At 43.4% G+C, this 57,419-nt stretch carries 52 protein-coding genes, 1 other RNA gene, 2 pseudogenes and 1 riboswitch (2 of these 56 running past the window's edge); of the genes and pseudogenes, 33 read left to right on the top strand and 22 right to left on the bottom strand.

The window, feature by feature from the left end:
* Nucleotides 1–1,144 carry the 3' portion of a phosphoribosylamine--glycine ligase gene (purD, locus tag AB1I50_RS01065; protein WP_407724370.1) on the top strand. The gene continues 122 nt to the left of window position 1, outside the view, so 1,144 of the gene's 1,266 nt are visible here — the last part of the coding sequence; its start codon lies beyond the left edge, outside the window; the stop codon is at nucleotides 1,142–1,144.
* Between the two features lie 70 nt (nucleotides 1,145–1,214).
* Here purD and spo0A read toward each other — a convergent pair whose 3' ends face one another.
* The 4 genes and pseudogenes from spo0A to AB1I50_RS01045 all read right to left on the bottom strand — a co-directional run bounded on the left by spo0A (nucleotide 1,215) and on the right by AB1I50_RS01045 (nucleotide 4,786).
* Nucleotides 1,215–1,982 (bottom strand): sporulation transcription factor Spo0A, encoded by a 768-nt coding sequence (gene spo0A, locus AB1I50_RS01060; protein ID WP_407724369.1) that lies wholly within the window; start codon nucleotides 1,980–1,982, stop codon nucleotides 1,215–1,217.
* A 153-nt stretch (nucleotides 1,983–2,135) separates the two neighbouring features.
* A pseudogene (locus AB1I50_RS01055) lies at nucleotides 2,136–2,312 on the bottom strand (SpoIVB peptidase S55 domain-containing protein); the annotation flags it as partial.
* A gap of 13 nt (nucleotides 2,313–2,325) precedes the next feature.
* Nucleotides 2,326–3,813, bottom strand: coding sequence for an IS5 family transposase (locus AB1I50_RS01050; protein ID WP_407723075.1), 1,488 nt, complete (start codon nucleotides 3,811–3,813; stop codon nucleotides 2,326–2,328).
* Nucleotides 3,814–3,826: 13 nt separating this feature from the next.
* On the bottom strand, nucleotides 3,827–4,786 hold the full coding sequence (locus AB1I50_RS01045; protein WP_407724368.1) for a SpoIVB peptidase S55 domain-containing protein: 960 nt from the start codon (nucleotides 4,784–4,786) through the stop codon (nucleotides 3,827–3,829).
* Between the two features lie 162 nt (nucleotides 4,787–4,948).
* On the opposite strand from AB1I50_RS01045, the gene AB1I50_RS01040 reads away from it, so the two are divergent.
* Nucleotides 4,949–7,288, top strand: a complete 2,340-nt coding sequence (locus tag AB1I50_RS01040; protein ID WP_407724367.1) for an HAD-IC family P-type ATPase — start codon at nucleotides 4,949–4,951, stop codon at nucleotides 7,286–7,288.
* Entirely contained in the window at nucleotides 7,288–8,634 is a 1,347-nt protein-coding gene (locus AB1I50_RS01035) for a CCA tRNA nucleotidyltransferase (RefSeq protein WP_407724366.1), read from the top strand. The genes AB1I50_RS01040 and AB1I50_RS01035 overlap by 1 nt, the downstream gene beginning before the upstream one ends.
* Before the next feature lie 33 nt (nucleotides 8,635–8,667).
* Here AB1I50_RS01035 and AB1I50_RS01030 read toward each other — a convergent pair whose 3' ends face one another.
* On the bottom strand, nucleotides 8,668–9,840 hold the full coding sequence (locus AB1I50_RS01030; RefSeq protein ID WP_407724365.1) for an NAD(P)-dependent malic enzyme: 1,173 nt from the start codon (nucleotides 9,838–9,840) through the stop codon (nucleotides 8,668–8,670).
* 98 nt (nucleotides 9,841–9,938) lie between these two features.
* Between AB1I50_RS01030 and rnpB the strand changes: the two genes are divergently transcribed.
* The 3 genes from rnpB to guaA all read left to right on the top strand — a co-directional run bounded on the left by rnpB (nucleotide 9,939) and on the right by guaA (nucleotide 12,784).
* An RNA gene (gene rnpB, locus AB1I50_RS01025) (RNase P RNA component class A) lies at nucleotides 9,939–10,288 on the top strand.
* Between the two features lie 211 nt (nucleotides 10,289–10,499).
* A complete protein-coding gene (locus tag AB1I50_RS01020) occupies nucleotides 10,500–11,669 on the top strand; it encodes an alpha/beta hydrolase fold domain-containing protein (protein ID WP_407724364.1) in 1,170 nt (389 codons plus the stop codon).
* A 161-nt stretch (nucleotides 11,670–11,830) separates the two neighbouring features.
* Entirely contained in the window at nucleotides 11,831–12,784 is a 954-nt protein-coding gene (gene guaA, locus AB1I50_RS01015) for a glutamine-hydrolyzing GMP synthase (protein WP_407725303.1), read from the top strand.
* A 156-nt stretch (nucleotides 12,785–12,940) separates the two neighbouring features.
* Here guaA and AB1I50_RS01010 read toward each other — a convergent pair whose 3' ends face one another.
* Together AB1I50_RS01010 and AB1I50_RS01005 are read right to left on the bottom strand one after the other, a co-directional pair.
* Complete coding sequence (locus AB1I50_RS01010) at nucleotides 12,941–13,948, bottom strand: DUF4062 domain-containing protein (protein ID WP_407724363.1); 1,008 nt, start codon at nucleotides 13,946–13,948, stop codon at nucleotides 12,941–12,943.
* Nucleotides 13,949–13,951: 3 nt separating this feature from the next.
* Nucleotides 13,952–14,404 carry a helix-turn-helix domain-containing protein gene (locus AB1I50_RS01005; RefSeq protein WP_407724362.1) on the bottom strand — a complete coding sequence of 151 codons (453 nt, stop codon included), beginning with the start codon at nucleotides 14,402–14,404 and terminating at the stop codon, nucleotides 13,952–13,954.
* Nucleotides 14,405–14,768: 364 nt separating this feature from the next.
* On the opposite strand from AB1I50_RS01005, the gene AB1I50_RS01000 reads away from it, so the two are divergent.
* The 8 genes and pseudogenes from AB1I50_RS01000 to AB1I50_RS00965 all read left to right on the top strand — a co-directional run.
* Nucleotides 14,769–14,969: an HTH domain-containing protein gene (locus AB1I50_RS01000; protein ID WP_330054349.1), complete on the top strand. Its 201-nt coding sequence runs from the start codon at nucleotides 14,769–14,771 to the stop codon at nucleotides 14,967–14,969.
* A gap of 5 nt (nucleotides 14,970–14,974) precedes the next feature.
* A complete protein-coding gene (locus tag AB1I50_RS00995) occupies nucleotides 14,975–16,060 on the top strand; it encodes a site-specific integrase (protein WP_407724361.1) in 1,086 nt (361 codons plus the stop codon).
* Entirely contained in the window at nucleotides 16,050–16,385 is a 336-nt protein-coding gene (locus tag AB1I50_RS00990; protein WP_407724360.1) for a plasmid mobilization protein, read from the top strand. Before AB1I50_RS00995 ends, AB1I50_RS00990 begins: the two co-directional genes overlap by 11 nt.
* Nucleotides 16,373–17,578, top strand: a complete 1,206-nt coding sequence (locus AB1I50_RS00985; protein WP_407724359.1) for a helicase RepA family protein — start codon at nucleotides 16,373–16,375, stop codon at nucleotides 17,576–17,578. Before AB1I50_RS00990 ends, AB1I50_RS00985 begins: the two co-directional genes overlap by 13 nt.
* Before the next feature lie 221 nt (nucleotides 17,579–17,799).
* Nucleotides 17,800–18,933 (top strand): plasmid recombination protein, encoded by a 1,134-nt coding sequence (locus AB1I50_RS00980; protein WP_407725302.1) that lies wholly within the window; start codon nucleotides 17,800–17,802, stop codon nucleotides 18,931–18,933.
* Between the two features lie 24 nt (nucleotides 18,934–18,957).
* Nucleotides 18,958–19,335, top strand: a complete 378-nt coding sequence (locus tag AB1I50_RS00975; RefSeq protein WP_407724358.1) for a TnpV protein — start codon at nucleotides 18,958–18,960, stop codon at nucleotides 19,333–19,335.
* Between the two features lie 238 nt (nucleotides 19,336–19,573).
* The gene (locus AB1I50_RS00970) at nucleotides 19,574–20,152 is read left to right on the top strand and encodes a helix-turn-helix domain-containing protein (RefSeq protein ID WP_407724357.1); all 579 of its coding nucleotides are present in this window, start codon (nucleotides 19,574–19,576) and stop codon (nucleotides 20,150–20,152) included.
* 326 nt (nucleotides 20,153–20,478) lie between these two features.
* Nucleotides 20,479–20,583: pseudogene (locus AB1I50_RS00965) on the top strand (TnpV protein); the annotation flags it as partial.
* A gap of 46 nt (nucleotides 20,584–20,629) precedes the next feature.
* Here the strand turns inward: AB1I50_RS00965 and AB1I50_RS00960 are convergent.
* From AB1I50_RS00960 to AB1I50_RS00950, 3 genes are read right to left on the bottom strand one after another with little or no spacing between them, the layout of a single operon-like run.
* A complete protein-coding gene (locus AB1I50_RS00960; protein WP_407724356.1) occupies nucleotides 20,630–21,766 on the bottom strand; it encodes an FtsX-like permease family protein in 1,137 nt (378 codons plus the stop codon).
* A 4-nt stretch (nucleotides 21,767–21,770) separates the two neighbouring features.
* Entirely contained in the window at nucleotides 21,771–22,463 is a 693-nt protein-coding gene (locus AB1I50_RS00955; RefSeq protein WP_407724355.1) for an ABC transporter ATP-binding protein, read from the bottom strand.
* Entirely contained in the window at nucleotides 22,463–23,038 is a 576-nt protein-coding gene (locus tag AB1I50_RS00950; RefSeq protein ID WP_407724354.1) for a TetR/AcrR family transcriptional regulator, read from the bottom strand. Before AB1I50_RS00950 ends, AB1I50_RS00955 begins: the two co-directional genes overlap by 1 nt.
* Before the next feature lie 655 nt (nucleotides 23,039–23,693).
* On the opposite strand from AB1I50_RS00950, the gene AB1I50_RS00945 reads away from it, so the two are divergent.
* The 7 genes from AB1I50_RS00945 (at nucleotide 23,694) to AB1I50_RS00915 (ending at nucleotide 27,726) form a co-directional block, all read left to right on the top strand.
* Nucleotides 23,694–24,284, top strand: a complete 591-nt coding sequence (locus tag AB1I50_RS00945) for a PadR family transcriptional regulator (protein WP_407724353.1) — start codon at nucleotides 23,694–23,696, stop codon at nucleotides 24,282–24,284.
* Nucleotides 24,235–25,059: a 4Fe-4S binding protein gene (locus tag AB1I50_RS00940; protein WP_407724352.1), complete on the top strand. Its 825-nt coding sequence runs from the start codon at nucleotides 24,235–24,237 to the stop codon at nucleotides 25,057–25,059. The genes AB1I50_RS00945 and AB1I50_RS00940 overlap by 50 nt, the downstream gene beginning before the upstream one ends.
* A gap of 592 nt (nucleotides 25,060–25,651) precedes the next feature.
* On the top strand, nucleotides 25,652–25,933 hold the full coding sequence (locus AB1I50_RS00935) for a CD3324 family protein (RefSeq protein WP_092979154.1): 282 nt from the start codon (nucleotides 25,652–25,654) through the stop codon (nucleotides 25,931–25,933).
* Between the two features lie 93 nt (nucleotides 25,934–26,026).
* A complete protein-coding gene (locus AB1I50_RS00930; protein ID WP_407724351.1) occupies nucleotides 26,027–26,476 on the top strand; it encodes a GNAT family N-acetyltransferase in 450 nt (149 codons plus the stop codon).
* A gap of 332 nt (nucleotides 26,477–26,808) precedes the next feature.
* Nucleotides 26,809–27,324 (top strand): hypothetical protein, encoded by a 516-nt coding sequence (locus tag AB1I50_RS00925; protein WP_407724350.1) that lies wholly within the window; start codon nucleotides 26,809–26,811, stop codon nucleotides 27,322–27,324.
* The gene (locus tag AB1I50_RS00920) at nucleotides 27,325–27,522 is read left to right on the top strand and encodes a helix-turn-helix transcriptional regulator (RefSeq protein ID WP_407724349.1); all 198 of its coding nucleotides are present in this window, start codon (nucleotides 27,325–27,327) and stop codon (nucleotides 27,520–27,522) included. It begins immediately after the preceding gene.
* 30 nt (nucleotides 27,523–27,552) lie between these two features.
* Entirely contained in the window at nucleotides 27,553–27,726 is a 174-nt protein-coding gene (locus AB1I50_RS00915) for a DUF4250 domain-containing protein (RefSeq protein WP_407724348.1), read from the top strand.
* On the opposite strand, the gene AB1I50_RS00910 is transcribed toward AB1I50_RS00915, so the two are convergent.
* From AB1I50_RS00910 to hemW, 5 genes are all read right to left on the bottom strand, one after another.
* Nucleotides 27,723–28,424, bottom strand: a complete 702-nt coding sequence (locus AB1I50_RS00910) for a hypothetical protein (RefSeq protein ID WP_407724347.1) — start codon at nucleotides 28,422–28,424, stop codon at nucleotides 27,723–27,725. The genes AB1I50_RS00915 and AB1I50_RS00910 overlap by 4 nt on opposite strands.
* Nucleotides 28,425–28,545: 121 nt before the next feature.
* The gene (gene thrH / locus AB1I50_RS00905; protein ID WP_407724346.1) at nucleotides 28,546–29,145 is read right to left on the bottom strand and encodes a bifunctional phosphoserine phosphatase/homoserine phosphotransferase ThrH; all 600 of its coding nucleotides are present in this window, start codon (nucleotides 29,143–29,145) and stop codon (nucleotides 28,546–28,548) included.
* Between the two features lie 33 nt (nucleotides 29,146–29,178).
* Entirely contained in the window at nucleotides 29,179–30,474 is a 1,296-nt protein-coding gene (locus AB1I50_RS00900) for a GTP-binding protein (RefSeq protein WP_407724345.1), read from the bottom strand.
* 2 nt (nucleotides 30,475–30,476) lie between these two features.
* Nucleotides 30,477–31,175, bottom strand: a complete 699-nt coding sequence (locus AB1I50_RS00895; RefSeq protein WP_407724344.1) for a glycosyltransferase family 2 protein — start codon at nucleotides 31,173–31,175, stop codon at nucleotides 30,477–30,479.
* Between the two features lie 134 nt (nucleotides 31,176–31,309).
* Nucleotides 31,310–32,410 (bottom strand): radical SAM family heme chaperone HemW, encoded by a 1,101-nt coding sequence (gene hemW / locus AB1I50_RS00890; RefSeq protein ID WP_407724343.1) that lies wholly within the window; start codon nucleotides 32,408–32,410, stop codon nucleotides 31,310–31,312.
* A 266-nt stretch (nucleotides 32,411–32,676) separates the two neighbouring features.
* On the opposite strand from hemW, the gene AB1I50_RS00885 reads away from it, so the two are divergent.
* The 4 genes from AB1I50_RS00885 to scfB all read left to right on the top strand — a co-directional run bounded on the left by AB1I50_RS00885 (nucleotide 32,677) and on the right by scfB (nucleotide 37,345).
* A complete protein-coding gene (locus AB1I50_RS00885) occupies nucleotides 32,677–34,263 on the top strand; it encodes a peptide chain release factor 3 (RefSeq protein WP_407724342.1) in 1,587 nt (528 codons plus the stop codon).
* Complete coding sequence (locus AB1I50_RS00880; protein ID WP_407724341.1) at nucleotides 34,263–35,666, top strand: aminotransferase class I/II-fold pyridoxal phosphate-dependent enzyme; 1,404 nt, start codon at nucleotides 34,263–34,265, stop codon at nucleotides 35,664–35,666. Before AB1I50_RS00885 ends, AB1I50_RS00880 begins: the two co-directional genes overlap by 1 nt.
* A 70-nt stretch (nucleotides 35,667–35,736) precedes the next feature.
* On the top strand, nucleotides 35,737–35,886 hold the full coding sequence (scfA, locus tag AB1I50_RS00875) for a six-cysteine ranthipeptide SCIFF (RefSeq protein WP_407724340.1): 150 nt from the start codon (nucleotides 35,737–35,739) through the stop codon (nucleotides 35,884–35,886).
* Nucleotides 35,887–35,968: 82 nt separating this feature from the next.
* The gene (scfB, locus tag AB1I50_RS00870; protein WP_407724339.1) at nucleotides 35,969–37,345 is read left to right on the top strand and encodes a thioether cross-link-forming SCIFF peptide maturase; all 1,377 of its coding nucleotides are present in this window, start codon (nucleotides 35,969–35,971) and stop codon (nucleotides 37,343–37,345) included.
* A gap of 51 nt (nucleotides 37,346–37,396) precedes the next feature.
* On the opposite strand, the gene AB1I50_RS00865 is transcribed toward scfB, so the two are convergent.
* The gene (locus AB1I50_RS00865) at nucleotides 37,397–39,253 is read right to left on the bottom strand and encodes a ferrous iron transporter B (RefSeq protein WP_407724338.1); all 1,857 of its coding nucleotides are present in this window, start codon (nucleotides 39,251–39,253) and stop codon (nucleotides 37,397–37,399) included.
* Nucleotides 39,254–39,256: 3 nt separating this feature from the next.
* A complete protein-coding gene (locus AB1I50_RS00860) occupies nucleotides 39,257–39,493 on the bottom strand; it encodes a FeoA family protein (RefSeq protein ID WP_407724337.1) in 237 nt (78 codons plus the stop codon).
* A 90-nt stretch (nucleotides 39,494–39,583) separates the two neighbouring features.
* Nucleotides 39,584–39,720, top strand: a riboswitch (cobalamin riboswitch).
* A 121-nt stretch (nucleotides 39,721–39,841) separates the two neighbouring features.
* Here AB1I50_RS00860 and AB1I50_RS00855 point away from each other — a divergent pair.
* Genes AB1I50_RS00855 through AB1I50_RS00840 form a run of 4 tightly spaced genes read left to right on the top strand, consistent with a single transcriptional unit; the run spans nucleotide 39,842 to nucleotide 45,954 of the window.
* Complete coding sequence (locus tag AB1I50_RS00855; protein WP_407724336.1) at nucleotides 39,842–41,677, top strand: dockerin type I domain-containing protein; 1,836 nt, start codon at nucleotides 39,842–39,844, stop codon at nucleotides 41,675–41,677.
* A complete protein-coding gene (locus tag AB1I50_RS00850; RefSeq protein ID WP_407724335.1) occupies nucleotides 41,674–42,492 on the top strand; it encodes a DUF4430 domain-containing protein in 819 nt (272 codons plus the stop codon). Before AB1I50_RS00855 ends, AB1I50_RS00850 begins: the two co-directional genes overlap by 4 nt.
* Before the next feature lies 1 nt (nucleotide 42,493).
* A complete protein-coding gene (locus AB1I50_RS00845) occupies nucleotides 42,494–43,372 on the top strand; it encodes an energy-coupling factor transporter transmembrane component T (protein ID WP_407724334.1) in 879 nt (292 codons plus the stop codon).
* Entirely contained in the window at nucleotides 43,345–45,954 is a 2,610-nt protein-coding gene (locus AB1I50_RS00840) for an ATP-binding cassette domain-containing protein (RefSeq protein ID WP_407724333.1), read from the top strand. Before AB1I50_RS00845 ends, AB1I50_RS00840 begins: the two co-directional genes overlap by 28 nt.
* A gap of 39 nt (nucleotides 45,955–45,993) precedes the next feature.
* Here AB1I50_RS00840 and AB1I50_RS00835 read toward each other — a convergent pair whose 3' ends face one another.
* Entirely contained in the window at nucleotides 45,994–46,866 is an 873-nt protein-coding gene (locus AB1I50_RS00835) for a methionyl aminopeptidase (protein ID WP_407724332.1), read from the bottom strand.
* Nucleotides 46,867–47,020: 154 nt separating this feature from the next.
* Between AB1I50_RS00835 and AB1I50_RS00830 the strand changes: the two genes are divergently transcribed.
* Genes AB1I50_RS00830 through AB1I50_RS00820 form a run of 3 tightly spaced genes read left to right on the top strand, consistent with a single transcriptional unit; the run spans nucleotide 47,021 to nucleotide 49,755 of the window.
* Complete coding sequence (locus AB1I50_RS00830) at nucleotides 47,021–47,725, top strand: N-acetylmuramoyl-L-alanine amidase (RefSeq protein ID WP_407724331.1); 705 nt, start codon at nucleotides 47,021–47,023, stop codon at nucleotides 47,723–47,725.
* A 12-nt stretch (nucleotides 47,726–47,737) separates the two neighbouring features.
* A complete protein-coding gene (radA, locus tag AB1I50_RS00825; RefSeq protein ID WP_407724330.1) occupies nucleotides 47,738–49,102 on the top strand; it encodes a DNA repair protein RadA in 1,365 nt (454 codons plus the stop codon).
* Nucleotides 49,099–49,755, top strand: coding sequence for a DUF6873 family GME fold protein (locus AB1I50_RS00820; protein ID WP_407724329.1), 657 nt, complete (start codon nucleotides 49,099–49,101; stop codon nucleotides 49,753–49,755). Before radA ends, AB1I50_RS00820 begins: the two co-directional genes overlap by 4 nt.
* Before the next feature lie 234 nt (nucleotides 49,756–49,989).
* Here AB1I50_RS00820 and AB1I50_RS00815 read toward each other — a convergent pair whose 3' ends face one another.
* From AB1I50_RS00815 to gdhA, 3 genes are all read right to left on the bottom strand, one after another.
* Nucleotides 49,990–50,970: a tyrosine-type recombinase/integrase gene (locus tag AB1I50_RS00815; RefSeq protein ID WP_407724328.1), complete on the bottom strand. Its 981-nt coding sequence runs from the start codon at nucleotides 50,968–50,970 to the stop codon at nucleotides 49,990–49,992.
* Nucleotides 50,971–51,696: 726 nt separating this feature from the next.
* Entirely contained in the window at nucleotides 51,697–52,884 is a 1,188-nt protein-coding gene (locus AB1I50_RS00810; protein WP_407724327.1) for a hypothetical protein, read from the bottom strand.
* Nucleotides 52,885–53,026: 142 nt separating this feature from the next.
* Nucleotides 53,027–54,358, bottom strand: a complete 1,332-nt coding sequence (gene gdhA, locus AB1I50_RS00805) for an NADP-specific glutamate dehydrogenase (RefSeq protein ID WP_407724326.1) — start codon at nucleotides 54,356–54,358, stop codon at nucleotides 53,027–53,029.
* A 395-nt stretch (nucleotides 54,359–54,753) separates the two neighbouring features.
* Between gdhA and AB1I50_RS00800 the strand changes: the two genes are divergently transcribed.
* Nucleotides 54,754–54,969 carry a helix-turn-helix domain-containing protein gene (locus tag AB1I50_RS00800; protein ID WP_407724324.1) on the top strand — a complete coding sequence of 72 codons (216 nt, stop codon included), beginning with the start codon at nucleotides 54,754–54,756 and terminating at the stop codon, nucleotides 54,967–54,969.
* Nucleotides 54,970–55,694: 725 nt separating this feature from the next.
* Here AB1I50_RS00800 and AB1I50_RS00795 read toward each other — a convergent pair.
* Nucleotides 55,695–57,419 carry the 3' portion of an AAA family ATPase gene (locus tag AB1I50_RS00795; RefSeq protein WP_407724323.1) on the bottom strand. Its footprint extends 186 nt past the window's final position, so only the last 1,725 of its 1,911 coding nucleotides appear in the window; its start codon lies off the right edge, out of view; its stop codon occupies nucleotides 55,695–55,697.

Here is a 57,419-nt window from a genome sequence, read left to right as displayed (position 1 = left end):
CGAGCTTGTAAACATCGGTGTAATAGATAAAGAAAATATGGTTAAGTTTGCCAAGGACAACGCAATTGACCTTGTGTTTGTCGCTCCCGACGATCCGCTTGCGGACGGTATGGTTGACGCTTTTGAAGCCGCAGGCATCAGAGCCTTCGGCCCGAACGCAAACGCCGCTATTATAGAAGCTTCAAAGGTATTTTCAAAGAACCTGATGAAGAAATACGGTATTCCCACAGCCAAGTACGAGGTTTTCGACAATCCTGAAAAGGCGATTGAATATGTTAAGGCAGAAAACACCGTGCCTGTTGTTGTAAAGGCAGACGGCCTCGCGCTCGGAAAGGGCGTAATTATCGCTCAGACAATCGACGACGCTGTTAAGGCTATTAAGTCGATTATGGAGGACAAGCAGTTCGGCGACTCAGGTAATAACATTGTAATCGAGGAATTCCTGACAGGCCTTGAGGTTTCTGTTCTTGCGTTCACCGACGGCAAATGCGTTAAGCCGATGGTAAGCTCCAAGGATCACAAGCGCGCTTATGATAACGACGAAGGTCTTAACACCGGCGGTATGGGTACGGTCAGCCCGAACCCTTACTACACTGACGAGATTGCCGACGAATGTATGCGCACAATTTTCAAGCCGACAATCGAGGCTATGAACAAAGAGGGAAGACCTTTCAAGGGTTGTCTGTACTTTGGACTTATGATTACCCCGAACGGTCCGAAGGTTATCGAATACAACGCCCGTTTCGGAGATCCCGAAGCTCAGGTTGTACTTCCCAGACTTAAAACTGATTTGGTTGATATCTGCGAAGCCGTAATTGACGAAAAGCTTTCCGACCTCGATATTGAATGGTATGACGGCGCGGCTGCCTGCGTAGTAATGGCAAGCGGCGGTTACCCTGTATCATACAAAAAGGGAATAGAGATGTTCGGTATGGACGATAACGGTCAGGTTGACGGAGCTATCGTTTACCACGCCGGTACAAAGTATGAAAACGGTAAGTTCTACACCAACGGCGGACGCGTACTCGGCGTAACCGCTACTGCCGATACTCTTGACGAAGCTCTTGACAAGGCGTACAGCGCTGTATCAAAAATCAGCTTTGAGGGTATGCACTTCCGCAAGGACATCGGAAAAACCAAATAAATGTAACGCTTTCTATAAGCATAAAGATACGCCGTGCTCAGTTTTTGAGTACGGCGTTCTTTAATTATTTTTAACCTGCATTTTTTATTTGCAGTCTTAATCTGTCTGAAATCATAGCGATGAATTCGCTGTTTGTCGGCTTACCTCTGTCGTTGTGAATTGTATAGCCGAAGTATGAGTTAAGCACGTCAACGTCGCCTCTGTCCCAGGCAACCTCAATCGCGTGGCGGATAGCACGCTCAACGCGCGAGGACGTAGTCTGATACTTCTTAGCTACAGACGGATAAAGCTGTTTAGTCACGGCGTTTATAATTTCGGGCTTTTCAACTGACATCATAATGGAATCTCTCAGGTAGTGATATCCCTTTATATGAGCAGGCACGCCGATTTCGTGGAGTATCTGAGTAACTCTCAGTTCAATTCCGAATGCGTCTATTCTCAGCGGTGCAACGGAATTATCGTCTTTATTCTTCATTAAAACCGAGATGTTCTCGCAAAGCTGTTCAACATCATACGGCTTTAACATAAAGTAATCCGCACCGCTGTTCATAATCTCACGTTCGAGCACAGCGCTGTGGAATGACGAGAATACAATAAATAAAGGCTGTTTGAGCTTTTCTTTTTTAATGCTCCTCATAACTCCGATTGCGTCAAGCCTTGTCATAAACGCATCCATAAAAACAACGTCGGGTTCTTCGCTCCTGATACGTGAGCAGAGTTCCTCTCCGTCCTTTACACAAAATGCGGTGCAAATATTAAAATCTTGAAATATTTGCAGGCTTTCCTGTGAAAATTCAACGGCTTCCTCGGTAATAATAAGCTTAAAACTATTGTTCATCTTGGCAAACTCCTATCAAAATTTTTGTTACGAGTTGATTTTACCACAAAATGGTAACAATGGCAATAGTTTCCAATTAATTTTTTTGAAAAAAGTTGAAATTTTTTAACATTTCAATTTTCGACATACAACAAATCACAATATATTGTATCATCACTCATAATTCGACGCCATAAATTGTGCAGCTATTCCGTAGCCCTCAGCGGTGTTGTTGATAAAAACGTGGGTAATTGCTCCTACTAACTTGCCGTTTTGAACAATCGGACTGCCGCTCATACCCTGAACAATACCTCCGCAGTTATCCAAAAGCGATTTATCTGTAATCTTAATTAGTCTCTGCTCATTAACCGCACGAAACGGATATGAGGTTATTTTTCAGCTTCAGCAGCATTGATATTACGTCGTACAGGAATCCCAAAAATCGGCGCAAAGAACCTCTTGCTAATTTTTCGAGGTTCAATACCAGTAGGGAAAGCGCAATGGAACAACGGGTCGTTGTATCGAGCTTCGTTCTGATGAGTCCCAAGCCGCAGCATCTCTTTGCGAGGCTGAAGCCTCGCTCGACTTCGATACGATCCGTGTTATCACTGTATGCAGTTTTGCGTTCCTCCGGCGTCGGTTCTTTTTTTGGACGCCCCAAAGCCGGACCGGATATACGGATACCCTTGCTCTTGCAGAAAGCTCTGTTGTTCCGATTGCGGTATATCTGATCGACCAGCACCCTTTCGGGATAGCGTCCGGTTCGCTTGCGGTATCTCTCTATTGCCGAGATGAGCACATCCGCTTCATTGTAAGCGTCAAAGGATAATCTCTCTAACCGTGCGAATCCGTTTTCATCAATGCTCATATCCAGCTTTGCACCGAATTCTACCGGAGCTTTTGCTTTGCCGCGCACGATGGGTCGGATATACGGCTGAGAAATACTGACGATGCGGTCTTTGACGCTGTGAACATTGTTGTCATACATGTACTTTTGCTGTTCATACAGCTCTTTGATGACCGTTAACCGCTTGGCTTGCTTTTCGGTAAGAACTACTCCGTTGGCTAATACAAACATATCGATATAGCCGAGGTCTCGACGAATATACTGAAGCTGCTGCTTGATCGCCTTGCGGATCTTTTTCTTGGTACGCTTTTTGCATTTCGCCAAATTCAGATAATCTTTTCTCGCGTTTTTGCGATACATCCTTGGCTTGTAAAAATTGTAGGTATAGCAGATATCGTCTATGATGGATTCAAGATTTTCTCTTGCCTCGTTCAGCAGATTGATGTCCTGCGGGTAAGAGATGTTCTGAGGAGCACAGGTAGCGTCAAGAATCAATGTGCCTTTGTTGTCTGCTTCGGATTTCTCATTCTCTTTGCTTTCAGCATCCTCGCCGCCATCGGAGTGACTGTTGTTATCCGAATCATCGTCTTCATTGTTTTCAGGCAGATTGAATTGGATCATCATTTCGTTGATGTCTTCAAGGATGTCATCTGTCAGACGTTTGCGAAACTCTACCAAAAGTGACGGCGCAAAAGGCGCTTCATAAGAATATCCCGGAAGTCCGATAAAGTATTGGTAGTAGGCATTCTCCTTGATTTGCTCGACAAGCTCACGGTCGGAATAATCATATTTCTTCTGGATCATCAGCGACCCGAGAGCTGTTTGTAAAGGTTTTGCCGGCATACCGGTCTCGCTCGGAAACAGCGCGGCATATTTTATCTCGATGTCGTACCACGGTATACTCGCAGCCTTCTTTACCCAGCGGTTCTCAGGATCCATCTGCATCCCTGCGGGCTGATTGAAATCTGTAAAACTCATTTGTTGATTTCTATGGAACTTATACATACTGTCCTCTAACTTAAGTGCAAGCTTTTTTATTGCTCTTGATTATTTTCTTGCACTTATTATAGCACATTTCGATGAAAAATGCACTGTTTATCGAGAATTTTACTGATTGCTTGTTTTGAAGGCAGTGACTAATTACAAAGTTTTCATTACTGCTTTCGTCAGCGTTGCACAGTTTTGTAATTTCAGCGGTATAGCAGGCGGCATTTTCACCGTCGATAGTGGTGTATATCTCGGCTTCACCTTTTTCTATTTCGGAATAGTCGGCAATCTCAATTTCTTTTGAGCTATCAAGCATACCGCTGTTAGGTTCTCCGTAAATGCCGAGCGGAGTGTTCTCTGTAAGAGTACCGATAGTTTCATCTCCGAAATATCCGTTAAGGCTTCCTGCCTTTCCGTCAACGCTCTTAGTAACCGAGCTTATATTCGCTTTGACAATCTCCGCCGAGCCGAGGGGGAGAAGTGCGCTTGTGTCGTTATCGCATATTCCATGCCCTAAGGCGGCAAAGTAGTTTTTATCCTTATCATAAAAGCTGATTGTGCCTATTCCTGCACAGCTGTCCCTTATCCAAGCGCCTAAAAGATAAACGCCCATATTGTTTTTCTGCGGAGTAATGACAATTTCTTTTCTGTCGCCGTCCCTTTCTATTATAAAGGAAATCGGCTTTCCTTCGCAATTTACCGCGGCGTTTTGCAAATCCTCATTCGTCCTGACAGGAATACGATTTACCTCTTTTATAATATCGTTAACCTTAAGCCCTGCTTTTTTGGCAGGACATACGTTTTGCGTTCCGTCAAAGAATTCTTCAAGTTCAACGACAATCAGTCCGTCGTTATAAAACCTAACGCCGAACGGCTGACCGCCTAAATATACGCTCTTACCCTCGGCAGATACCTTTCCTGCAGAGACAGACGCGGTAATCAAAAATAATGCACATACGGCAACTGTAATTATATTAACAAATTTTTTCAAAAAATCACCTTCTTTCCGTTGCCTTTATTAGTTTTTGCATTTATAATATAGATAAAGGGTTAATAAAAATATTAAAAATCTTTTTGGTATGAATATCGCTGTTTTTGTAATAAATCAAAAGATTTTTCAAAAATTTTTCTTTTTGAATAACGGGAGAGTATTATGGAAGAATTTTCAAAAACCAACGGCTTGACCTCTGCGCAGGTATCCGAAAGGATAGCGCAGGGAAAAGTCAACCAAACATCCACCCTGAAAACAAAATCATACAAGCGTATTTTTTACGATAACATCTGTACGCTTTTCAATTTGATTAACGTGATTTTGTTTGTACTTCTATTGCTTGTAGGTTCATATAAGAACCTGTTGTTTATCGGCGTAGTGTTCTTTAACACTATCATCGGTATAATTCAGGAAATTCGCTCAAAAATCAGCGTAGACAAGCTCACAATCCTCACCGAGAGCAAAGTCACCGTTGTCCGCGACGGCAAAGAAATAGAAATCAGCAAGGACGAAATCGTCCTCGATGATATTATTATATTATCGCGCGGTTGCCAAATTCCTGCCGACTGTGTTGTGGTTGACGGCGACTGTAAAGTAAATGAGAGCCTTCTGACAGGTGAATCCGATTTAATCCCCAAGAATACCGGCGACGAGCTATTATCGGGAAGCTTTATATCCGCAGGCAAGTGCTATGCTCAGGTTACTCATGTAGGCGCTGACTGCTACGCCGCTAAGATTAACAACGAAGCAAAGTATGTTAAGAAAAACGAATCACAAATTCTCAGTTCGTTTAAGTTTATAATTAAGCTCTGTACAATTATAATCGTTCCCTTAGGAATACTGCTGTTTGTCAGCAAGTTCTTTATCCACGGCGGTACAATCCAGAGCTCGGTTCTCAGCACCGTAGCCGCACTTGTAGGTATGATCCCTTCGGGTATGATTTTGCTCACCAGTACTGTTTTGGCGGTGTCTGTAGTCAAGCTCTCACGTCAAAAGGTGCTTGTTAACGAGATGTACTGTATTGAAACTCTCGCTCGTGTTGACGTAATCTGCCTTGATAAAACAGGTACATTAACCGCTGAGAGTATGAATGTAACCGATGTACTTACATTTGATAATTCCTTAGAAGAAATAAAATTAGCTTTATCCTCAATATACAGCGCGAGTGAGGACAAAAACGCCACTATCCAGGCGATTGGCGATTACATAGAGGGAACCAAGCCTGTAAGCAGTGAATTTTTCCACGGCTTTTCGTCAGAAACAAAATGGTCGGGCGGAAAGTTTTCAAACGGCAAAACATATGTTATCGGCGCTTCCGAGTTTGTATTTAAGGATAAAGAAAAGTATAAAGAAGTATTTGATAAGATTAACGAAATTAATGATACCGTGCGTATCTTAGCTCTTGCTGTTTCGAATAATGAAATCCAAAACGGCAAATTACCCGACGACTTAAAGCCGATGGCGCTTGTTCTTATCAAGGACAAGCTCAGAGATAACGTTCAGGACACCGTAAACTATTTTAAGGAGCAGGGAGTAACGCTTAAGGTTATCTCCGGCGACAGCATTAAGACCGTTAAGAACATCGCTAAGGACTGCGGAATCGAAGGCGCTGAACGCGCTGTTAATATGACCGAGGTCAAGACCAATGAAGAGCTTGAAAAGGTAGCGAAAACCTGCAACGTATTCGGCAGAGTTACGCCTGTTCAGAAAAAAAAGCTCGTCTTGGCTCTTAAAGCAAAAGGCCATAAGGTAGCTATGACAGGCGACGGCGTAAATGACGTACTCGCCCTTAAAGAGGCTGACTGTTCCGTTGCCATGGCTTCGGGAAGCGAGGCGGCACGCAACGTTTCTCAGCTTGTACTTACCGACAACGACTTTGCCGCAATGCCGAGAGTTGTCGCAGAGGGAAGACGTTCCATCAATAACTTAGAACGAAGCTCGTCGCTCTACCTCGTAAAGACAGTCTATTCAATCCTGCTCTCGATATTCTTCATTTTCGCGACAATGCAGTATCCTTTTGAGCCTATTCAGCTTACCCTTATCGGCGGTCTTACTATCGGTTTACCGTCATTTGTACTCGCGCTTCAGCCGAACAAAAACATCGTTAAGGGCAACTTTACATTTAATATTATTGCACGCGCACTGCCTGCGGCATTATGCGTTGCGCTTAATATTATTATTGCCGAAATATTCTGCAAAAACCTCGGAATTGAATTTGCCCAATTCTCGACAATTTCGGTTTATGTAACGGCGTTAACCTGCCTGTTGCTCGTTATCAGGCTTTCACTTCCGCTTAACGCATTAAGAGGCGCAATGCTGTTTGTAAGTATCGCAGGCATCACAATTGCGTTTACCTTCTTCGGCTGGCTCTTCTCATTGACAATGCTGAGCACAAACGCTATTATTCTGCTTGCGGTATTGGCGGCAGGAACAATTATTGTATTTAATATTCTGTATAATATTGCTTCAAAATTAATAGAAGAAAACAAAAACAAATCCTAATGATTATTAACACTCCAAAAGAAGTCAACACAATAATACAAAAACTAAATAACAGCGGTTTTGAAGCGTTTATCGTAGGCGGATGTGTACGCGACTGCATTATGGGCAACACTCCGCACGACTGGGATATCTGCACAAGCGCAAAGCCTGACCAAACTCAAGCTTGCTTTTGCGACTATAAGACTATTGATGTAGGCAAAAAGCACGGCACAATCGGCGTTGTTATGCACGGCGGAATTTACGAGATTACGACTTACCGCGTTGACGGCGAGTATGAGGACAACCGCCATCCGCAGAGCGTTGAGTTTACTTCAAATATCAACGACGATTTATCGCGCCGTGATTTTACGGTAAACGCTATGGCTTATAACGAAAAGGACGGTTTTGTCGATCCGTTTGGCGGCAGGGAAGATATCGCAAATAAGCTGATAAAATGCGTAGGAAATCCAACTGACCGTTTTAACGAGGATTCTCTGCGTATTTTACGCGGACTGCGCTTTGCTTCACGCTTTGATTTTGAGATTGAAGCAAACACCGCAAAGGCAATTCACGACTGTAAAAGCCTGCTTCACAACGTCGCCAATGAGCGTATTAGGGAAGAATTAATCGGCATACTCTGCGGTAAATCAGCCGAAAAAATCCTAAACGATTACCGCGATGTTATTGCCGGGATTATTCCCGAGATAACACCATGCTTTGACTTTGAGCAGCATACTCCGCACCACTGCTATGATGTATACAAGCATATCATTCACTCGGTTGGCGTAATCGAGCCCGAACCGCTTTTGAGGATGTCTATGCTGTTGCACGATATCGGCAAGCCGCAGGCTTGTACGACTGATATTAACGGCAGATGTCATTTTAAGGGACACCCGAAGATAAGCGCAGAGATGGCTGACGTGATATTAAAAAGGTTAAGGTTTTCAAACGCTTTTATCTCCGACTGCCTTAAGCTGATAATATATCACGATGTGCGTTTCAGCGGAAACAAAAAGACCGTAAAGCGTGTTCTCGGTAAGCTCGGCAAAGAGAATATAGAAAGGCTTTTCAAAATCCAGTACGCCGATACGATGTCACAGTCCGATTATAACAGAGAGCAAAAGCTTACTGACCTTAATACAGCCAAAGCTCATCTTGAAGAAATAATCAGGGATAATGAGTGTTTCAGCCTTAAGCAGCTTTCCGTTAACGGTAAGGATTTAATCGAGAACGGCATTACAGACGGCAGAGAAATCGGCGGAATATTAAATTATTTATTCGAAAAAGTGCTTAATAATGAGCTTGAAAACGACAAGCAGACCCTCATTAAAGCTGTAAATAATTACAAAAATAGAGCTGACGAATGAACGTCAGCTCTTAATGTATTTATATGAAAAGGTTTAAATTCTCGCAACGCCGCTTTCAACAGCAGCTTTCTTAACAGCCTCGGCGACAGCCTTGCCTACTCTCGGGTCAAAGGCGTGGGGGAGAATGTAGTCTGCGCTGAGCTTGTCGTCGTCAACGATAGACGCGAGCGCGTATGAAGCGGCAATCTTCATCTCTTCGTTAATATCGCTTGCTCTGCAGTCAAGCGCACCTCTGAAAATTCCGGGGAAAGCGAGCACGTTGTTAATCTGGTTCGGAAAATCACTTCTTCCTGTGCCCACAACAGCCGCACCGGCTTCCTTTGCAAGGTCGGGCATAATCTCGGGAGTGGGGTTAGCCATAGCGAAGATAATCGGATCTTTAGCCATAGTCTTGACCATATCCTGAGTAACACAGCCTGCGGCGGAAATACCGAGGAATACGTCGGCGCCTACCATAGCGTCGGCAAGCGAGCCTGTCTTGCGGCTGAGGTTAGTGATTTCTGCCATCTCCTGCTTAACAGGGTTAAGTCTTTCGTCGCCCTTGCAGATAATACCCTTGCTGTCGCACATTGTAACGTCCTTAACGCCCATATTCATAAGGTGCTTCGCAATCGCGATACCTGCCGCGCCTGCGCCGTTCATAACTACCTTTATATCCTCAATCTTCTTGCCGACAATCTTAAGCGCGTTAAGCAGTCCTGCGGCAACAATAACAGCAGTGCCGTGCTGGTCGTCGTGGAAAATCGGAATATCGCATATTTCCTTAAGTCTCTTTTCAATCTCAAAGCACCTCGGAGCGGAAATGTCCTCGAGGTTAATTCCGCCGAACGAGCCGCTAATCATATAAACTGTGTTTACAATCTCGTCAACGCTCTTGCTTCTTACGCAAATAGGGAAGGCGTCAACGTCACCGAACGCCTTAAACAGCGCGCATTTACCTTCCATAACAGGCATACCTGCCTCAGGACCGATATCTCCTAAGCCCAAAACAGCCGTACCGTCGGTGATAACCGCAACAAGGTTGTTTCTGCGTGTAAGCTCGTAGGATTTGTTATAGTCCTTCTGAATTTCAAGGCAAGGCTCTGCAACGCCGGGGGTGTAGGCAAGAGCCAAATCCTCGGATGAATTAATCGGAACGGTAGATACAACCTCAATCTTTCCGTTCCACTCGTAGTGCTTTTTAAGCGATTCCTGTCTTATATCCATAAAATTACTCCTTTCGTAAAATCTTATATATTATACCTCAAAAATGTTTTTTAATCAAGTATTTGACAACTTACGTAAAATGATTTATTATAATAACGCGAGTGCGCTGAACAGCCGCGGGCAGTGTTTGAAAAAACCTGTGCGAGGAAAGTCCGGGCTTCACAGAGCAAAAATAACGGCTAACGGCCGCCGGGGGCGACCCCAGGGATAGTGCAACAGAAAATTACCGCCGAATGTAATTCGGTAAGGATGGAAAGGTGAGGTAAGAGCTCACCGGAGGCTTGGAGACAAGCCTGCCGTGTAAACCCTATTTGAAGCAACACCGTGGTAGAACATTATTCGCTTGCTCGGCGAGTTCTTAGGAGGTGGCATCGAGCAGCAGGGGCAACCCTCTGCCAAGATAGATGGCTGTTCACGACAGAACCCGGCTTACAGGCGCAGTCGCAACTAATTAACCTGCTTTCCGGCAGGTTTTTTTACTTTATTCAACTTATTTAGTCATTTGTTAACAAATGATTAAAAAAGATTTAAAAATAGGTGACAAGCGGTTATTTATATGTTATAATAAGGACTAACGGATTTGTTTGTTTTAGGAGGATATTATGAATATCTATTCAATTACAAAAGCTGTTTCAAAGATAGGAGGAGGAGTATTTAAAATGAAAACAGGACATAAAATTTTTCTCGGCCTTGCTACCGCGGTAACTGCCGCAGCTGTAGGCTCGGCAATCGCAAAGTCAAATCAGGCAAAAAATCAGGAGAGAAGCGTTAAGAGCCTTGTGTTTGAGGACGCAGCAAAGGTTCTGCCTCTCACAGTAAAAAAGCCCGTTAATTTTGAAAAGGGACTTGAAGAAAGCTCAAAGCCGTTTATTTTTCCCGAGCAGGTAAAAAAGAATATGGGCTTTACCGAAATTGACTGGTTCACAGACGATACATTTGTATTAGAGCCTAAGAATAAGACATCCGACTGTATTCTTTTCTACATTCACGGCACAGACTTCTGGTCAAATCCCACCAGATTCCATTATTCGTTCTTTAAGAAGCTTACAAACAAGCTCGGCGCAAAGCTCGTTTTGCCTGTATATCCCAAGGCTCCCGCGCACACTGCTGTTGAAATTCAAAAAATGCTCCTCGACCGTTATATGTATTTAATTGAGGAAAATCAAATCCCTGCTGATAAAATCGTATTTATCGGTGACGGCGCAGGTGGCGGACTTGTACTTTCACTTTTGCAGAAGATTAAGTACCAGACACTGCCCATGCCCAAGCAGGCTTTCCTTATCTCACCGTGGCTTGACGTTACTAACAGCGATCCCAAAATTGCGGAAATTCAGCCGCAGGATAAGCTCCTCAACGCTGAGGTTCTCAAGGAAAAGGGCGAGCTCTACGCCGGCAACCTTGACCTTATGCACCCTGCTGTAAGCCCGATTTACGGCGACCTTACAGGTCTTTGCAAAATCACTGTATTTGCCGGTACAAGAGAAATTTTCTGCGCCGACGCTTATACTCTTCAGGAAATTGCTGACGAGTACGAGCTTGATATCGACGTAAATATCTACAAGAACCAGATGCACTTCTTTGTAGGCCTGCCGATTCCCGAGGCGGAGGAGGCGCTTGCGATTATGGCTTCCGAGCTCTACGGAGTTGAGGAATGTAAAAGCGACTGCGAAGAAGAAGCAGTTGCTGAAGATGAAGAAGCAATTCCCGACGAAGCAGAACCCGAGCAGACAGAAGAAGTAACTGCCGAGCCCGAAGCTATCGAGGAAGCTCCTGCTGAAGAAGTAAAAGAAGAAGTAACCGAAGTTACCGAAGAAAAAACTGAAGAATAAAAATTTACCGGAATTCGTTAGCGCGAGTTCCGGTTATTTTATTTGATGGGAGTTTACAACAAATTGTAAAAACTCTTGATTTAATATAAAGATTAGTTTATAATTATTTCATCAAAAATGTAAAGGAGTAAGTTATGCAAGGAAATGTACGTCCCGAAACAATGGAAAGGATTACAACTCCCGAGCTTGCCAACGTGTTTATCGACGAGCAGGTAAAGGAATTAAGAGAGCAAATCGGTGATAAAAAGGTGCTTTTGGCGCTTTCAGGCGGAGTAGACAGCTCGGTAGTAGCCGCTCTGCTAATTAAGGCTGTAGGACAGCAGCTTGTCTGCGTTCACGTAAACCACGGACTTCTCCGCAAGGGCGAGCCCGAGCAGGTAGTAGAGGTGTTCAAAAACCAGATGAACGCCAACCTTGTTTATGTTGACGCGGTTGACCGTTTTCTCGATAAGCTCGCAGGCGTTGAAGAGCCCGAGAAAAAGAGAAAGATTATCGGCGCTGAGTTCATCAGAGTATTCGAGGAAGAAGCTAGAAAGCTCGACGGCATTGAGTTTCTCGCTCAGGGCACAATCTATCCCGACATTCTCGAAAGCGACGGCGTAAAGGCTCATCACAATGTAGGCGGACTTCCCGAGGATTTGCAGTTTGAGCTTGTAGAGCCCGTTAAGCTTTTGTTTAAGGACGAGGTAAGAGTAGTCGGCAAGGCGCTCGGACTTCCCGATAATATGGTATTCCGCCAGCCATTCCCCGGCCCGGGACTCGGCGTTCGCTGCCTCGGCGCAATCACCCGCGATAGACTCGAAGCAGTAAGAGAGTCCGACGCAATTCTCCGCGAGGAATTCGCAAAGAACGGTCTTGAAGGCAAGGTATGGCAGTACTTTACCGCAGTGCCCAACTTTAAGTCGGTAGGAGTTAAGGACGGCAAGCGCACCTTCGCTTACCCTGTAATCATCCGCGCCGTAAATACCACCGACGCAATGACCGCAACCGTTGAGGATGTTCCCTTTGAGCTTTTACAGCACATCACAAAACGAATCACTACAGAGGTAGAAAACGTAAACCGCGTGCTCTATGACCTCACACCTAAGCCTTGCGCCACAATAGAATGGGAATAGTAATAAAAGTCAAAGAAATGGCTTAAACACTGACTTTTTGACACTTCAAAAGTCTGGTTGATACCGTTTTGATACTGTTTACTATTCTTTACAATAAAACAAGCAAGAGGAAACCCCTCTCGTTTGAACGCTTAGTTCATTCGAGAGGGGTTAGTTTTATTTGGATTTTATTAGTATCATTTCATTGCGGACTTTTTGACCTTTAGTTGTTAATCCCCAATACAATGCTTTTCTTTCATCACTCCAGGTTGATTTTACTAGATGAAGTTCTTTCAATTGATTTAATATCTTTTTAGGAATTTGTTCATCATCAAGATATATTGTTTGAGTTGAATCTACTAAATGACAAATGATAGTTGTTATTCTATTTTCTGTAATACTAACACCCATCATTTCTGTAGCAATTTTTTCAAAAATCTTTGTGAGTGCAAGCGTTTTGTTAGAACGTTTCTTTTCGTGCCTTGGAACTCCCGATAAAGAGGTTCCTATACGAATATAGTAGGTATATCCAATTGTATAGTTACAATCTTCAAAAGCTAAATCGTTATAAGATGTTAATTCTAAAATTTTTTCTTCAGCAGCATTTAAGCTATTCTCTAATTCTTGATTTTTCTCAGTTAATTCCATAATTTGCTTTCTAAGTGATGCCTCATCATAATCAACTGCTCTTTGCCAACCAGGGCGTTTAATCTCTCGTTTTGCTTGCATAATTGCAATAGCAACTTTTCCAGCTAAATCACCGCTGTCTGTCCATATACTCGCTAATCTATTATTTAATGCTTTCTCACGAAATTGAGTTAATTTTTCTATCCTGTTAGTTTCTGTTTCAATTTTATTGCTTGGTAATGTTATCGTGGTATCAATTGCAAACACAAGTACAGGAATACCTTTTCTTTTTGCATATTCATATTCCATTTCTGTATAGCTCTGATTTGTTGAAGGATTAATTGAACCGTATCTTCTTCCGATTATTAAAATATAGTAATCACATAAATCAATTACTTTCTTGATAACATTGAATTGTTCATCATCTGTTGCTACAAATGCTTCCATACCAGCAGGAATACAGTCCGCCATTAATAAAACATCCATAACTTTCCTTCGTTCTTCTATCAAATCAATATAGGTTGAGCTAATAAAAACTTGATACTTCTTAGATTCCATCTATTATCTTGCTCCCTTTGTATTCGGATAGTTGTATTTCCAATCGTCATACTCATCTTCGGAGATTTCATCATTCTTTAGCTTCTCAGCCTGATTACGCCAATCGTTGAGCATTTCAAACATAGTTATATAGTTTTTATTGTGCTTATCAAGCGTCAGGCAAAGCTCGCCGTCAATGGAATTGATTTTAATACCATAGGTATCTTCCAAAGCAAAAAGCGTATGAATCAATCCGAGATAAGTATCGGTTTCGGGTACATTCAAAGCATACGTTTTCACATTAAGCGCTTTTGCAATCGCTTCTACATAATTCGCCTTTGGGGTGCGAGTGCCGCTTTCATATTGAGCGATACGAATATCAGCCGTTCTGTCGTCAAAGCCGATAGCTTTTCCGAGTTCTTTCTGTGTCATACCACGCAGATTACGGATATAACGGATTCTTTCACCAATCGACATATTTAGACCTCTTTTCCTAAGAATGTAATAAGTATAACATATATGTTTAGTAAATGTCAATAGTTTCAAAGCAGAAAAGTTTAGTATTTTCTATGTTTTATCCACTTGCACTAATCTAATATGTTTAGTATAATAGAAATACACTAAACTAACAAGTTTAGTCAGGCGAGTGAACGCACTCCTGCCAAATGCGCCAAGACTTCAAACGGAACGAGCGCAGAAGTAGGAGGGATACTCCCCACCAGTCACAGTCCGAGCGTTAGAAGCGTCGCAGGCAATGAGGTGAGAGGCTCGGTAAGTTAATCCGGGGCTTTGTAAGTCAATTCTATAACTATAAATCAAAATAAGAAAGGGGGTTAAACCTATGACAGCAAACAAGAACGTGATTACCGCTGATGAAATCGCCGAGTGTCTCGGCGTATCAAAATCAAGTGCATATAAGATTATGCATACGCTCAACAAGGAATTGAAAGCCAAAGGCTTTTATACCGTAGCAGGCAAATTGAGCCGTCGGTATTTTGAGGAAAAATTCTATGGTGTTCAATCAGCCAAAGAAGGAGAGTGATATAAATGGCTGTTTATAAGAATAAATCAAACAACACTTGGTATGTGTCCGTCTATTACAAGAACTGGCAGGGCAGTACCGACCGAAAAGTTAAGCGAGGTTTCAAGACCAAACGTGAAGCGAGCGAGTGGGAACGAACATTTCTACTTCAAAGAAGCGATGACGTCGATATGACCTTCGGAGCGTTTTGGGAGCTTTACAAGGCGGATCTCAAAGAAAAAATCAGGGAGAACACTTGGAACACAAAGATATCCGTCATTGAGAAGAAGGTATTGCCTTATTTTCAAAACAAAAAACTCTGCGAAATCAAGCCGACAGATATTATGTCTTGGCAAAATGAAATGATGGGTTATCGTGATTCTGCAGGAAAACCGTACTCTAAAACCTATCTAAAGACGATTCATAATCAAATCAGCGCTATTTTTAACCACGCCGTTAAGTTCTACGACTTAAAGAGTAACCCTGCGGCTAAGGTTGGCAATATGGGTAAAGAGCAAACAAAGGAAATGCAGTTTTGGACTAAACCTGAATATCTGAAATTTGCAGAAGCGATAATGGACAAGCCGATTTCTTATTATGCTTTTGAAATCTTATATTGGTGTGGTTTGCGGTTAGGAGAGTTGTTAGCCTTAACATCTGCCGATCTGGATTTTGAAAAGCAGACGATAAGGATAAATAAATCATATCAGCGCATTAAGCAAAGGGATGTAATCACCGATCCGAAAACGCCAAAAAGTATCCGTACCGTCAGTATGCCTGACTTTCTCTCAGATGAGCTCCAAGACTATATCCGTTCCTTGTATAAGATTGGGAAGGACGACAGATTGTTTCCTATCACCAAAAGCTACCTTCATCGTGAAATGAAGCGTGGTTGTGAGGAATCGGGTGTAAAACGGATTCGTATACACGATTTACGTCATAGCCACGTTTCGCTTTTAATTGAAATGGGCTTTTCCGTTGTGGCAATCGCTGACAGAGTAGGTCACGAGAGTATCGACATTACTTATCGTTACGCTCATATGCTGCCGTCAGCGCAAAGTGATATGGCTAACAAATTGAATATTGAAAGGGGACTGCAAAATGTCAGCTAAAAATGTAGATCGACACAACCGTTTTAGAAATATCACCGTGGGATTTCGGGTATCACCCGAAGAACACAAGCAAATAAATATTGCAGTTGCGCTTTCAGGCTTACCAAAGCAGGAATATTGCTACCGCAAATGTCTTAATCGGGATATTGTTGTACAGGGTAATCCGAAAGTGTACAAGGCGCTGAAAACACAGCTCGCCTTAGTTCTGGATGAACTGAAGCGCATAGAAGCAGGAGCAGGCGTTGATGACGAGCTGCTCAACAATATCAGATTAATCACCGTTACTCTTAACGGAATGAAGGAGGAATGCGAATGGACGCCTTAAAAGAAATGACTGCCCTTAATACTTCTGTTGGCGCAGAAGCAGGACAGCCATTCACAAAATCTAACACCACTATTATAAACGATAACGATTCAGATTTCAATAGTTTTGATGAAATTAACGACCTTTGCGATATAGACGAATCGTATTTACACACGGTCTCGATGACCGAACTGTTTGACAGCGCCTATCAGAGCAAGCCGCCGATCATCGACGGCTTGCTCTACCGGGGAACATATCTTTTTGCCGGCTCGCCGAAGATTGGCAAGAGCTTTCTGATGGCACAGCTTGCCTACCACGTCAGCACAGGCACAAAGCTGTGGGGATTTGATGTACGGCAGGGTAAGGTGCTATACCTTGCTCTGGAGGACAACTATCCGAGATTACAGAAGCGGCTATATCGTATGTTCGGAACATCCGAAAATGAAAATCTGTTCTTTTCGGTATCAGCTCATCAGCTCGGCAATGGTTTGGACGAGCAGCTGGACGGCTTCTTACAGAAACACCCTGACACTTCGCTGGTGATTATCGACACCTTGCAAAAGGTCAGGGAGGTCGGCGGCGAGAATTACAGTTACGCCAACGACTATCAGATCATCACGAAGCTAAAGAGCTTCACGGACAGCCACAACATTTGTATGTTGGTTGTCCACCATACTCGCAAACAGATTGCTGACGATAAGTTCGATATGATTTCCGGCACTAACGGTTTGCTCGGCGCTGCGGACGGAGGGTTTGTTCTTTCCAAAGATAAGCGCACGAGCAACAACGCTACGCTTGAGGTATCCGGCAGAGATCAGCAAGACCAGCGTGTGTACTTGAAGAAGAATACGGAAACGCTGGTGTGGGAGCTTGACAAAATCGAAACAGAGCTTTGGAAAGCGCCACTTGAGCCGTTGCTCGACAGGATCGCCGAGAGGGTGACCGCCGACAATCCGCAATGGTGTGGTACGCCGACGGAGCTGTGTGAATATCTCGCCGTTAACATCAAGCCGAACGCTATCACACAAAAGCTGAATGTCAATGTCAACCGTCTGATGGACGAACACAAGATCGTCTACCACTACAAGCGCACTCACGAAGGGCGCAGAATCACGCTGACCTATGAGGGCGGCGTGTCAAAGCGTGACGGCTGTGACAGCAATTGTGGGGTGTGTGAAACACCGACACAGCTGACACGGACTGACACGCACTAAAGTTTAGGCGGGGTGCAGGGAGCCCTTTTCAAAGGGCTGCCCTTGCCCCTCGGAGAGCGCAAAACCTGCTCGCAGGTTGCATTTTTGATAGCCCTGCTGTCAAAAGTGCTTTTGCGTTACTCTTGGCAAGAGTAACAGAACCTGAGTAAGCAACTCAGTAAAAAGATAGCTGAATACAAATACAGATTTGAGGTAGATAAATGAAGAGAACGATTAGCGCAATGGTGGGTAAAGGCTCTGTCACGCACAACAGCCGCAGCTTCACAGCGGAGAACGTGGACAGCGAGCGTACCCATTTGAATATAGATTACTGCAACGAGCCAATCAAGAAAGTGTATCACGAAATGTTTGATGAAGCTCTGAAACAGTACAACGATAAACAGAAACGCAAGGACAGAAAAATTCCCGATTACTATAAGCATATCGAGTCCGGAAAGCAGGAAAAGCTGTTCCACGAGATCATTTTCCAAATCGGCAACAAGGAAGATATGTCGGCAACAGGCGAGTATGCCGAGCTTGCGAGGACGATCCTCGACGAATACTATCAGGGCTTCCAAGAACGAAATCCATATCTCAGAGTGTTCTCTGCTCACCTTCATATGGACGAAGCAACGCCGCATATCCATATAGATTTTGTACCGTTCACCACCGACAGCAAACGAGGTTTGGAAACACGAGTGTCGCTAAAACAGGCAATGCTCAATATGGGCTTCAAAGGCGAGGGAAAGAGCGACAACGAGCTGAATCGTTGGATACTTTCCGAAAAGAAAGTCCTCGCTCAGATTATGGAGCGGCACGGTATCGAGTGGGAACAGAAAGGTACCCACGAGCAGCACTTGTCCGTTCTTGATTACAAAAAGCAGGAACGAGCCAAAGAGGTTGCCGAGCTTGACAGGGAGATTGAAGAAAAGCAGTTGGAGGTCAAGGGGCTAAAAGCGACGGTTGAGAAAATCGAGGAAGCAAAGGAAATTCTCGGCGACGTAGAAAAGCAACTTGACGAAGATCCGCAACTGCAACTCCCGGAGCCGCAGAGCTTGATGTCGGCAAAGAGCTATAAGAAAAAGTTTGTTGATCCGTTAATAACTCGGCTGAAAAATCTTGTCCGAACTGTCCTTGCCAGAAGCTATAAGGGCTGGGAAAATTACCACCGTATCAATAATATGAATGGCAGATTGTACCGTGAGAACGAACATCTGAAATATGAAAATTCTAAGCTCAAAGAGATCAACGGTATGCTCCGAGAGCAGAATAAAGGCTACCGCCTGTTAGAAAAGGTTTTCGGTAAGCGCAAGCTCAATGAGATTATCGAGCAATCAAGAAGTATCAAAAAGTCAAAACAGCGTGACGCACGCTAATATATTATGAAAGGTTGATGAACAATGGAGAAAAGAATTTATGACAAGCAGACAGGGATTCACTACGAGCTGCAAGGCGATTATTATCTGCCGTGCCTGACTCTCCCCGAACAGCCAAAGGTTGAAATCAGCATTTGGGGAAAGCGGCATTTGCGGTACATCAAGCAGCACCACAAAATCCGCTATACCAATCTGCTGACGAGCTGCAAGCTCAACGCCTACCTTGCCGACATTAACGAGCAGGCAGAGGATATGTTCTTTCGGTTAGTAAAACAACTCGCCGAAAAGGAAGGTATAACCGAACAACTCAAAGCGGAAAACCAAATGCTGTGGGTTGCAAGGATGAACAATATCCGCAACCGAGCAACAGAGATTGTCAACGCAGAATTGATTTATAGCTGATAAGTATAGCCGCAGGGAGGAATAATACTCAGCCCTGCGGCTGAAACATTGTCAAGCGCTTGTGATTATGGTATAATTACGTTATTACCATCATCTTAACAAAAAAACACTTGTTTTAGGAGATTATCAAGACCCGACACACGTGTCTACCGCATAAAAACGGCATTTTCTCACTTTATGTCGTGTTCAAAAGCTGCGGTTTGAGTTATGATTTGTGTCAGGAAAGGAGAACAACCGTATGGATCAAAAAAGAATCGGCTCATTCTTACGGGAGCTGAGAACAGAAAAAGGCTTGACGCAGGAACAGCTCGCCGAAAAACTGAACGTTTCGGGCAGGACTGTGTCACGCTGGGAAAACGGCAACAATATGCCCGACTTATCAATCATTGTTGAGCTTGCAGATTTTTACGACATTGATATACGCGAGCTTCTTAACGGAGAAAGGAAAAGTGAGGAAATGAACGAAGAATTAAAAGAAACAACTTTAAAAATGGCAGACTATGCAGAAGCAGAAAAGCAATTACTGACTAAAAGATTATGTATAATCAGTTTAATTGGATTGATTTCACTTTTAACTGCATTGGTGTTTGTCGGACTAAAATTTGAGCAAATAAATCCTTTGCTTGAATGTATAGAATATACATGCTTTGGTCTTGCTGTTGGAGCATTGATTACAGGTATTTTCTTTTCCACAGGTGTGCTCGCTAAGATCAGAAACAATCCGAAAGGAAGAAGATTTGCTAAATCAATCGGTATTATTGCCGCTATAATAACAATTATATGTGTAGTAATATGCGCTGTTTTATCAATTAAATAACAAGTAATAAAGATACGAATAAAATATACTAATCCTATTGAAAACAAAGCTAAAATGCGATATAATAGCTGTACAGAAAAGTTTATCCAACACGGCTAAATCCTCTCGCTGTTATCAACGCTGATAACAAAATGATAACAAGAGGGGATATAGGCAGGAGAATATGGATATATCAAATAATCAAAAGTACCACAGATAGCACAGATAATAATTCATACACAGATTTGTTTATGTGCTATCGAGTGGGAGTAATCTGCAATTCAATATGTATTATCTGTAATAGCAGGCAGTGTTAAAGCTGTCTGCTATTATTCTTATTATCCACAACCGAACAGCTTAAAGCAGAAAACCAAATGCTGTGGGTGAAGCGTATGAACAATATCCGTAACCGTGCAACGGAAATTGTTAATGCAGAGTTGATTTATGTATAATAAAATCGAGCGAAGGTGAATTATTCATCTTCGCTCGATTATTTTTTTATTCGTTCATAATTTGTTTTAACGGTATTTTTTTCATTGACTGACCATAAGCAAACATAACGCCTTCATATACAACGACAAAAACAGCAAGCGTTATGAAAAACATCAGAAAATCAAACTCATATTCGGGAACACCCTCGACGCCAGCAAAAACAATGTCAACCATAATTCTCAACAAAGCATACTGATACACGGAACCGATGATAAAGCCGATATACGCCGCCGGGCGGTAGCCGTCGAGAACAGAACGCTTGCAATCAGCACTATCATAGCCGAATACACGCATCATAGCAATATTCTTTTGGTTGGAGCGAATGACAGTGGTCACGGCAATATACAGCGTGGTAAACGCCAGAACAACGCCGATAATCAACATCATCAAGCCCATCATTTCACTTGATAAATCCTTCATACTTGCCGACATTTGTATCATAGCCGAGAAGCAGAACGAGGAAAAGGCGATGAAGAACACCAAGGTTTTGCGGCTTCTTAACACAGAGCTCCTCATTTCGGCGACAAAAGTCTTTTTATCTTTTGTGTTTTTGGTTTTCCCCTTTACCTTTACAATACCCTTCAATAGATTGACGCAAGGCTGGCGAAGCTTTAACAGGCTGTTGCATACTGCAATCAAAGCAAAGACCAAAGTGGGAGCAATCACCAGCAGGACGAATAATATCCAATGATAACCAATAGAAAGCTCCGGCAAATAACCGTCTTTATTTTGTAACTCATAAAACTGCGGCATTAACGCAAATGACAGCAAATAACCGACGAAACAGCCAAGGAATACACTCAAGCCGAAAACAGAAAAACCCTTGGCAATTTTGAAATCAGAATAACCGAGAGCCTTTAATATCCCGATTTCCTTTGAATGGCTGTCTATGTAATGCTTGATATAGAAGAACAGCATCACAACGGTAGTGATTGCCAAGCAGCCGCCGCTGACGGCGCAAACGACTTTTGAAGTCATAATCTGTGCGTCGTAGAACATCTGCGCGTAGGGGTTGTCAATCAAACCTGCTATCGCAGTTAAATCCAAATAATAGTTTAAAAACATATTGCAGACGGTTACCGCACAGCAGGTCATAATGGAAATTCCGAACAACTTTACGCTGTCCTTGATACTGACAATCATACCGTCACCACCCGATCTCGTAAGCCGTCTTTTTATCCGTGTTTTCGGTAACGCTGACGATTTTGCCGCTGTTCATCTTAATGATTCTGTCGGCGGTTTCGGCTATATTGCTGTTGTGCGTTACCATAATCATCGTAAAGCCCTGTTCCTCGTGCAGCCTGATGATATAGTTAAGTATCTGTCTGCCTGTTTCTTCGTCTAATGCTCCTGTCGGCTCGTCAAGAAAAAGTACCTTCGGATTCTTTGCGAGCGCTCTTGCTATCGCTACACGCTGTTGTTCGCCGCCGCTGAGTTCTGATGGGAATTTTCTGCGCTTATCGGATAAGCCGACCGCTTCGATATATTTCAGATAATCCTTGTTATTGTCGAGGTCAGCGCCCAGCCTTACATTCTTTTCTACATTTAGATGTGGGAGCAAATAGTATTGCTGAAAGATATAAGCCGTGTTCTCACGTCGGAATTTCGTCAGATCCTTTTCGCTCATATTGCCGAGTTCTTGGCTGTCATAAGCAACACAACCGCCGTCCGGAGTTTCCAAGCCCGAAATGACATTGAGAAAAGTGGATTTTCCCGAACCTGAAGCGCCGAGTATGACGATAAACTCACCATCATTAATGCGAACGGAAACACCATCCAGCGCTATAAAGCGACTTTCGGCTTTTCCGTAATATTTTGTTAAATCATTTATCTCTATCATTATGATTTTCCTTTCAGTCTTTCTGTCAGCAATGCTTTGAAAACTTCCGTCAGCATTATGCCGATCTCAACTTCCGTAAAGCGACACATAGATGTTGCGCAGAGGGTGGCAATGCCGTGAGAATATATCCATAGGTGTCGGTACAATATAACAGCGTCATCTGCCGATACAGGATATTCATCGGTAATTGATTTTAAAATATCGGTATAGTTGTCATCAATTTCGGGGAGTATTCTATTTACGCCTATATTACCGGATGTTTTTCGCATAAACAAAAGTTGAAACAGCTTCGGCTCATTTATTGCAAACTGAATATATGACTGACCAACGCCCTTAAAGGCAGGGGTTTGCTGTAATCCTTGCTCAACATATTCGGAATAGATCTCACGAGCTTTTGTTTCAATTCCGTTAAGCACCTCGCCCATATTATCAAAAACGGTAAATATCGGTCTTGCCGAGCTGCCAAGATAATTGCCGATTTCTCTTGCAGTAACGGCAGAAATGTCACGCTCACGCAGGATCGCTAAGCCTGCACCGATGATTTCTTCTTTTGTAAATTTCGCTTTAGGGGGCATAATAAGCTCCTTTCAAAAACAATCGTTTTATAACGTTTGTTTTATTATAAAGTATAATAATCGTTTTGTCAATAGCTGGATTTGTAACGCCCAAACTCGCAAAGCAATGATATTACCTTACATTCTCCAAAACGCTACCCGAAGTGCGCATAAACAGTGCCTTTTGAAACCTAAAAGCGTTACACTATTTCGATTTAGTCAGAATATAAAATTACAAACGATTTATCGCTTTAAAGTATTGATTTTACATCTCGTTTCTGTTATAATGATTACAGTACCATTGATACTGTTTTGATACTGTTATAGTTTGAAGCCAAAAATAATAGGCAGAATAGCGGTAATAATGGTATCAAAAGAAGCGAACACTAAACTATTATGTTTAGTGTTAAAATGAATTAAGCGAGTGGGAATAACGAACAGTTTATTTGTATTATCTGTAATAACAGGCAGTGCTTTAGCTGTCTGTTATTATTTTTTTAATCCATAATCTTGCAATTAATATTGTTAATACAGGTTTGATTTATACCTGATCAGCATAGCTGTCAAGTGGGATAATTTCCTGCTAGGCGGCGTATTTTTTCAATTGTTTATCTTGACATATTCCACAAGCGGAATTATAATATATTCAATAAGTATAATATAAGGAGGAGCTGATTTGCTAAAACACGGAATACTCGGCTTACTGAACTACGGCAGTATGACGGGCTATGAAATCAATAAGGCGTTCAAGGATTCGTTGAGTTACTTCTGGAACGCCCAGACTAGTCAAATATATCGTGAATTGCAAACGATAAAGAAAAACGGATGGGCAACGGATAAAATTGTTGAACAAATCGGTAAGCCTGATAAAAAAGTTTTTACAATTACCGAAAGCGGCAGAACAGAGCTAAACCGATGGCTGGTGGAGGACAATACTGAATTCATTACCCGAATTCCTATCCTTATGAAAACGTTTTTCAGGGGTGAACGGAGTATTGACGAAAATATTGAATATTTTACGCAGCTTGCCAATATGGGAACGGATTTTCTGAGACAGTTTCAAAATGAGCCGCCTAAGGTTGCGGATTATTCCAAAAACCTGAAAAATCCAATGAACGCAATCTATTGGAAAATGACCGTCGAATTCGGTGCGATGTACATTCAGATGTACTTTGACTGGGTAAATAAATGCAAAAAAGAATTGGAGGAAATCAGGGATGAGCAGAAAAAAATACATAATACCGCTGATAATGCTGATAATTTTTGAAACGGTTGCAGTAACGTTATGGCTTACATTGGGAAATATATTCTATTTATTCAATTTCAGTTACATAGGACTGTCTGTTTCATTGGGAATCTTTTTGTATATCAAAAGATATAAGTATGCCAGAAGAATTACACAGCTCTTGGTAGGACTGTATATGCTTGTCTATTTGGGCATAATCAGTAATGAGAATATGCAAATAGAAGGCTTTTGGTACTACCTTTTTACGGGAGTATTTGAAGCTGCTACGATTCATTATGCTGTCGCCAAAATCTTCGGTCCTCTCATTTTCGGCAGAGGATGGTGCGGATACGCCTGTTGGACGGCTATGGTTCTGGATTTTCTGCCGTATAAAACGCCGCAGCAGCCGAGAAAAAAGCTCGGATGGATTCGTTATATCACTTTTGCCGCATCATTTGCTTTTGTAGCCTCGCTGTTCCTAGCGAATGTCGGGAATATGGAAAGAATAATGTTTTGGGCTTTTATTATCGGAAATATTCTGTATTATGCGGTCGGAATCATCCTGGCGTTTGCTTTTAAGGATAACCGCGCGTTTTGTAAGTATATCTGCCCTATAACGGTTTTTTTAAAGCCCATGAGCTACTTTTCGCTCTTCAGAATCAAGTGTGATAAAAGCAAATGCGTATCCTGCGGAAAGTGCAAAAAGGTATGTCCGATGGAAGTGGATATGACAGATAACTCCAGAAAACGCAAAAACGGAACCGAGTGTATTCTTTGTTTTGAATGTACTAAAGCCTGCCCGAAAAAAGCACTGTGAACACAACATAAACAGTGCCTTTTGAAGTTTAAAAGCGTTACACTATTTCGATTGCGATGAAGATTCGAATAATGCGAAAATCCTATTGAAAACAACGCTAAAATGCTATATAATAGCCGTACAGAAAAGTTTATCCAACACAGCTAAATCCTCTCGCTGTTATCAACGCTGATAACAAAATGATAACAAGAGGGGATATAGGCAGGAGAATATGGATATATCAAATAATCAAAAGTACCACAGATAGCACAGATAATAATTCATACACAGATTTGTTTATGTGCTATCGAATGGGAATGAGTTGCAAAGCGGCTCAACTATGATCGCACAAGCGTTCATATCATAACTGACGCATCAGCGTCATCATAACTCTAAACTGTAAACTAAATTGCCGCCAAGCGGGATAACCTTCTGCTTGGCGGCTTTTTCTTGAAATTGACAAAATACAAAGAATACGCTATAATACAACAGACAGGAGGGCTGCGTTTTGAAAAGATATGTTATTGCCGTATAAGCATTGGCTATTCGGTATCGTTTGAATATTTTATAGCCATTGCTTACCCTAAAGCATTTCAATTTTTAGGAGGCAACAATGAGCTATATCAAGGCAGACGATGTGCTGCCGCAGAACATTATTAAAATCATTCAGCAATACATTGACGGGGAAAATATTTATATTCCCAAGAAGGACGGCTCCCGCGTCGATTGGGGAGCGAAAACAGGCGTTAAAAAAGAGTTGCGCCGACGAAACGCTTTGATTTATCGGGAATACCTTGACGGCGAGACAGTTTCGGTATTGGCAAGTCGGTATTACCTTTCCGATAAATCCATTCAGCGCATTATCCGTGAAATGAAAATTTGTGAGTCTGCTTAGTGCAGGCTCATTCTTTTTTATAATGGTTTTCAAGGTTGATTTACAGCGGAATGTTTGATATGATGATGTCAGTAAATCGAAAGGGTGTTTACAATGGATAAATATAAATACATCACGCTTCGTGAGCGTCCGGAATTAAAGGATACAGCCGCCAAGTGGTTTTGTGAAAAATGGAACGTACCTGTTACCGCTTATCTCGAATGTATGGAGGATTATCTAAGCGGTAATACCGAATATGGCTGGTACCTATGCCTTGACGGAGATCAAATCATCGGCGGTTTGGGCGTTATTCAAAATGACTTTCACGAGAGAAAGGATTTATTTCCGAACGTTTGCGCCGTCTATACGGAAAGCGAATACCGAAAGCAGGGGATCGCAGGAAAGCTCTTGGATTTGGCGGTGGAGGATTTGCGGTCAAAGGGAATTTCGCCGGTTTATCTCGTGACCGACCACATCGGCTTTTATGAGCGATACGGCTGGGAATTCTTTTGTATGATTCAAGGCAGTGATCCCGAGCCGTCAAGAATGTATGTACACTCTTAAATGAAAGGATAACAATCGCTTCGCAAAAGGTAATGGAAAAATGCGGCTTTATTTTTGAATTCAAGGGTATTGATAATTACCAAGGCGAGCAAAAAGAGATCTGCCGCTATTGGTATGAAAGATAGTTTTTAAACCGGTAACGCCGTCAAGTGGGATAATCTCCTGCTTGGCGGCGGTTTGATGTGTATACAATATAAAGAATTAACTATCTCATAAAAATATCTACGACAATATGTAATATATACTTGACAATATGAAAACGATATGATACAATCATTTTACAGCAAGAGATATAAGCTTTTTCTGTAATAATTAATTAAAGGAGAGTTATTATGAATTTCAGTGTTTTATTACCGGTTATTATTGCCGCTGTTGCAGCTTTGATAGTTTTTATTGCCCGAATAACAAATAAGAATAAGGCAAGTTACGATGAACGGCAGACATTGGCGAGATATTCAGCATTTAGAACATCATTTATATTTTTACTGTTTTATTGCCTTATTTGCGCGACATTGTATATCCTTGATATAAAATGGAGCAACACAGCTGTACAAATGTTTCTCGGGTGTATACTATCCTTATCGTTATTTATCGCTTTGTGTATTTTGAAAGACGCTTATTTTTCAAACACACCAAAAAGAAATGTATCTTCCGTAATAACCTTTTTTCTTTTCGGAATAATGACTTTATACTATTTTATTTCAGGATTTGCTAAAGGAAACACACTTTTTATGGACGGACAAATTTCAACGCTCGCGATATATTTAATTTTTTCAATTTGTTTATTTGTCTTGGGAATAATAGCGTTAATAAAATTAATATTAGACAAGCGCAGGGTGGAGAATTAAATGAAAAATCTTAAACTAAAAAGCGCGCGTGCCGCTCTTGACCTTTCCCAACAGCAGCTTGCCGAAAAAGTGGGCGTCAGCCGTCAAACTATTAATGCTATCGAAAAAGGGGATTATAACCCGACAATCAAGCTGTGCGTTGCAATTTGCAGAGTGCTCGGAAAAACGCTTGATGATTTATTCTGGAATGAAATATAAGCCTTTATATTATTTTACAAGGAGACCACTATGATACCAAACGACCCTATGATTTTACTCAGCTTTATCAATACCAAGCTGCGTGACGAGTATAAGAGCCTTGATTTACTCTGCGATGATTTGCAGCTTGACAAGGCTGAGCTCGAAAGCAAGCTGTCAGGAATTGATTACACTTACAATCCCGAATTAAATCGCTTCGTTTAATCATACCAGCTTTTCGATATCTTCTTATTAAGCTCAATATAACCCCACGACAAAAAATACGCTCCTGCGTAAATTATCACTCCTGCAAGCAAAATATACCACAGCGGTCGTGTATTTACCTCTAAAAACGAGTACGGGATTTCACTTTGCGGAATAACTCCCCATAGTATCAGGCTAACTATAATCACCGAGTAAATTGTAATCAATGCCGAGCCGTTAAAGCGCATAATCGGCTTGATTTTTTCGCTTGGCGGCTCTGCAATCAAGAACGATACTATCGTTAATATCGGAATTATTACATGCATATTAAAGGAATCGTACTTTAATATATTCGGCTTGTCGGGGATAAAGGGGAAGAGCGACATTAAAATTACAATAGCGATTATACTTTCGGTAACAACGGATGTCAAGCGCAAAAAGTAGAACTTCTCGAGCTTGATATCCTCGCCCTTAATTATCTCGGCAAGGCTGATAACAGCCGTAATCAGCGAGATAATTGATGTAAAAACCGTGCCGTTAATCGTCATAAACCTGAAATCCGACAAAAAATCCCAGTTCATATCCCTTACAACGGAAATAAAAAACGAGCAAAAGCCCAAAACCGAGATTGTTAAACTGATTAAAATATTAAGCTGTTTTTTATATTTGAAACGGTAAACCTTGTACTCTATGTTTTCGGCTGACGATACTGCGTTCATAAATCTGCTCCTAAATCGTTATCACATATTAATGATTTGCAAAATCAAATAATCTATTCATAATAAAAAGTGCCATTCCCGAATTAACAGGAATGACACTTTTGTTTTATGTATTATTGAATTATAGTTGTTCCTTAATTGCGGCTAAAAGCTCGTCATAGGTTTCAAAAGCAGGGAGGTCGGGGTTGTCCTTCTTGATTGAGTCAGGGCTCTTGAACAAAAATCCTGCCTTGCTTGCTCTGATCATACCGAGGTCGTTAAAGCTGTCACCGCTCGCGATAGTCTCAAAGCCGATTGACTGCAAAGCCTTAACCGTGGTGTACTTTGACTTTTCACAGCGCATCTTAAAGTCAGTAACCTCGCCGTTTTCCGCAACAACAAGCGAGTTGCAGAAGATTGTGGGATAACCGAGCTTTTTCATAAGCGGAGCGGCAAACTGAGTGAAGGTGTCACTGATGATGATAACCTGACAGAGCGACTTAAGCTCGTCCAAAAACTCCTTAGCGCCGGGCATTGGGTCGATAGTCGCGATAACGTCCTGGATTTCTTTAAGTCCGAGTCCGTGCTCCTTCAAAATGTTAAGTCTGTAGCGCATAAGCTTGTCGTAATCGGGCTCGTCACGGGTAGTCTTTTTAAGCTCGGGAATTCCCGAAGCCTCAGCAAATGCAATCCAAATCTCGGGAACAAGTACTCCCTCTAAATCCAAACATGTAATAACCATTTTAATCAATCCTTTCGCAAATCCAATATATCCTTATTTAGCGCTTTCGTCAATGCACTCGTCAAGCGCGTTGATAATCGCCTTTTTGTCCATTTTTCTGCCGATGAAAACAAGCTTGTTAATTCTGTCACCGTAAACAGGGTGCCAGGTTGCGGCAAGTTCGGGGTTCATAGCGAGAATTTCCTTGCGTTCTTTTTCGGGGAATGCCGCAATCCAGTCTCCGTCATCGGTAGCGGTCTTTTGTTTACCGCTCTGCTCAAACACATAGGCGGTGTTGGGGTTCTCCTTAATCCAGAACAAGCCCTTTGCTCTGATAACCTCTTTAGGCCATTTTTCAAAAACAAACTGCTCGAATTTGCTCTTTACAAACGGCTTAACGTTCTGATACACAAAGGTGCCGATGCCGTATTCCTCGGCTTCGCCTTCCTCGTGATGATGGTGATGGTGGTGATGATGACCGTGGTGGTGTTCTTCTTCATCATGGTCGTGATGATGTTCATGATGCTCGTGCTCACGAACGTCATGGTCGTGATTGTGATGCTCGTGGTGTTCGTGATGTTCTTCCTTCTCTAAATCCTCGGAATTTTCACCCTCAAGTTCCATAGCCTTCATCCAGCCTGCGCTTGTAGCGGCTTTCTCAAAGTCAAAGCGATGGGTTTCGAGAATTTCAGAAACGTCAACCTTGCCGTAGTTGGTCTCTATAATCTTAGCCTCGGGCTGCAACGCTCTGATAACCTCGAGAACATCAGCCTTTTCCTGCTCGTTTACATCGTCAATCTTGTTGAGGATGATGGTTGTGCAGAATTCAATCTGCTGGATAAGCAGGTTTTCAATATCTTCCTCGTCAAGGTTTTCGTTAAGAAGGCTTGAACCCGAGCCGAACTCATCAGCCATTCTCTTTGCGTCAACAACGGTTGTAACATTGTCAAGGTACGCAACGGCAGGCAAGCCCTGAGATTGTCCGCTTCCGTCGAGCATACAAATTGAACCCGCGATAGGGCCGGGCTCGCAAATTCCCGAAGCCTCAATCAAAATATAGTCAAATCTGCCTGACCCGGCAAGCTCGATAATCTGCTTCATCAAATCAACCTTAAGAGTACAGCAGATACAGCCGTTTGAGAGGGGAACGAGATTTTCGTCCTTCTGAGTAACCGCGCCGCCCTTGGCAATAAGCGAAGCGTCAATGTTGACCTCGCCAATGTCGTTAACGATAACGGCAACCTTGTAGCCTTCCTGATTTGCCAGCACGTGATTAAGCACTGTGGTTTTTCCTGCTCCGAGGTATCCTGTCAAAACAGATACCGGGATAAGCTTGTTTTTCTTTTGCATAATTACTCCTTCTTTTTATTTAACTTGTTTGTAAAAAATTGCGAATATATAATTGCCGAATCCTTAAACGGCCTGAAATGCGTTGAGCGGTTTTTGTCGATATAAACCGTTTCAATCGGTATTTCTCTGACATTTATAGCTTTTGTAAAGTCGAGCAGCATATTAATCTCGTACTCATAACGGCTGCCCTTGGCGTTGATTGCGATGTCAATCGAGCTGTCGGAAAAAGCCCTCAAACCCGTTTGGGTATCGTTAAGCCTTGCGCCTGTCGTGACTTTATAAAGAAAATTTGTAATCGAGTTACCGATTCTGCTCTTAATCGGGTCGTCTTTTTCAAGATTACGGCAGCCGATTACAACATCCCCCGGGTACTTTGCCGCATAGTTAAAAACGTTTATGACATCTTTAATTCTATGCTGACCGTCAGCGTCAACGGTTACAACAGTGTAGGGGAAAGCATAACTTGCCTTTATAAACCTTAGCCCCTTTTTAAGCGCGTTGCCTTTGCCTTTGTTTTTCTTGCAGCGGATAACCTTGGCGAATTCTTCTGCCTTATTAAAAACTTTATCGTATTCCGACTGACTTCCGTCGTCGATTACTATAACCGTAAAGTCACGGTTATGAAGTTCCTTTGTAATTTCAATCAGCGCTTCATCGGGCATATAAGCCGGAATTAGCGCAAGCTTTTTTCTGTTATCCATGGCAAGGCTCCTTTTAACGTTAACTTATATTTTATCAGTTATAAGTCCTTATGTCAAATGTTAAATTAGCTACTGCTAATTGCAACTGCGTATTGAGTGCGCACGAGCGATGGCTAAAAAAAGCGCACGCTTTTTTATATTAATTTACTTATAACAGCGTTAGATACCAAAAAACCTTTTGGCGTAAAGAATATGCGGTTTCCGTTTCTTTTCATTAAGCCTGCTTTAATATATTTATCAGCGGTTTTTATTAGGCTTTCGGGAATTTCCCTGCCGAATCGCTTTTTATATTCGTCAAAGTCAAGCCCCTGCGCAAGCCTTAATGACAGCATTATAAATTCTTCCTCGTCACCGCCTGTTCCGTCAACAGTAATTACATTATCGTTAAAGCTCTGCATATCGCGCTCATAAAAAAAGCGCTTTCCCTCAAAAAACGAATGTGCCGAAGGGCCTATGCCGATATACTCGTCAAGCTTCCAGTAGCCTGTGTTGTGCTTACTTTCAAAGCCGCTCTTGGCAAAGTTTGAGATTTCATACTGCTTATATCCGAGCCTATTTAGGTAATCTACTGCATATAAGTACATCTCAGCCTGCTTGTCATCGTCCGCAAAATCATATTTATTACGGTTAATATAAAACGGCGTGCCTTCCTCAATTTTAAGAATATAAGAGGATATATGCGTTACGCCGAGCTCCGCGCAGAAATCAATCAAGCTTTTAAGGCTTTGCTCGGTCTGGCAGGGAATACCGAGCATTAAATCGAGCGAAATATTGCTTATCCCTTCATTTTTTGCGTTATAAATTGTCTGCCTGACATCATCCGTGCTGTGAATTCTGCCGAGGAGCTTTAGCTCTTTTTCGTCACTGCTCTGCATACCGACGGATATTCTGTTAAAACCGCATTTGTAAAGCTTTTCAAAATCAAGGCTTTTGCCCGATTCGGGATTTACTTCAACGGTAATCTCGGCGTTATTATCAACGGAAAACTTTTGCTTAATAAACTCCAAAACTTCGCAAAGCCGATTATCACCGAGTACACTCGGCGTACCGCCGCCGAAATATACGCTTGATAAGGTCTTATCTGTCCTTTTGCTCCAGTATTCAATTTTATCCTTTAATTGCATTACATATTCATCATAAGCCTTTTCGTCAGCCTTGCCGCTGAAAAAGTCGCAGTAAGCGCATTTGCTCTTGCAAAACGGTATGTGAATGTAAAGTCGTAATTTTTCGCTCATAACTTACCCTAAAAATGACATAAATATTTGAGGCAGAAACTAAAAAGCTTCTGCCTCAAAGTTGGAAGGTATATGAAAAGATAGGAATAATCTGTCTTTTACAATAGTATATTACAATATTTTAATCTTTTTGTCAAGGTTTTGTATCAATTTATTTCAATATTTTTAATTTTTATTATTTTATCGGGTTTTTATTGACATATGGCATAGATTAATTGTAAAATAATAAAGTTGTAAATCAATTAAAAAGGGCTGATTTATTTAGTATGAGCACATATAAGGAAGAAATAGAAAAGCGCAGAACCTTTGCGATTATCTCGCACCCTGACGCAGGTAAAACAACACTTACCGAAAAACTCCTTCTGTACGGAGGAGCAATCAACCTTGCAGGTTCGGTAAAGGGTAAAAGAACCGCCAAACACGCGGTGTCCGACTGGATGGAGATTGAAAAGCAGAGAGGTATCTCTGTAACCTCATCCGTTTTGCAGTTCAAGTACAACGGCTACTGCATTAATATCCTCGATACCCCGGGACATGAGGATTTCTCCGAGGACACCTACCGCACTCTTATGGCGGCGGATTCAGCCGTAATGGTAATCGACGGCTCAAAGGGTGTTGAGAAGCAGACAATCAAGCTGTTTAAGGTCTGCGTAATGCGCAATATCCCGATTATTACCTTTATCAATAAAATGGATCGCGACGCTAAAAATTCATTCGACTTGCTCGAGGATATCGAAAACGTCCTCGGCATCAACACCTATCCCGTCAACTGGCCTATCGGCTCGGGCAAGGAGTTCAAGGGTGTATTTGACCGCAACTCGCGCAAAATTCTCGCCTTTACAGCCAACAACGGTCAAAAAGAGGTCGAGAAAAAGGAGCTTGCGCTTGACGATCCCGAGATTGATGATATCCTCGGTCAGTATCTAAAGCAGGACTTGCTCGATGAGATTGAGCTTCTCGACGGCGCAGGTGATGAATTTGACCTGGAAGCCGTAAGACAGGGTAAATTAACTCCCGTATTCTTTGGCTCGGCACTTACAAACTTCGGCGTAGAGCCGTTCTTGGAGCAGTTTCTACAGCTCACAACCTCGCCGCTGTCAAGGGAGACAATCAGCGAGGAAGTTGACCCGATGTCGGACGATTTCTCGGCATTCGTTTTCAAAATTCAGGCGAATATGAACAAGGCTCACCGCGACAGAATTGCCTTTATGAGAATTTGCAGCGGTAAATTTGAGAAGAATATGGAAGTTTTCCACGTTCAGGGCAACAAAAAGCTCCGCCTTTCACAGCCTCAGCAGATTATGGCGCAGGAGAGGGAGATTGTCGACGAAGCCTACGCAGGCGATATCATCGGCGTGTTCGATCCCGGCATTTTCTCAATCGGCGACACGCTATGCTCAGCCTCGCACAAGGTTCAATTTAAGGGAATTCCGACCTTTGCTCCCGAGCACTTCTGCCGCGTCCGCCAAAAGGACACTATGAAGCGCAAGCAGTTTATTAAGGGCACAAACCAGATTGCTCAGGAAGGCGCTATTCAGATTTTCCAAGAGCTAGACGCCGGCATGGAAGAGGTTATCGTCGGCGTAGTCGGTGTTTTGCAGTTTGACGTGCTCAAATACCGCCTTGAAAATGAGTATAACGTTGATATTATAATGGAAAAACTGCCATATGAATATATCCGCTGGATTGTCAACGAGGATATTGACCCCAAAAACCTTGACCTCGCTTCCGATACAAAGCGTATTCAGGACTTAAAGGGCAACCACCTTTTGCTTTTCACAAGCTACTGGAGCATTGACTGGGCGCTTGACCACAACAAAGGGCTTGAACTCAGGGAATTCGGTACAAACTAATGCTTTTTGATAAGTTGAAGGACTACGGAAAAAGCGGAGTTTATCCCTTCCATATGCCCGGTCACAAAAGGCAGAGCATTAACGGCGATTTGCCGTACGAAATTGACCTGACCGAGATTGACGGCTTTGATAATCTCCACAATCCGCACGGCTGTATTAAGGCTGTACAGGATAAGGCGCAATTATTGTACAACGCAAAACGCGCTTATATGCTTGTAAACGGCGCAACCTGCGGAATAATGTCCGCAATCGGCGCGCTCACAAGCAAGGGAGACAGGGTTCTTATTGCCAGAAACTGCCATATTTCCGTTTACAGAGCCGTTAAATTATTCGGTCTGAAGCCCGAGTATATTTTGCCTGAATATGCAGAGGAAAACGGAGTAAAGCTTCCTGTTTTCGGCTCGGTATTTCCTGAATTAATCGAAGATAAACTAACCCAAAATCCCGATATTTCTCTTGTTGTGCTGACTTCTCCGACATATGAGGGGGTAGTGTCGGATATTAAAAGCATTTCCGAAATCTGCAAAAAGCACGGCGCAAGGCTGTTTGTTGACGAGGCTCACGGCGCGCATTTCCCGTTTAACAAAGCTTTTCCCGAAAGCGCGGTTAAATGCGGAGCTGATATTTCGGTTGTAAGCCTTCACAAAACGCTTCCTTCATTAACTCAAACCGCCTTGCTCTTAACAAACGATACCGATTACGACAGCGCTCTGAGAGAACAGCTTGCTATATTCCAAACAAGCAGTCCGTCATATGTGCTGATGTCGTCAGTTGAAAGTTGTCTTGATTATATCTCGGAAAATTCAAGCGAGTTTGAAAGCTACATCAAGAGATTGTCTGAGTTTGAAAAAAGCGCAAAAGCCCTCAATAACTTAAAACTTATATTCAGAGAAGATAACAACGTTTACGCCTGCGACAGGGGAAAGCTTGTTGTTTCAACAATCAGGACAAGCATAAGCGGTACACAGCTTGCCGAAACGCTCAGAAACGATTATAAAATTGAAACTGAGATGTCGGCAGAGGATTACATCATAGCTATGACGTCCGTATGCGACACTGATGAAGGCTTCGAAAGGCTTATAAGCGCTTTAAAAGATATTGATAAAAGTATAGAAAAAGCCGAAAACTGCAAAAATCTCAATATATTATCCTTACCGCAAAAGGCGTGTGAACCTTTTGAATGTACAGACAAAATCGGCAAAGTTCTTGATATAACAGATTGCAACGGCAAAATATCGCTTGAAGATGTCTTTGCCTATCCGCCCGGAATTCCGCTTATAGTGTCGGGTGAAATTGTCACAGACGATATTATAAATCAAGTAAAAACTCTTGCAGATAATAACATATCCGCTCAGTCAACGCTCGGCAACGCACCGCATAAACTGAAAGTTGATGTTACCTAATCTGTTATCTTGACAAAAACAAGCGCATATGATAGAATTTAAGTATAAATTTTGAAGGAGATTGATTTCCATGAAAAGAATCAAAACTATCGAGACACGCGACCTTAAAAAGAGCGTAAAGACAGGCGGCTGCGGCGAGTGCCAGACCTCTTGCCAGTCAGCTTGCAAGACTTCATGCGGCGTTGCTAACCAGCAGTGCGAAAAGTGTCTTGAGAAATAATTTTTCTTAAAACTAAAAGGATTTTACGCCGTTATTCAATTATGGGTAACGGCTTTCCTTTTACGTATAGGGGTAAATTCATATGATACATCAGTACAAACTTAACGGCTACAACATCGTGCTCGACGTCAACAGCGGAAGCGTTCACCTTGTTGACGAGCTCGCCTATGATATTATAGAAATGTATGAAAATTCGGATAAAGCCGAGATTATCTCCGCAATGCTCGACAAGTACGGGGACAATCCCGAGATTACCGAGCAGGAAATTTGTGATTGCATTGAAGATGTAGATGAGCTTAAGCAAAACGGCAGGCTCTTTACCGAGGATAAGTATGAAAACCTCGCGTTTGACTTCAAAAAGCGCAACACGGTTATTAAGGCGCTTTGTCTGCATATCGCGCACACCTGCAACCTCAACTGCGAATACTGCTTTGCAAGTCAGGGCAAATACCACGGCGAACGCGCTTTGATGAGCCTTGAAGTGGGCAAGAGGGCTATCGACTTTCTCATTGAAAACTCGGGCAGCAGAGTTAACCTCGAGGTCGATTTCTTCGGCGGAGAACCGCTGATGAACTTTGACGTTGTAAAGGGAATTGTCGCCTACGCGAGAAGCATTGAAAAAGAGCATAACAAAAATTTCCGTTTCACCCTCACGACAAACGGTATGCTTGTTGACGACGACGTTATTGAGTTTGCGAACAAAGAGTGCCACAACGTTGTACTCAGCCTTGACGGACGAAAGGAAATTCACGACAATCTCCGCAAGACAATCAACGGTAAGGGCAGCTATGACGTTATCGTTCCTAAATTTCAGGAGTTCGTTAAAAAACGCGGCAACCGCGGCTACTACGTCCGCGGAACGTTTACTCACAACAACACCGACTTTACAAACGACATTTTCCATATGGCGGATTTGGGCTTTACCGAGCTTTCGATGGAGCCTGTTGTCTGCGCTCCCGACGACCCATACGCGCTTACATATGACGATTTGCCTGTGCTCTTTGAACAGTACGAGATACTCGCAAAAGAGATGTTAAAGCGCGAAAAAGAGGGCAGACCGATAACGTTCTATCACTATATGATTGACCTGACGGGCGGCCCTTGCATTTACAAGAGGATTTCGGGCTGCGGTTCGGGTACGGAGTATATGGCGGTAACGCCTTGGGGAGATTTGTACCCATGCCACCAGTTTGTAGGCGACGATAAATACAAGCTTGGCGATATTTACAACGGCGTGGATAATTTTGAAATCCAAAACGAATTCAAACTCTGCAACGCCTATGCAAGAGAAGAATGTAAAACCTGCTGGGCAAGGCTGTATTGCAGCGGCGGCTGTGCTGCTAACGCATACCACGCCACCGGCTCAATCAGCGGAGTTTACAAATACGGCTGCGAGCTTTTCAAAAAGCGTATGGAATGTGCAATTATGATGAAAGCTGCTCAGGCGGAAGAAGAATAAAGACAACGGACGGCGTAAAAACCGTCCGTTTTTTACTGTACGAGAGACTGCCTAAATAAAAATTCTCATTATATTAGCCGTAACCGCGCAGAGGATAACGCCTGTAACGGTCGGTATCAGCATTGACAGCAACGTGTATTTTGGGCTTTTTGTCTCCTTTTTAATCGTCAGGCAGGTTGTCGAGCACGGAAAGTGCATAACCGTCATAATTATCATACACACAGCCGTGATAATTCCCCAACCGTTTTGACTGAGTATAGAATACAGCTCGTTGTAGCCAGTAAATTCGCTCAAAACACCGCTTGCCGAGTACGACATAATAATTATCGGAATTACCGTTTCGTTAGCGGGAAAGCCCAAAATAAACGCCATTAAAATCACTCCGTCAAGCCCGATGAACCTTCCAAACGGGTCGAGGAAGCTTATGCAATGCTGCAAAATTGAGCTGTTTCCGATATTTATATTTGCGAACAGCCAAATCACCGCTCCTGCAGGCGCGGCTACCGCCACGGCTCTGCCCAATACAAAAATCGTCCTGTCGAGGATTGAGCGCACAAGCGTTCTGCATAGCTGCGGCTTGCGATAGGGCGGAAGCTCCAAAATAAATCCTGACGAGCTTTTCTCTTTAAGCGCCTTAGAAAGAAGTTTTGACACAATCAAAGTCACCGCACAGCAGAGAATAATAATCAAAACGAGTATCAACGCCGTTTCCGCCGAGCTCCAAAGTTCGGGCAGTGAGCTTGTAAAGAAAATCGTAATTACGGCAATCAGTATCGGAAACCGTCCGTTACACGGCATAAAGTTATTTGTTAGAATTGCGATCAATCTTTCCTTAGGGCTTTCGATTATCCTGCAGCCCGTCACTCCGCAGGCGTTACAGCCGATACCCATAGCCATTGTGAGGCTCTGCTTGCCGTGAGCGCCGTTTTTACAAAAGAATTTATCGAGGTTAAACGCAATCCTCGGCAGATACCCCGAGTCCTCAATAAGCGAGAATAACGGAAAAAATATAGCCATAGGCGGCAGCATAACCGACACTACCCACGACAAGGTTGTGTATATACCGTCAATTATTATTCCCTTAAGGAATATTGGCGCGTTTATAAAGTCGAAGAATTTATATAAAAGCTGCTTTATATAATCAAACAAGCTGCCTAAAAGCTCGCTCGGGTAATTTGCGCCTATTGCAGTTATCCAGAACAGCAAGGCAAATAAACCAAGCATAATCGGAATTCCGGTTGACTTTGAGGTAAGTATTTTATCGAGCTTTTCTGTCCGTCTGTCAACAGCCCTTTTGCTGTTTTTTACAACGCACTTCTCGCAAATTTGCTTGCTCAGCATATGAAGCAGCCTGTCGTCATTCGGAAAACTGATACAATTATCGCACTGTTTTTCTGCTGAACAAATATCATAAATTTTATTTTTCAGCTCTTTAAGGCTCTGCTTTTTTACCGCGCTCGTCTTTATAACAGGAACGCCAAGCTGATTTGACAGCTTTTCGGAATTTATATAAACACCGTTTTTATCGGCTTCATCACTGAGGTTAAGGCAGATAACGGCATTATTATGAAGTGAAAGAACTTCAAGCGCAAAGCGCAAATTCCGCTCTATGCGGTTGGAGTCGAGCGTAATAACCACACAGTCGGCGTTTCCGCTCATTAAAAACTCCTTGGCGAGTTTTTCTTCCTCGGAATAGGCGTTTAGTGAATACGTGCCGGGCAGGTCGGTAATCTCAAAGCGCTTATCCTTAATCTTAGCGTAGCCGCTTCCACATTCAACGGTCTTTCCCGTCCAGTTTCCTGTGTGACGGTTAAGCCCTGTCAGCGCGTTAAAAATAGTGCTTTTGCCTACGTTCGGATTTCCTGCAAGCGCTACGGTGTAATCAGCTTTCAGAGGTTTTTTCTGCATAATTCAGTCCCCGAAAATTACAGTTATTTTTTTGCAATCAGAATCCCTCAAGGCAATAGTCGCCTCGTTAATTCTGTAGGCTCTCGGCTCTCCGAGCGGACTTTTAAGTACAGGGCAAATATCATTTCCCTCGTAAAGCCCTAAATCACTCAGCCTGTTTTTTAGCTTATTATTGCAGTCAACTCGCACAACCTTTGCCGTCCTGCCGAGCGGCAGCAGGTTTAACTGTGTACTTCTCATACTATCACCGTTACATATTATGACTGCGTAAAACATTTGTGATTTTAATTGACTGTCAGCCGTTGACGTGGTATAATCAAAACAGAATCAAATATTTACAGCTTATGCGTTTTTTCGTGGTTTTCCGCGAAATGTAATAGAGAATGCGGTGAGAATCCGCAGCAACTTTCATTACTGTATTTGGCACAGCCATAAGTCAGATCGCTGCCGCATAGGCTTGGACTTGCATTCTTGGATAAGAAGAAGCGCAGCCGCCATAATCTCCTATGTTTCGCAGGGGATTATACTGTTGTGCTTTTCTATGTTGTATTAGAAAAGCATTTTTGCTTTTAAATAGGAGGTAAATATATGAATACATTAAAAAAATCCGTCTCGGTACTGCTCGCATTATTATGCGTTTTTTCTGTAATAAGTTTCGCAGTTACAGCACACGCCGCAGACAAACAAAAGGTTAGGGTTATAGTAAAAAACACCACCTTCTCAAAAGCCGACGGCGCGGCTTGGGACGGCGTTATGCTTGACGATTATGTAACGCTTACACAAGGCTCGTCAATGCAGTCGGTCGTAGAGGACGCGCTCAATAATAACGACTGCGCCTATACTATGAACGACTGGGGATATCTCAGCACAATCAACGGGCTCAGCGAATATGCCGCAAACGGCTCAGGCGGATGGATGATGACGCTTAACGACTGGTTCACAAGCGAAGCCTCAACCGCCTATACCGTGGAAAATAACGGCATTAAAAACGGCGACGAGATTGTTGTGATGTACTCTCTTTACTGGGGAGCTGACCTTGGCAGTGCTTGGGGCAATACCGACACTCATTTAAGCAAGCTAAGCGTTTCAAACGGCACTCTTGACAGCGAATTTGTGCCTTCAAAAACCTCGTATATGCTTACAATCGACAATGACGAGGGCGTAAAAATCACACCCGAAGCCATCAATAAAAACTATCAGGTTCGTGTATATAAAAACGAATATCAGCCCGAAATAAACGGTGCAGAGCTTAATAAAAATGCTGAAATTGACGTTAAAAACGGCGATACTCTATATATCGGAATAGGCAGTGAGCACTGGCCGACAATGGAGACGACCTCAAACAAGACGGTTTATGAGATTAAAATTCATAAAACCGCATTGAATAAGGTTGAAAGCAAGCTAGAAAACACAGCGGAAAACTTACTTTCAAAATCCACTTCGGTAGGCTCAATCGGCGGAGAATGGGCGGTTATCGGGCTTGCAAGGGCAGGTCATATCACTCCCGAATATGCCGATAATTACTACAACAACGTTATTACATATGTGAAAGAAAACGGCTCGGCACAGCTTCACCGCACAAAGTCAACCGAAAACTCACGTGTTATTTTGGCGCTTAATTCAATCGGCAAGGATGTAACGGATGTTAGCGGTTATAATCTTTTAGAGCCCCTCGGAGACTTTGATTATGTCAAAAAGCAGGGCTTAAACGGCGCTATGTGGGCGTTAATCGCGCTTGACTCGAATGGTTATGAGATTCCCGAAGTTGATTGTGAAAACCCGGCTACACGCCAAAAGCTGATTGATTATCTTATTGAAAAGCAAACGACAAAGGGCGGTTGGGGCTTTAACACAACAACTCCGTATATCGACTACACAGGTATGGCCGTTACCGCTTTGGCGCCTTACTACAATACAAATGATGATGTAAAAACTGCGGTAAATACCGCGCTTGATTTGATGTCCGAAAGCCTTGAAAGCGTTAATTCTCCCGAGTCCTTCTCGCAGATTTTAACTGCACTTTGTGCCCTCGGTATAAACCCCGAAACCGACGCTCGCTTTGTAAAGGACGGCAAAACTATTATCGACCGCATTTTTGACTATGAGTGCGAAAACGGCTTTAAGCACTTTATCGACGGCGAATACAATCAGATGGCTACCGAGCAGTGCTTTTACTCGCTTGCGGATTTTGTACGCTTGACCGAGAACAAAACCTCGCTTTACAGTATGGCAGATGCGTTTTATGATGTGAACGGAGATTATAAAATCGACATAAACGACGCTCTGCTTATTCAAAAATATGTGGCGCTTATGGCGGATTTCACCGAAGCTCAGGTGAAAAATTCCGATATCAACCTTGACGGCTTTGTTACTATCGGTGACGTTACAAGCCTGCAAAGATACCTTGTCGGACTGGGAATATGATTAACTTTATTAAGAAATATAAAATTGCTTTAATCGCTTGTGCAATCGCAGTCATTGTCTTAGCTGTTGCGTTTGTTTTCGGCGGAAACAGCGCAAATAAAAGCTCCGAAACACCCGACAGCACACAGAGCGTTACTGCTTCGACAGAAACCGTTACAACTTCCGAAACAACGGTAAACGCTACTGTAGGCACTACGGTACAGCCTGCAACGGATAGCACTGCTTCAACCACTCAGCCTGCTACCGAAAAGCAAAATCAAAATACAGTTAAGCAGAATAATAAAACCGAGGTTAAGGAAGAACAAAAAACTGTTGAAACACAGCCTGCTACCGATAAATACAAAACCGAGCCCATTCCACAGGGTAAGCCAAAGCCTGTTGAACCCCAGGAGCAGACGGTATCTGACGACAAGATATACTGCACCTTTTCAATCTCCTGCGCAAAAATCCTTGAAAGTCCCGAGGTGATTGACGACAGCATTGCGGACGTTGTACCAAAGGATGGCTGGATTTTCAAGCCTCAAAAAATCGAGATTAACGAGGGAGAGTCGGTGTTTGATATTCTGCTTAGAGTGTGCAAGGATAATAACATTCACACCGAATATTCCTGGACGCCTGTTTACAATTCCGCATATATTGAGGGTATCGGCAACATCTACGAATTCGACTGCGGAGAGCTTTCTGGCTGGATGTACAAGGTCAACGACTGGTACCCGAACTACGGAAGCTCGCGATATGTGGTTAAGAACAACGACGTTATTGAATGGAACTACACCCTGAACTCGGGCAGAGATTTGGGCAAGGATTACGACTGATATGAACGACGCTTTTAATAAAATTCACCCCTTTACAGGGCTGTTGTATTTTGCCGTGGTAATCGGGTTTTCAATGTTTTTTATGAACCCCGTATGTATCACGCTATCGCTCTGTTGTTCTCTTTTGAGTGCCGTAATAATCACCGGCAGGCGCGCTTTGGGGCTTACGGTGAAGTTTATAATTCCGATGATTTTGCTCGTGATGATAATCAACCCTGTCTTTAACCACAGGGGAGCGACGATAATTACATACCTGCCGTGGCAAAATCCGCTCACGCTTGAAGCTATACTTTACGGAATTGCTTCGGCGGTGATGTTCAGCTCGGTAATTTTGTGGTTTTCGGTATTCAACACCGTTATGACCTCGGACAAAATAATTTGTCTTTTCGGCAGGATAATTCCGTCCTTAAGCCTTGTGATCTCAATGACCTTACGCTTTGTGCCGAGGTTCGTTTCTAAATTCAAAGAGCTTAAATCGGCGCGCATTACTCCGCAAAAGCAGGGCTTTATTATAAAGATGAAAATTCTTTTGAGCGAATTGTCCGTTATGCTCTCGTGGTCGCTTGAAAGCTCGATAGAATCGGCAGATTCAATGAAAAGCCGGGGTTACGGCATTAAGGGCAGGACGGCTTATAATATATTTAAGTTCAGAAAAACAGACGTCATTATAATCACGGCACTGATTATCTCCGCACTTACAATGATTTTGCTTATCGCTTCCGGAACCGGCAAATACAGCTTTTATCCTGTTTTCAAAATCGAATTCAGCGGTGCTTTTAGCGTGCTGTTTTATGTAATTTACCTCGGAATTATGCTGATTCCGTCAATTACAATCGCTTGGGAGGGCTTAAAATGGAAGCAATTACAATCCAAAATTTAAGCTTTGCCTATCCAAATGCGGAAGAAAAAGCGTTAAAAAATATAAATATAACGATAAACAACGGCGAGTTTATCACGTTATTCGGTTCATCGGGAAGCGGAAAGACATCTTTATTAAAACTGTTAAAGCCGGTTTTGTCACCTCACGGCGACAGGGAGGGAAGTGTTGAGCTTTTCGGAAAGGATATTTATACGCTTTCGCTTGAGGAACAGAGCTCTAAAATCGGCTTTGTCGCGCAAAACCCCGACAGTCAGATTGTCACCGACAAGGTGTGGCACGAGCTTGCCTTCGGACTTGAAAGCCTCGGGCTTGACAACGGCACAATCAGAAGGCGTGTTGCCGAGACGGCATCGTACTTCGGAATAGAAAAATTTTTTGAAGCGGAGACGTCTAAGCTCTCGGGCGGTCAAAAGCAGATACTCTGCCTTGCTTCCGTAATGGTTATGCAGCCGCAAATCCTTATCCTCGACGAGCCGGCAAGTATGCTCGACCCGGTTGCGGCTTCGGAGTTTTTATCGCTTGTAAAGCGCATTAACAACGAGCTGGGTATAACCGTGATTATAACCGAGCACAGACTTGAAGAGGTTTTGCCGTACAGCGACAGAGTTTTCGCGCTTGAAAACGGCGATGTTTTATCATTTGATACTCCCGAAAACACCGGCTATAATTTAAAGAACAATAAAGATATTTATCAAAATCTCCCTGCTTCAATGCGGATTTGGCGTGAAGTGTCAAGTGAGGGGAAATGCCCCGTCAACATCAGTCAGGGGCGTGATTTTCTTGCGAATTACAGCAAAACTCATAAGCTTAACAAGCTTTATCCGGAAGATAAAAATTTAAGTGATGATAGTGCAATCGAGCTTAAAAACCTAAGGTTTAGGTACTCAAAGGACGGCTCGGACGTAATTAAAGACCTTTCGTTAAGTGTTAAGAAAGGCAGTTTTTACGCCATAGTCGGCGGAAACGGTGCAGGCAAAAGCACCTTGCTCACTCTCATAAACGGAGTTAACAGACCGTACAGCGGTAAAGTTACCGTAAACGCTCGAAATACGGCTTATTTACCGCAAAACCCTGCTCTTATACTTACGGGCAAAACCGTGCTTAAATCGCTCTATGACACGTTTGTCGGCTCGGAAATTGATAAGGACGAACAGAACAAGCTTGTCGGCAAGGCTGTATCTGCCCTCGGGCTTGAAAGCTTAATTAACCGCCATCCGTTTGATTTGTCGGGCGGAGAGGTTCAGCGTGCGGCGATTGCGAAGCTTCTCTTATTAAATCCGCAAATCCTCCTGCTTGACGAGCCTACAAAGGGGCTTGACGCGCGTAATAAAATAAAGTTTGCAAAGATAATTAAATCCCTTAAAAGCTCAGGCGTGACGGTCGTAATGGTAACTCACGACATTGAGTTTTGCGCAAAGTATGCCGACACCTGCTCAATGCTGTTTAACGGCGAAATCACATCAACAGGCACTCCGCGCGAGTTCTTCTCAGAAAACAGCTTTTATGTCACTTCGTCCTCGAAAATCTCAAGGGGTATTATCGACAATGCGGTAACTGCCGAGGAAGTAATTTACTGCTGTACAGGCAAAAGGGAAGAGGACAAGCCCGATGACAGCAACAGCTTTTTTATCGGCAATCAAGATGTCGAAATAAAAGAAAAAAACAAGCCCAAAATGCCGCTTTATAAAAAGATAACTGCGGTAATCGGAGCGTTGCTCTTGATTTTCGGAATATTATTTAATGTCGACGCGCTCGGTTTTATCAGACCTAAAGACTTTAATTTTATCGTTAATTTTCTGTTTATAGCCGTGCCTTCGGCAATTTTGATGTTCTCGTTCAGCCCACTTACAAAGGCGAAAGATAGAGCAGGGGAGACAAAGGACAGCAAGCTTCCAAAGCGCACAATAGCGGCGGCGGTGATGATACTGCTGTTAATTCCGCTCACAATTTTCATCGGCACGACCTATCTTGACGACCAAAAGTACCTTTTTATCTCGTTACTCGTTTTGTTCGAATGTATGGTGCCGTTCTTTTTGGTGTTTGAGGGGCGAAAGCCTCAGGCGAGAGAGCTTGTAATAATTGCCGTGCTCTGCGCGATTGCGATAGCCGGAAGAACGCTTTTTATCGCGCTTCCGCAGGTCAAGCCCGTGCTTGCTATAGTCATAATCTCAGGAGTTGCCTTCGGCGGAGAAACAGGCTTTATGGTCGGTGCGGTGACAATGCTTGTGTCAAATTTTTACTTCGGTCAGGGCGCGTGGACGCCTTGGCAGATGTTTGCGGCGGGAATAATCGGCTTTTTGGCAGGCGTGCTGTTCAAAAAGGGCCTTTTGTACCAAAGCAGAGGCGTTTTATGCGTGTTCGGGTTTATAGTAACGGTCGTAATTTACGGCGGTATAATGAATTTTTCTACGCTTATTTTAACGCGTTCACCGGTTAATTTTCAGACGGTCACGGCGTATATGCTCCAAGGCTTGCCGCTCGATATTATACACGGCTTTTCCACCCTTGCGGTGCTGTTTTTCCTTGCAGAGCCAATGCTCGAAAAGCTCGAGCGAGTTAAAACCAAATACGGATTATTATAAAAGAGGACGTGCAGAAAAATGCACGCCCTTTATGTTTGTTTAATATGAAATTATCTCATATCCGTCCTCGGTGACAAGCACCTGAATTTCCCACTGTGCAGAGGGTGAGCCGTCCTCGGTGTAGATTGTCCAGCCGTTATCCTCGTCCGTAAAAATCTCGTGACTGCCCATATTAATCATCGGCTCGATCGTGAAGATAAATCCCGGAACCATCAGCATTTCGGTATTCTTTTTGCTTACATAGCTGACCCACGGTTCCTCGTGAAATTCCAGACCGATACCGTGACCGCCGACTTCTCTTACAACCGAATAGCCCTTGCTCTTGATAAAGTCGTTAACAGCCTGTCCCATATCTCCGAGGAAGCCCCACGGCTTAACCTGCTTTAAGCCCTCGTCAAGCGCCTGCTTTGCGGCTTCTACAAGCCTGCGCTTATCCTCGCTCACCTCGCCGATACAGAACATTCTTGACGAATCGGAAAAATAACCGTTCAGCTCGGTTGAGCAGTCAACGTTAATTATATCTCCGTCCTTAAGAATAATGTCCTCGCTCGGAATTCCGTGACAAACCTCGTCATTTATCGAGGTGCAAACGCTTTTCGGAAAGCCCTGATAGTTTAAGGGAGCAGGAATTCCGCCCATTTTGGTTGTGATGTCGTACACCCAGCGGTCAATCTCGGCAGTTGAAATCCCTGCCTTGATATGCTCGGCAACGTAATCGAGCACGGCAATATTAATCTTCGCGCTCTCCTTGATTTTCTCAATCTGTTCTGCGTTTTTAATTATGCTGTGGTCGGGGACAATATGCCCCTGAAGCTCAATTTCCTCAATTCTGTCATCAAATCCTATGTGGCATTTTTTGTACTTTTTGCCGCTTCCGCACCAGCACAAATCATTTCTTCCCGGTCTTTTCATAGCAATCTCCTTACATTAAAATCATATAAATTATATCATTTATTGCAGTGCCTTACAAGTTATATTTTGTTTTTATTGCTAAGTTTTCTTTTTTGATGTATAATGTTTGTAATAATGCAGTCTTTTTCCGCGTAATTTACAGCGGAGGGATTGTATGTTAAAAAAGATATTATGTATTTCTGCCGTAGTTCTTCCGCTAACCGTTTTTATGCTGTTGATGGTGATGTCAGGTTCAAAAATCAGGCTCGAAACCTCGGCTCAGCCGCTTAAAAATATGCCGAAAATTTTAATCGACCCCGGCCACGGCGGACAGGACGGCGGAGCGGTCTGCAACGGCGTTTTGGAAAAGGACATTAATCTGCTTATTTCAAAGGATAGCGCAGATTTAATAAGGCTTATGGGCTTTGATACCGCCCTTACGCGCGATAGCGATAACTTTGTATCCGACAGCGGAAGCAATGTTAAGGAGCGAAAGCTCAACGATATGAAGGCGAGATCAAAGATGTATAATGCTGATGAAAGCAACGTGATTATCAGTATTCATCAAAACAAGTTTTCCGACAGCAAGGCTCACGGTTCTCAGGTGTTTTACTCACCGAATAACGAGCTGAGCAAATCCCTTGCCGAAAGTATGAAGCGCTCGGTAAATTCAATGCTCCTGACAGGGCTTGACAGGGAGTGCAAAAAGGCAGGCAATGATATTTATCTTCTCAAAAACACCAACAAGCCTGCGGTTATTGTGGAGTGCGGCTTTATCTCGAACTTTGAAGAATGTCAAAAGCTGAAAAGCCGTGAATATCAAAAACAGCTTGCGTTTTGCGTGACGGCAGGTCTGCTCGAATATTATAACTCAAATTAAGGACGTGTAAAAATGGCTAAGATTAAAAGCGTTTATATTTGCTCCGAGTGCGGCTATGAGTCGCCCAAATGGTACGGAAAATGTCCGTCCTGCGGAGAATGGAATACAATGAACGAGGAGATTAAGGACACCTCAAAAAGCTCTCCCACGGTAAAAAGCCGTTCGTTTTCGTCATACGCCAAGCCGTATTCGATTACCGAGATCTCGACCGATGACGAGCACCGTTACGACACCGGCTGTAAGGAGCTCAACCGCGTGCTCGGCGGCGGAATTGTAAAGGGAAGCTTGATTTTGCTCGGCGGCGACCCGGGAATAGGAAAATCCACCGTGCTTATGCAGATTTGCCAGTTTATGGGAAGCTCGCTTAAAATCCTCTATGTTTCGGGCGAGGAGAGCAAGCGCCAGCTAAAACTGCGCGCAAACAGATTAGGGGTAAATTCTCCTAACCTTTACGTTATGACCGAAACCGATGTTGAGGTTGTCTGCGAGCAAATCAAGAACGTCAAGCCCGATTTGGTGATGGTCGACTCTATTCAGACTATGAACCTTACAGAGCTGAATTCTTCACCGGGAAGCGTTACCCAGGTGCGCGAGTGCACAAATATGCTTATGCGGACAGCCAAGGGAATGGACGTGCCGATGTTCGTTGTCGGCCACGTCAACAAGGAAGGCTCGATTGCAGGCCCCAAGGTGCTCGAGCATATTGTCGATACCGTGCTCCACTTTGAGGGCGACAAGCAAATGGCTTGCAGAATTTTGCGCGCGGTTAAAAACCGCTACGGCTCTACAAACGAAATCGGCGTGTTCGAGATGACCGACACAGGCTTAAAAGAGGTCGAAAACCCGTCCGTAATGCTGCTTTCGGGCAGACCGAAGAATGTTTCGGGAACGTGCGTAACGTGCACCATAGAGGGCTCACGCCCGATTTTGGCGGAAACTCAGGGACTTGCCACTCAAAGCGGCTACGGTAATGCCAGAAGAATGGCTACAGGCTACGACTACAACCGACTTTCTATGCTCCTTGCGGTGCTCGAAAAGCGCGCGGGGTATTATTTCTCGAACAATGACGCTTATATCAACATCGTAGGCGGTCTCAGGGTGGACGAGCCCGCGATTGATTTGTCGATTGCGATGGCGCTTATCAGCAGCTTAAAGGACACTCCTGTTGACGAAAATGCCGTGGTTTTCGGAGAAATCGGACTTGCAGGCGAAATCCGCTCGGTTTCTCAGGCTCAAATGAGGATTAACGAGGCTGTAAGGCTCGGATTTACGCGCATTGTTCTGCCGTATCACAACCTAAAGGGCGTTCACTGCAGTGATGCAGAGCTAATCGGAGTACGAAACATAAGAGAGGCGTTTGAGGCTGTCAGCGTATGAAAAGCCTGATAATCAGCCCCTTGTACCCTTGCTTTTGCAGAGAGCTTGCGGAATATGGGTATGATATAATTCCTTCAAAGAAAATAGAAGAATTTGCCGAACCCGAACAGCTCCATGCGGATATGCAGGCTCTGCGCATTAACGACAGGCTGTTTACCCTGAAAAACTGCGCAAAAAAAGCAGGGGAGAAGTACCCTGAAAACGTACTGCTCAACTGCCTTTTTATCGGGAATACGCTCTACGGCAGGCTTGACAGCGTTGATGACACCGTGCTTGATTACTGCCGTGAGGAAGATATTAAACTTGTAAATGTAAATCAGGGATATACAAAATGCTCGTCTTTGCAGGTTGCCGAAAATGCGGTTATCACTGCGGACAAGAGCATTGAAAAAGCGCTTAAAAATAACGGGGCAGAGGTGCTGTTGATTTCGCCCGGCAATATCGAGCTCAAAGGCTTTGATTACGGCTTTATAGGCGGCGCAGGTTTTTATGACAACGGCACGGTGTACTTTTTCGGGAACGTTAAAAATCATCCCGATTATGACAAGATAAGACAATTCTGCACAGCTTATAATTCTGAAATAGAAATATTGTGCCAAGATATGCCGTTGACGGATATCGGAAGTGCGGTGGTTTTAAGTAATAATAATTAAAGCCTCTCGCAATTTTTCCTTTACATTGTAGGGGCGGACCCGTGTGTCCGCCCGGGAAACGTGTGCCGTAATTACCGTACAATCCGTTTTTTTCGCGATAAACGGACGTTTAATTCAGCACACAAAAATACATCTGAGATTATAATGTTTTGTTCCTGTCCCTCGGGCGGACACACGGGTCCGCCCCTACGGTGTAAATTAAATGTATGCGTGATGGGGGAGCCTTTAAAGACTTTATTCTTCCTTTTTATGAACGCCGGACAGGGGATTTGCCTCTGCGGCGTTTTTCATTTGCTCATTGCTCAGGTGGGTGTAAATCTCGGTTGTGCCTAAGTTTTCGTGCCCTAAAACATCCTTTAAAACTCTTACGTCAACACCACCGTGCTGGTACATCAAGGTTGCGGCGGTATGGCGTAATTTATGGCAGGAGTAGCCCTGAGAGGAAAGACCGATTTTTTCCAGATACTTATATACCATAGCCTGAATTGTCTTGACGGACATACGGTTGTTATTCCGGCTGATAAACAGCGCGTTTTTGTCCTTCACCTCGTCAACAGGGCGGACGCGCATATAGTCGTTAACCGCGTCAATACAAGCCTGATTTAGGTAAATTACACGTTCCTTGTTGCCCTTACCGAGAATTCTTACGGTATTGTCGGAGCGGATATCGGTGTAATTTAAGCCTGCCATTTCTGACACACGCAATCCGCAATTCAAAAACAGCGTGATAATCGCGTAGTCGCGCTCTTTATAAGCGCCTTCAACGGCGTTCAAAAGCTCAATGCTCTGCTCCAATGTCAGGTACTTTGGCAGAGCCTTTTTCTTTTTGGGGAGTTCAAGCTCCTCGACAGGGTCGGAAGAAAGGTAATGCTTTTTCTTGGTGATGTACTTAAAAAAGCCCTTCAAGCTCGAACACTTGCGTGCACGGGAAGAGGCGTTCAGCTCACGGTCATTGTACAAATAGCTCATAAACTCATACGCGTCATTCAGGGTTATTCTTTTCAGAAAATCAATATCAATATCTTTAATATCAATTTCTTCAAATTCAGTGTCTTTTGGAACAATTTTATAATAGAGTTTCAGATAACGGAAGAACATTCGCAAATCCAAAAAGTATTCGCTTACGGTTTTTTTTGATTTTTGCCGGACGGTTCCTTGATAAGTTAAATATTCCTTTAAGACAGGAAACGACTCGTCACGAAAATCAACAGCCATAAAATCACCTTCTGATTTTTGATATTTATATAATAACACAAAAAGGTAGGGGTATAATTCTAAATTAGAATAATTATACAAAATGAATATTTTGTATAATTGAGGGGAGAAGGTTACTGATAGAGTTTAGAGTTTAATTCTTTTATTGAAACGTTTGTTGATAACCGTAGGGGCGGACTGAAATGTCCGCCCGAGGTCGTTCATTTAAAGCTATCAAATTAAATCAAATCTTCGGACGAGAACAAACGTCTGCTATAATGACAGCCGCAAGGGCTGTCACTCATCACGCATACATTTAATTTACACCGTAGGGGCGGACCCGTGTGAAATTCCCCTGTCAGGGGAAATGTCGCGTAGCGACAAAAGGGTTGCCGTCCGGCTACGGACGCCCGAGGGTCAGGAACAAAACATTATAATCTCAGATGTATTTTTGTGTGCTGAATTAAACGTCCGTTTATCGCGAAAAAAACGGATTGTACGGTAATCACGGCACACGTTTCCCGGGCGGACACACGGGTCCGCCCCTACGGTTATCAACAAACGTTTCAATAAAATAATTAAACTCTAAACTCTTAACTCTAAACTCTAAACTCTCAACTCCAACCTGCTCTCCTCTACTTTGTTAAATATTTAACAATATTATCTAAAAGCAACACCGCAATAAATCTGCGGTGCTGTGATTATAAACGGACATTTCCATAAAATATACTTATTCCTTATTCCTTATTACTTAGAGCTGTTGTGCTCTTTTATCAATTTCAACCCTTCGAGGTCTTCACCGAGTTCAATGTTGTTTTTATTATTTTCAGGATTTGCCTCGTCAATTACCGTGACTGCGCCTACGGGCGTTTCCTTTAGCAAATCATCACAGGTTTTGTAGAGCTTGCGGTAATAGTCAGCCGCCTCGTCCCAACGGCGCTTTTGCTCTGAGGAAAGCTCAGTCTCCCCCACTCCGTACTTATCCCTGATAATCGAGCCCAGATACTCGGTAAACTTTGCCGAGCCATAGGCGTTCAGGTGCTGAACATTGTAGTAAAGCTCAGGCGGATAGCTCATTGTAACGGGATCGCGCTCGAAGTTAATGAAATCAAAGCCATAGGATTTTATAATCTTCCCTGCCCTGTTTGTCATACAAAAGCTCTCGTAATCGACCTCGCGTTCAAGGTGCGGAGCTCTGAAAAAGACAATTTTAATCTCATTCTCCTTGCAGTACTGTAAAACTTCCCTGAGCTTTTCCTCGCTAAACGGCGTTAAATCCGCCTCGGTGTTGTCATTTACCAGCTTTTGGTTAAGATACTGTTCATCATAACCGCACTTGCCGATGTTCGATTTATAGCCCTTTAGCAGAGTATAACCCCTGAAATGCTGGCTGATAAGCGGCGAAAGGAATTTTATTCCGCCCGGGTACTCATCCCAGCAGGAGTGATATTTTATGAGCGGCAGGATATATTCCTCTTTGTTTTCGGGATTGAGCCTGTCGATATATTCAAGTTTATTTTCACCAAGCGGAACGGCGTCAATGTACTTTCTGATACTTCCCTCGTTGTGCTCGTTGCTGTCATCGGGATAGATAAACGGATTTACCTCAACCATAATCAGCTTAGGATTTTGAGTGCGCTCAATCTCTTTAATCTGAGTAAGAGCCGCGCCTGCGGTTACAGAGGCGGTTGCGTACGGATAGCTTGTAAAGCCGAACTTCTCATAGGCAAGCCCCGGAGAAAAGCCTGTATAAAGCTCGCTCGCACCTGTCAGCACAACGTCAAGAGAGTTTTCGTCCTCGAGGTAAAAGCCGTCAATCCTGAGCTTGTTGTGGTCGATATGGCAGAGCACAAAGTTCTGCAAAAACAGCGTGAACAGTGTGACAATCAAAAGCAGAGATATTAACTTGACCGTTCTTAATAAATACTTTTTCATACCTAATATTATAAATCATAAAGCAAAAAAGTCAACATAAAAAGCTTGCGCACTTTAGCATTTAATTATAATTATATATCAAATAAAAAACAGGATACGGATTTTTACGTCCGTACCCTGCCGAAATATAAATTAAATCAGATTAGCAAACGCCCTGCTGGATCATAGAGTCAGCAACCTTAACAAAGCCTGCGATATTAGCGCCTACTACAAAGTTATCCTTGTAGCCGTACTTCTCGGCAGCCTCTGAGATGTTCTTGTAGATGTTCTCCATGATGTCCTTAAGCTTAGCGTCAACTTCCTCGAATGTCCATGAAAGTCTCTGAGAGTTCTGGCTCATTTCGAGAGCTGATGTAGCAACACCGCCTGCGTTAGCAGCCTTACCGGGAGCAAACAGGAGACCTGCGTCCTGAATAAGCTTTGTAGCCTCAAGAGTTGTAGGCATATTAGCGCCTTCTGCAACAGCATAGCAGCCGTTAGCGATAAGTCTCTTAGCGTCATCCTCAGTAAGCTCGTTCTGAGTAGCGCAAGGCAGAGCAACGTCACACTTAACAGACCAGTCGAACTTGCCCTCGGTGTACTGAGAGTTAGGTCTGTAGTTCTTGTACTCAGAAAGTCTTGCACGCTTAACTTCCTTGATTTCCTTGATAGCCGCGAGGTCGATACCTTCCTCGTCATAAATCCAGCCTGTTGAGTCAGCCATTGTAACAACCTTCGCGCCGAGCTGAGTAGCCTTTTCTGTAGCGTAAATAGCAACGTTACCCGAACCCGATACGCAAACGGTAGCGCCGTTTAATGACTTGCCGTGGTCTTTGAGCATAGCGTCTGTGAGGTAAAGCAGACCATAGCCTGTAGCCTCTGTACGAGCGAGTGAACCGCCCCAGTTGAGACCTTTACCTGTGAGAACGCCCTCATAAACGTTTCTAATTCTCTTGTACTGACCGAACATATAGCCGATTTCACGGGCACCTGTGCCGATATCTCCGGCGGGAACGTCAGTGTCAGCGCCGATGTGCTTGCAGAGCTCTGTCATAAAGCTCTGGCAGAAGCGCATAACCTCGTTATCGCTCTTGCCCTTGGGGTCAAAGTCAGAGCCGCCCTTGCCGCCGCCGATGGGAAGACCTGTCAGCGAATTCTTGAAAATCTGCTCAAAACCGAGGAACTTGATAACGCCGAGGTTTACCGAGGGATGAAGTCTGAGACCGCCCTTGTAGGGACCGATGGCGCTGTTGAACTGAACGCGGAAGCCGCGGTTAACCTGAACCTTGCCGTTGTCGTCAACCCAGGGAACTCTGAACATAATAACTCTCTCGGGCTCGGTAATTCTCTCGAGAATACCGTTTGCCTCGTACTGAGGGTTCTGCTCAAAAACAGGCTCGAGCGATGTGAGAACCTCTGTAGCCGCCTGAATAAACTCAGGCTCAGCGGCATTTTTTGCTTTAAGCTTTTCAAGCTGTTCGCTAACGTATGACATAGTGATGTCCTCCTTAAAATAAAACATTTAAAATATAAACAAATTCAAGGTGTTGAACAGCGATATTTGCAGGAACAAAAATCGTTTCTTTCAACAACGTTACTATAATACTATATTATATTAATTTTTGCAAGTGCTTTTTGCAAGTTTTTTTAAAAATATTTCATATTTTAACGTTTTTTACGAAATTTCAGCCCGATTTTGCAGGAAAAGGCAGTAAATTTACGTCAAAAATGCAAATATAAACGTTTGATATACAGTTTAAAATCTTTTGTATAATTCAAGCCCTTTCTTTCCACAGCACTTTAAACATAACTTTTAGTTGCATTTGGACATATTAACATGTTATAATAATGTTAAAAGTAAAATTATACAGATAGTAATAAGGTGAAATTATGGATTATCATAAGCGTTTAAGAGAACTTCGAATTGAGCACGGCTACACCCAAGAGCAGATAGCGTTCATTCTCCACACCCGTCAGGAGCAGTACAGCAAGTACGAAAACGGCAAGCGTGACCTCCCTATCAAGCACCTGATAGCCCTGTGCTGTCTGTACCGCGTTTCGGCGGATTACGTGCTGGGGATAGAAAAAGCAATAAATAAGGAATAAGTAAATTTATAGGCAACGTTTGTTGATAGTTTAAAGGCTCCCCCATCACGCATACATTTAATTTACACCGTAGGGGCGGACCCGTGTGTCCGCCCGGGAAACGTGAACCGCATTAATTACACAATCCGATTTTATCGCGATAAACGAACGTTTAATTCAGCACACAAAAACACGTATGATATATAATGTTTTGTTCCTGTCCTGCGGGCAACCGCAAGGGTTGCCCCTACAATGCTACTTATATGTTATTTTGTAGTGACAGGGCTTGCCCCTGTCATTAAAGCAGACGTTTGTTCTCGTCCTAAACTTTGATTTAAAATACAAACTTTAACTGACCGACCTGCGGGCGAGCAATGTAAATCCCCTGACAGGGGAAATGTCGCAAAGCGACAAAAGGTAATTCCCTTTTTAAGGGAAATGTCGCGTAGCGACAAAAGGATTGCCGACGTGCTAAGGTTGCCGTTGTGCTAAGAACGCCCCTACAATTTTCACCATAAAATTCATTTTTATAGATACGCTGAGTTAAATGGAAACGATGGAGCAAACCCGCATAAACACTGGGTTTTTACATAAAGTTCATTTTAAGTCTTAAATGGATATGATGACGCCGATACACAAAACAGCCAAATAAATTTTCTTTCAGCGTACATAAAGTTCATTTAAGAACCAAAGGTGGATATGATGTAAAAACCGCATAAACACTGGCTTTTTACCATCGTGTCCATTTAAGAACAGGTGTCTGTAACAGATGGATTTGATGTGTCATTAAACGTGTTAGACAAGCTCCATTGTGTAATTCTTCCCTTTCCAAATCCTTTGCTTTTGCTTGAAATACCAAGTTCGTTAATTGCTCTCCTGAGAGTTGACGGTTTACAGTTAAAATCCTCGCAAATTTGAGTAATTTTCGGAATTTCTATTGTTTCTTCCTCCCCAAACATCTCCAAAATCTTCTCGCACAGCTCGTCCTTTTTCACACTCTGTCTGTTCCTCTCGGAATGGACTTGGTTTAGGATGTCGTCCGCCGTTAAATCGGTGAAGCCGTTGAATTTTATACCGCCCTGCATGGGGTTTACCTCAAAGCAAATGCTCTTTCCCCTTTGGGCGAGGGATGATTTTTCGTGGCAGAGTATTCTGCCGAAGGGGTTTTTGGGGTCTCTGCCCAAAATCAGCATACTTCTTGCAACCGCAGGAATATCCATTGAGCCCAAGGCGCGGTGAAGCGCGGAATTCTGCGTTGTCTTTGAGTGGTGCATAATCAAAATCACAGCCGTGTTGTACTTTTCGGCAAGCAGGTGAAGCCTTTGCAGAACAGGTCTGACCTCGTTTGCGCGGTTCATATCAATCTTCGAGCCGAGGTACGCCTGCAAGGGGTCAAAAATAATCAGCTTTGGCTTTATATCGGCAAAAATGCTCTCAATCCGCTTGTCTGTCAGGCTGAGGGTTTTGTCGGTCTCGTCCATAATAAAAATCCTGCGAAAGTCAGGGCGCATACTTTCAAGCCTCGGCTTGATCGTGTCGGCAATGCCGTCCTCTGCCGTCTGATAGACAACATTCGCAGGCTCCTTATACGCGCCTTCCTCGCCGTAAAACGGTCGTCCCGTGCTGACCTGAGCGCTAAGATACAGTGACAAAAACGTCTTGCCCGTACCCGGGTCAGCCGTCATCAGTGTGATTTTGCCCCTCGGAATGTACGGGTACCACAGCCATTCGGTCTTTGTGCTCTCAACATCTTCAAGGCAGATGTACTTCGGGGTATCGCTTTTTTTCACGACAGGCGCTTCTGCTTTTTCAAACGGTTTGGCAGTAAGCGTAAGCGCGTTCAGCCTGAGCCTTACCGTCTGCACAAGGTTATAGCCGTCAACGGGCTTGTCATTTTCGTACACGTCGGTGATGTCGCCCTTCTTTTTCAGCCAATCCCACTCGTTGGTTAAGTCGAGCACCTTAACCTCGTCGGCATACGGCAAAATCTCTGTCGCAATATAATTTGCAAGCTCTCTGCCCGGCTCGTCATTGTCGGGGATAACCGCTACGCTAACGCCCTTGAACAGCCCGTTGTAATCACTGCTCCACTTCTTTTCCAGCCTGCCCTTGCCTGCTCCGTGAGGAGAGCACACTGCAAACAGTCCGAGCTCGTTAGTCAGGGTGTCAACATCCTTTTCGCCCTCGGCAATATAAAGCGTCTCCTGCTGTTCTTTCGCCTGAGTGATACAGCCCTGCTTGTAGAGCGGAACAGGCACGGTGTTGCCCTCGCTGTCCTTGGGCAAGCCCTTGACCTGCTGACCCCTCTCCCCCTTGTGGTACCAGCAAAAGCCCTTTGAGTAACCTCCCTTGTACTCGTCAAAGTAGTAAAAGCGAACCTTTTTGAGCTCGTCAGAGTAGTAATAGGTCACGTTTTCGGGCTTGTGAGGTCGGGATTTCGGCTCGTAAAAAAGCTCCCTGACATCAAGATT

Source organism: Ruminococcus sp. NATIVEDY161, from assembly GCF_045819895.1.
GTDB lineage: Bacteria > Bacillota > Clostridia > Oscillospirales > Acutalibacteraceae > Ruminococcoides.
This window is presented reverse-complemented; position numbering and strand designations above follow the sequence as displayed.

Excerpts from the sequence above, each read along its gene's own strand:
- AB1I50_RS00935 (WP_092979154.1), top strand. The coding sequence starts at position 25,652 with ATGAGCTATATCAAGGCAGACGATGTGCTGCCGCAGAACATTATTAAA.
- AB1I50_RS00815 (WP_407724328.1), bottom strand. The coding sequence starts at position 50,970 with ATGGCTGTTGATTTTCGTGACGAGTCGTTTCCTGTCTTAAAGGAATAT.
- AB1I50_RS01040 (WP_407724367.1), top strand. The coding sequence starts at position 4,949 with ATGGAAGAATTTTCAAAAACCAACGGCTTGACCTCTGCGCAGGTATCC.
- AB1I50_RS01000 (WP_330054349.1), top strand. The coding sequence starts at position 14,769 with ATGACAGCAAACAAGAACGTGATTACCGCTGATGAAATCGCCGAGTGT.
- AB1I50_RS00950 (WP_407724354.1), bottom strand. The coding sequence starts at position 23,038 with ATGCCCCCTAAAGCGAAATTTACAAAAGAAGAAATCATCGGTGCAGGC.
- hemW (WP_407724343.1), bottom strand. The coding sequence starts at position 32,410 with ATGAGCGAAAAATTACGACTTTACATTCACATACCGTTTTGCAAGAGC.
- AB1I50_RS00975 (WP_407724358.1), top strand. The coding sequence starts at position 18,958 with ATGGAGAAAAGAATTTATGACAAGCAGACAGGGATTCACTACGAGCTG.
- gdhA (WP_407724326.1), bottom strand. The coding sequence starts at position 54,358 with ATGTCATACGTTAGCGAACAGCTTGAAAAGCTTAAAGCAAAAAATGCC.
- AB1I50_RS00800 (WP_407724324.1), top strand. The coding sequence starts at position 54,754 with ATGGATTATCATAAGCGTTTAAGAGAACTTCGAATTGAGCACGGCTAC.
- AB1I50_RS00865 (WP_407724338.1), bottom strand. The coding sequence starts at position 39,253 with ATGCAGAAAAAACCTCTGAAAGCTGATTACACCGTAGCGCTTGCAGGA.
- AB1I50_RS00920 (WP_407724349.1), top strand. The coding sequence starts at position 27,325 with ATGAAAAATCTTAAACTAAAAAGCGCGCGTGCCGCTCTTGACCTTTCC.
- AB1I50_RS00880 (WP_407724341.1), top strand. The coding sequence starts at position 34,263 with ATGCTTTTTGATAAGTTGAAGGACTACGGAAAAAGCGGAGTTTATCCC.
- AB1I50_RS01050 (WP_407723075.1), bottom strand. The coding sequence starts at position 3,813 with ATGTATAAGTTCCATAGAAATCAACAAATGAGTTTTACAGATTTCAAT.
- AB1I50_RS00990 (WP_407724360.1), top strand. The coding sequence starts at position 16,050 with ATGTCAGCTAAAAATGTAGATCGACACAACCGTTTTAGAAATATCACC.
- scfB (WP_407724339.1), top strand. The coding sequence starts at position 35,969 with ATGATACATCAGTACAAACTTAACGGCTACAACATCGTGCTCGACGTC.
- spo0A (WP_407724369.1), bottom strand. The coding sequence starts at position 1,982 with ATGAACAATAGTTTTAAGCTTATTATTACCGAGGAAGCCGTTGAATTT.
- AB1I50_RS00820 (WP_407724329.1), top strand. The coding sequence starts at position 49,099 with ATGAAAAGCCTGATAATCAGCCCCTTGTACCCTTGCTTTTGCAGAGAG.
- AB1I50_RS00900 (WP_407724345.1), bottom strand. The coding sequence starts at position 30,474 with ATGCAAAAGAAAAACAAGCTTATCCCGGTATCTGTTTTGACAGGATAC.
- AB1I50_RS00960 (WP_407724356.1), bottom strand. The coding sequence starts at position 21,766 with ATGATTGTCAGTATCAAGGACAGCGTAAAGTTGTTCGGAATTTCCATT.
- AB1I50_RS01005 (WP_407724362.1), bottom strand. The coding sequence starts at position 14,404 with ATGTCGATTGGTGAAAGAATCCGTTATATCCGTAATCTGCGTGGTATG.
- AB1I50_RS00830 (WP_407724331.1), top strand. The coding sequence starts at position 47,021 with ATGTTAAAAAAGATATTATGTATTTCTGCCGTAGTTCTTCCGCTAACC.
- AB1I50_RS00915 (WP_407724348.1), top strand. The coding sequence starts at position 27,553 with ATGATACCAAACGACCCTATGATTTTACTCAGCTTTATCAATACCAAG.
- AB1I50_RS00885 (WP_407724342.1), top strand. The coding sequence starts at position 32,677 with ATGAGCACATATAAGGAAGAAATAGAAAAGCGCAGAACCTTTGCGATT.
- scfA (WP_407724340.1), top strand. The coding sequence starts at position 35,737 with ATGAAAAGAATCAAAACTATCGAGACACGCGACCTTAAAAAGAGCGTA.
- AB1I50_RS00930 (WP_407724351.1), top strand. The coding sequence starts at position 26,027 with ATGGATAAATATAAATACATCACGCTTCGTGAGCGTCCGGAATTAAAG.
- AB1I50_RS00995 (WP_407724361.1), top strand. The coding sequence starts at position 14,975 with ATGGCTGTTTATAAGAATAAATCAAACAACACTTGGTATGTGTCCGTC.
- AB1I50_RS00980 (WP_407725302.1), top strand. The coding sequence starts at position 17,800 with ATGGTGGGTAAAGGCTCTGTCACGCACAACAGCCGCAGCTTCACAGCG.
- radA (WP_407724330.1), top strand. The coding sequence starts at position 47,738 with ATGGCTAAGATTAAAAGCGTTTATATTTGCTCCGAGTGCGGCTATGAG.
- AB1I50_RS01020 (WP_407724364.1), top strand. The coding sequence starts at position 10,500 with ATGAAAACAGGACATAAAATTTTTCTCGGCCTTGCTACCGCGGTAACT.
- AB1I50_RS00845 (WP_407724334.1), top strand. The coding sequence starts at position 42,494 with ATGAACGACGCTTTTAATAAAATTCACCCCTTTACAGGGCTGTTGTAT.
- AB1I50_RS00840 (WP_407724333.1), top strand. The coding sequence starts at position 43,345 with ATGGAAGCAATTACAATCCAAAATTTAAGCTTTGCCTATCCAAATGCG.
- AB1I50_RS00910 (WP_407724347.1), bottom strand. The coding sequence starts at position 28,424 with ATGAACGCAGTATCGTCAGCCGAAAACATAGAGTACAAGGTTTACCGT.
- AB1I50_RS00970 (WP_407724357.1), top strand. The coding sequence starts at position 19,574 with ATGGATCAAAAAAGAATCGGCTCATTCTTACGGGAGCTGAGAACAGAA.
- AB1I50_RS00855 (WP_407724336.1), top strand. The coding sequence starts at position 39,842 with ATGAATACATTAAAAAAATCCGTCTCGGTACTGCTCGCATTATTATGC.
- AB1I50_RS00955 (WP_407724355.1), bottom strand. The coding sequence starts at position 22,463 with ATGATAGAGATAAATGATTTAACAAAATATTACGGAAAAGCCGAAAGT.
- AB1I50_RS00985 (WP_407724359.1), top strand. The coding sequence starts at position 16,373 with ATGGACGCCTTAAAAGAAATGACTGCCCTTAATACTTCTGTTGGCGCA.
- AB1I50_RS01035 (WP_407724366.1), top strand. The coding sequence starts at position 7,288 with ATGATTATTAACACTCCAAAAGAAGTCAACACAATAATACAAAAACTA.
- AB1I50_RS00925 (WP_407724350.1), top strand. The coding sequence starts at position 26,809 with ATGAATTTCAGTGTTTTATTACCGGTTATTATTGCCGCTGTTGCAGCT.
- AB1I50_RS00895 (WP_407724344.1), bottom strand. The coding sequence starts at position 31,175 with ATGGATAACAGAAAAAAGCTTGCGCTAATTCCGGCTTATATGCCCGAT.
- AB1I50_RS00835 (WP_407724332.1), bottom strand. The coding sequence starts at position 46,866 with ATGAAAAGACCGGGAAGAAATGATTTGTGCTGGTGCGGAAGCGGCAAA.
- AB1I50_RS01030 (WP_407724365.1), bottom strand. The coding sequence starts at position 9,840 with ATGGATATAAGACAGGAATCGCTTAAAAAGCACTACGAGTGGAACGGA.
- AB1I50_RS00940 (WP_407724352.1), top strand. The coding sequence starts at position 24,235 with ATGAGCAGAAAAAAATACATAATACCGCTGATAATGCTGATAATTTTT.
- AB1I50_RS00810 (WP_407724327.1), bottom strand. The coding sequence starts at position 52,884 with ATGAAAAAGTATTTATTAAGAACGGTCAAGTTAATATCTCTGCTTTTG.
- thrH (WP_407724346.1), bottom strand. The coding sequence starts at position 29,145 with ATGGTTATTACATGTTTGGATTTAGAGGGAGTACTTGTTCCCGAGATT.
- AB1I50_RS00850 (WP_407724335.1), top strand. The coding sequence starts at position 41,674 with ATGATTAACTTTATTAAGAAATATAAAATTGCTTTAATCGCTTGTGCA.
- AB1I50_RS01010 (WP_407724363.1), bottom strand. The coding sequence starts at position 13,948 with ATGGAATCTAAGAAGTATCAAGTTTTTATTAGCTCAACCTATATTGAT.
- AB1I50_RS00860 (WP_407724337.1), bottom strand. The coding sequence starts at position 39,493 with ATGAGAAGTACACAGTTAAACCTGCTGCCGCTCGGCAGGACGGCAAAG.
- guaA (WP_407725303.1), top strand. The coding sequence starts at position 11,831 with ATGGAAAGGATTACAACTCCCGAGCTTGCCAACGTGTTTATCGACGAG.